The organism is Lysobacter sp. N42 (assembly GCF_004344885.1).
Genome location: NZ_SKFB01000010.1, coordinates 1 through 57,671, shown reverse-complemented (window position 1 = coordinate 57,671; position 57,671 = coordinate 1). Strand labels below are relative to the sequence as shown.

General features: G+C 68.2%; 47 protein-coding genes and 3 pseudogenes (1 of these 50 running past the window's edge). 9 read left to right on the top strand and 41 right to left on the bottom strand.

All coding sequences use genetic code 11. The features are described 5' to 3' along the window. From EYQ95_RS15200 to EYQ95_RS15150, 11 genes are all read right to left on the bottom strand, one after another. On the bottom strand, positions 1 to 817 hold the 5' portion of the coding sequence (locus tag EYQ95_RS15200; RefSeq protein WP_132328065.1) for a BatD family protein. 800 nt of this gene lie to the left of the window's left edge; only the first 817 of its 1,617 coding nucleotides appear in the window; the start codon lies at positions 815 to 817; its stop codon lies off the left edge, out of view. Beyond that, entirely contained in the window at positions 814 to 2,490 is a 1,677-nt protein-coding gene (locus tag EYQ95_RS15195) for a tetratricopeptide repeat protein (RefSeq protein ID WP_132328064.1), read from the bottom strand. The genes EYQ95_RS15200 and EYQ95_RS15195 overlap by 4 nt, the downstream gene beginning before the upstream one ends. Next, positions 2,487 to 3,488 (bottom strand): VWA domain-containing protein, encoded by a 1,002-nt coding sequence (locus EYQ95_RS15190; protein ID WP_132328063.1) that lies wholly within the window; start codon positions 3,486 to 3,488, stop codon positions 2,487 to 2,489. The genes EYQ95_RS15195 and EYQ95_RS15190 overlap by 4 nt, the downstream gene beginning before the upstream one ends. Continuing rightward, entirely contained in the window at positions 3,485 to 3,928 is a 444-nt protein-coding gene (locus EYQ95_RS15185; RefSeq protein ID WP_370451261.1) for a DUF4381 family protein, read from the bottom strand. The genes EYQ95_RS15190 and EYQ95_RS15185 overlap by 4 nt, the downstream gene beginning before the upstream one ends. Beyond that, complete coding sequence (locus tag EYQ95_RS15180; RefSeq protein ID WP_165924751.1) at positions 3,928 to 4,878, bottom strand: DUF58 domain-containing protein; 951 nt, start codon at positions 4,876 to 4,878, stop codon at positions 3,928 to 3,930. The genes EYQ95_RS15185 and EYQ95_RS15180 overlap by 1 nt, the downstream gene beginning before the upstream one ends. 91 nt (positions 4,879 to 4,969) lie before the next feature. Then, positions 4,970 to 5,998 carry a MoxR family ATPase gene (locus EYQ95_RS15175; protein ID WP_132328061.1) on the bottom strand — a complete coding sequence of 343 codons (1,029 nt, stop codon included), beginning with the start codon at positions 5,996 to 5,998 and terminating at the stop codon, positions 4,970 to 4,972. 105 nt (positions 5,999 to 6,103) lie between these two features. Next, positions 6,104 to 8,122 (bottom strand): type IV pilus secretin PilQ, encoded by a 2,019-nt coding sequence (locus EYQ95_RS15170; RefSeq protein WP_132328060.1) that lies wholly within the window; start codon positions 8,120 to 8,122, stop codon positions 6,104 to 6,106. Positions 8,123 to 8,140: 18 nt separating this feature from the next. Next, a complete protein-coding gene (locus EYQ95_RS15165; RefSeq protein WP_132328059.1) occupies positions 8,141 to 8,674 on the bottom strand; it encodes a pilus assembly protein PilP in 534 nt (177 codons plus the stop codon). Position 8,675: 1 nt separating this feature from the next. Then, positions 8,676 to 9,377 (bottom strand): type 4a pilus biogenesis protein PilO, encoded by a 702-nt coding sequence (locus EYQ95_RS15160; RefSeq protein ID WP_132328058.1) that lies wholly within the window; start codon positions 9,375 to 9,377, stop codon positions 8,676 to 8,678. Further along, positions 9,374 to 10,027, bottom strand: a complete 654-nt coding sequence (locus EYQ95_RS15155) for a PilN domain-containing protein (protein WP_132328057.1) — start codon at positions 10,025 to 10,027, stop codon at positions 9,374 to 9,376. The genes EYQ95_RS15160 and EYQ95_RS15155 overlap by 4 nt, the downstream gene beginning before the upstream one ends. After that, positions 10,027 to 11,085, bottom strand: coding sequence for a pilus assembly protein PilM (locus EYQ95_RS15150; RefSeq protein WP_132328056.1), 1,059 nt, complete (start codon positions 11,083 to 11,085; stop codon positions 10,027 to 10,029). Before EYQ95_RS15150 ends, EYQ95_RS15155 begins: the two co-directional genes overlap by 1 nt. A gap of 243 nt (positions 11,086 to 11,328) precedes the next feature. Here EYQ95_RS15150 and EYQ95_RS15145 point away from each other — a divergent pair, with 243 nt between their 5' ends. Both EYQ95_RS15145 and EYQ95_RS15140 read left to right on the top strand, forming a co-directional pair. Further along, positions 11,329 to 13,842 carry a penicillin-binding protein 1A gene (locus EYQ95_RS15145; RefSeq protein ID WP_132328055.1) on the top strand — a complete coding sequence of 838 codons (2,514 nt, stop codon included), beginning with the start codon at positions 11,329 to 11,331 and terminating at the stop codon, positions 13,840 to 13,842. Positions 13,843 to 14,015: 173 nt separating this feature from the next. Continuing rightward, positions 14,016 to 14,669 carry a hypothetical protein gene (locus tag EYQ95_RS15140; protein ID WP_132328054.1) on the top strand — a complete coding sequence of 218 codons (654 nt, stop codon included), beginning with the start codon at positions 14,016 to 14,018 and terminating at the stop codon, positions 14,667 to 14,669. Positions 14,670 to 14,781: 112 nt separating this feature from the next. On the opposite strand, the gene EYQ95_RS15135 is transcribed toward EYQ95_RS15140, so the two are convergent. The 5 genes and pseudogenes from EYQ95_RS15135 to EYQ95_RS15115 form a co-directional block, all read right to left on the bottom strand. After that, complete coding sequence (locus EYQ95_RS15135) at positions 14,782 to 15,390, bottom strand: hypothetical protein (RefSeq protein ID WP_132328053.1); 609 nt, start codon at positions 15,388 to 15,390, stop codon at positions 14,782 to 14,784. 2 nt (positions 15,391 to 15,392) lie between these two features. Continuing rightward, positions 15,393 to 16,694, bottom strand: coding sequence for a citrate synthase (locus EYQ95_RS15130; RefSeq protein ID WP_132328052.1), 1,302 nt, complete (start codon positions 16,692 to 16,694; stop codon positions 15,393 to 15,395). 360 nt (positions 16,695 to 17,054) lie between these two features. Further along, positions 17,055 to 17,300, bottom strand: coding sequence for a type B 50S ribosomal protein L31 (locus tag EYQ95_RS15125; protein ID WP_132328051.1), 246 nt, complete (start codon positions 17,298 to 17,300; stop codon positions 17,055 to 17,057). An 84-nt stretch (positions 17,301 to 17,384) separates the two neighbouring features. Continuing rightward, positions 17,385 to 18,320: a nucleoside hydrolase gene (locus EYQ95_RS15120; RefSeq protein WP_132328050.1), complete on the bottom strand. Its 936-nt coding sequence runs from the start codon at positions 18,318 to 18,320 to the stop codon at positions 17,385 to 17,387. Positions 18,321 to 18,336: 16 nt separating this feature from the next. Further along, positions 18,337 to 19,539, bottom strand: a pseudogene (locus tag EYQ95_RS15115) (ATP-dependent DNA helicase RecG); the annotation flags it as partial. Between the two features lie 208 nt (positions 19,540 to 19,747). Here EYQ95_RS15115 and EYQ95_RS15110 point away from each other — a divergent pair. Both EYQ95_RS15110 and EYQ95_RS15105 read left to right on the top strand, forming a co-directional pair. Beyond that, positions 19,748 to 20,782 (top strand): nucleoid-associated protein, encoded by a 1,035-nt coding sequence (locus EYQ95_RS15110; protein WP_132328049.1) that lies wholly within the window; start codon positions 19,748 to 19,750, stop codon positions 20,780 to 20,782. Continuing rightward, positions 20,779 to 21,978: a hypothetical protein gene (locus EYQ95_RS15105; protein WP_132328048.1), complete on the top strand. Its 1,200-nt coding sequence runs from the start codon at positions 20,779 to 20,781 to the stop codon at positions 21,976 to 21,978. The genes EYQ95_RS15110 and EYQ95_RS15105 overlap by 4 nt, the downstream gene beginning before the upstream one ends. A gap of 5 nt (positions 21,979 to 21,983) precedes the next feature. Here EYQ95_RS15105 and EYQ95_RS27175 read toward each other — a convergent pair. From EYQ95_RS27175 to EYQ95_RS15035, 14 genes and pseudogenes are all read right to left on the bottom strand, one after another. Further along, positions 21,984 to 22,091, bottom strand: a pseudogene (locus EYQ95_RS27175) (antitoxin Xre/MbcA/ParS toxin-binding domain-containing protein); the annotation flags it as partial. 218 nt (positions 22,092 to 22,309) lie between these two features. Next, positions 22,310 to 23,062: an SseB family protein gene (locus EYQ95_RS15095; RefSeq protein WP_132328046.1), complete on the bottom strand. Its 753-nt coding sequence runs from the start codon at positions 23,060 to 23,062 to the stop codon at positions 22,310 to 22,312. 10 nt (positions 23,063 to 23,072) lie between these two features. Then, positions 23,073 to 26,052, bottom strand: a pseudogene (locus EYQ95_RS15090) (efflux RND transporter permease subunit); the annotation flags it as partial. A gap of 360 nt (positions 26,053 to 26,412) precedes the next feature. After that, positions 26,413 to 26,934, bottom strand: a complete 522-nt coding sequence (gene lspA, locus EYQ95_RS15085; protein WP_072756230.1) for a signal peptidase II — start codon at positions 26,932 to 26,934, stop codon at positions 26,413 to 26,415. Between the two features lie 126 nt (positions 26,935 to 27,060). Continuing rightward, entirely contained in the window at positions 27,061 to 27,675 is a 615-nt protein-coding gene (locus EYQ95_RS15080) for a cation transporter (RefSeq protein WP_072756231.1), read from the bottom strand. Positions 27,676 to 27,719: 44 nt separating this feature from the next. After that, positions 27,720 to 28,199, bottom strand: coding sequence for an MgtC/SapB family protein (locus tag EYQ95_RS15075; protein WP_207916460.1), 480 nt, complete (start codon positions 28,197 to 28,199; stop codon positions 27,720 to 27,722). A gap of 94 nt (positions 28,200 to 28,293) precedes the next feature. Then, complete coding sequence (locus EYQ95_RS15070; RefSeq protein WP_132328045.1) at positions 28,294 to 30,843, bottom strand: heavy metal translocating P-type ATPase; 2,550 nt, start codon at positions 30,841 to 30,843, stop codon at positions 28,294 to 28,296. Beyond that, positions 30,840 to 31,292: a hypothetical protein gene (locus EYQ95_RS15065; protein WP_132328044.1), complete on the bottom strand. Its 453-nt coding sequence runs from the start codon at positions 31,290 to 31,292 to the stop codon at positions 30,840 to 30,842. The genes EYQ95_RS15070 and EYQ95_RS15065 overlap by 4 nt, the downstream gene beginning before the upstream one ends. Positions 31,293 to 31,353: 61 nt before the next feature. Then, a complete protein-coding gene (locus EYQ95_RS15060) occupies positions 31,354 to 34,560 on the bottom strand; it encodes an efflux RND transporter permease subunit (protein ID WP_132328043.1) in 3,207 nt (1,068 codons plus the stop codon). A gap of 13 nt (positions 34,561 to 34,573) precedes the next feature. Then, a complete protein-coding gene (locus tag EYQ95_RS15055; RefSeq protein WP_132328042.1) occupies positions 34,574 to 35,587 on the bottom strand; it encodes an efflux RND transporter periplasmic adaptor subunit in 1,014 nt (337 codons plus the stop codon). Next, positions 35,584 to 36,819, bottom strand: a complete 1,236-nt coding sequence (locus tag EYQ95_RS15050; protein WP_243699946.1) for a TolC family protein — start codon at positions 36,817 to 36,819, stop codon at positions 35,584 to 35,586. Before EYQ95_RS15050 ends, EYQ95_RS15055 begins: the two co-directional genes overlap by 4 nt. 102 nt (positions 36,820 to 36,921) lie before the next feature. Next, positions 36,922 to 37,257 (bottom strand): hypothetical protein, encoded by a 336-nt coding sequence (locus EYQ95_RS15045; RefSeq protein WP_207916457.1) that lies wholly within the window; start codon positions 37,255 to 37,257, stop codon positions 36,922 to 36,924. Between the two features lie 148 nt (positions 37,258 to 37,405). Then, the gene (locus tag EYQ95_RS15040) at positions 37,406 to 38,029 is read right to left on the bottom strand and encodes a cation transporter (protein WP_132328039.1); all 624 of its coding nucleotides are present in this window, start codon (positions 38,027 to 38,029) and stop codon (positions 37,406 to 37,408) included. A 118-nt stretch (positions 38,030 to 38,147) separates the two neighbouring features. Beyond that, complete coding sequence (locus EYQ95_RS15035; protein WP_132328038.1) at positions 38,148 to 40,124, bottom strand: cytochrome c/FTR1 family iron permease; 1,977 nt, start codon at positions 40,122 to 40,124, stop codon at positions 38,148 to 38,150. Positions 40,125 to 40,194: 70 nt separating this feature from the next. Here EYQ95_RS15035 and EYQ95_RS15030 point away from each other — a divergent pair, with 70 nt between their 5' ends. The 4 genes from EYQ95_RS15030 to EYQ95_RS15015 all read left to right on the top strand — a co-directional run bounded on the left by EYQ95_RS15030 (position 40,195) and on the right by EYQ95_RS15015 (position 44,884). Beyond that, complete coding sequence (locus EYQ95_RS15030) at positions 40,195 to 40,605, top strand: helix-turn-helix domain-containing protein (protein ID WP_132328037.1); 411 nt, start codon at positions 40,195 to 40,197, stop codon at positions 40,603 to 40,605. Beyond that, on the top strand, positions 40,605 to 42,227 hold the full coding sequence (locus tag EYQ95_RS15025; RefSeq protein WP_132328036.1) for an NAD+ synthase: 1,623 nt from the start codon (positions 40,605 to 40,607) through the stop codon (positions 42,225 to 42,227). Before EYQ95_RS15030 ends, EYQ95_RS15025 begins: the two co-directional genes overlap by 1 nt. 665 nt (positions 42,228 to 42,892) lie before the next feature. Beyond that, positions 42,893 to 43,549 (top strand): IS1595 family transposase, encoded by a 657-nt coding sequence (locus tag EYQ95_RS15020; RefSeq protein ID WP_207916454.1) that lies wholly within the window; start codon positions 42,893 to 42,895, stop codon positions 43,547 to 43,549. Between the two features lie 72 nt (positions 43,550 to 43,621). After that, positions 43,622 to 44,884: a hypothetical protein gene (locus tag EYQ95_RS15015; protein WP_132328035.1), complete on the top strand. Its 1,263-nt coding sequence runs from the start codon at positions 43,622 to 43,624 to the stop codon at positions 44,882 to 44,884. Positions 44,885 to 44,949: 65 nt separating this feature from the next. Here EYQ95_RS15015 and lpdA read toward each other — a convergent pair whose 3' ends face one another. The 5 genes from lpdA to merT all read right to left on the bottom strand — a co-directional run bounded on the left by lpdA (position 44,950) and on the right by merT (position 49,235). Next, a complete protein-coding gene (lpdA, locus tag EYQ95_RS15010) occupies positions 44,950 to 46,308 on the bottom strand; it encodes a dihydrolipoyl dehydrogenase (protein WP_243699945.1) in 1,359 nt (452 codons plus the stop codon). A 189-nt stretch (positions 46,309 to 46,497) separates the two neighbouring features. Continuing rightward, a complete protein-coding gene (merC, locus tag EYQ95_RS15005) occupies positions 46,498 to 46,902 on the bottom strand; it encodes an organomercurial transporter MerC (protein WP_132328034.1) in 405 nt (134 codons plus the stop codon). 29 nt (positions 46,903 to 46,931) lie between these two features. Next, complete coding sequence (gene merA / locus EYQ95_RS15000) at positions 46,932 to 48,593, bottom strand: mercury(II) reductase (protein ID WP_132328033.1); 1,662 nt, start codon at positions 48,591 to 48,593, stop codon at positions 46,932 to 46,934. Positions 48,594 to 48,595: 2 nt separating this feature from the next. Next, positions 48,596 to 48,874: a mercury resistance system periplasmic binding protein MerP gene (gene merP / locus EYQ95_RS14995; protein WP_132328032.1), complete on the bottom strand. Its 279-nt coding sequence runs from the start codon at positions 48,872 to 48,874 to the stop codon at positions 48,596 to 48,598. 10 nt (positions 48,875 to 48,884) lie between these two features. Beyond that, positions 48,885 to 49,235 carry a mercuric ion transporter MerT gene (merT, locus tag EYQ95_RS14990; protein WP_132328031.1) on the bottom strand — a complete coding sequence of 117 codons (351 nt, stop codon included), beginning with the start codon at positions 49,233 to 49,235 and terminating at the stop codon, positions 48,885 to 48,887. A 129-nt stretch (positions 49,236 to 49,364) separates the two neighbouring features. Between merT and EYQ95_RS14985 the strand changes: the two genes are divergently transcribed. After that, entirely contained in the window at positions 49,365 to 49,802 is a 438-nt protein-coding gene (locus EYQ95_RS14985; protein ID WP_132328030.1) for a MerR family transcriptional regulator, read from the top strand. A gap of 80 nt (positions 49,803 to 49,882) precedes the next feature. Here EYQ95_RS14985 and EYQ95_RS14980 read toward each other — a convergent pair whose 3' ends face one another. From EYQ95_RS14980 to EYQ95_RS14955, 6 genes are all read right to left on the bottom strand, one after another. Next, on the bottom strand, positions 49,883 to 50,206 hold the full coding sequence (locus EYQ95_RS14980; RefSeq protein ID WP_132328029.1) for a four-helix bundle copper-binding protein: 324 nt from the start codon (positions 50,204 to 50,206) through the stop codon (positions 49,883 to 49,885). A gap of 192 nt (positions 50,207 to 50,398) precedes the next feature. After that, positions 50,399 to 50,830 carry a copper-binding protein gene (locus tag EYQ95_RS14975; RefSeq protein WP_132328028.1) on the bottom strand — a complete coding sequence of 144 codons (432 nt, stop codon included), beginning with the start codon at positions 50,828 to 50,830 and terminating at the stop codon, positions 50,399 to 50,401. Between the two features lie 161 nt (positions 50,831 to 50,991). Then, positions 50,992 to 54,165 carry an efflux RND transporter permease subunit gene (locus tag EYQ95_RS14970; RefSeq protein WP_132328027.1) on the bottom strand — a complete coding sequence of 1,058 codons (3,174 nt, stop codon included), beginning with the start codon at positions 54,163 to 54,165 and terminating at the stop codon, positions 50,992 to 50,994. Further along, the gene (locus tag EYQ95_RS14965) at positions 54,162 to 55,766 is read right to left on the bottom strand and encodes an efflux RND transporter periplasmic adaptor subunit (RefSeq protein ID WP_165924747.1); all 1,605 of its coding nucleotides are present in this window, start codon (positions 55,764 to 55,766) and stop codon (positions 54,162 to 54,164) included. The genes EYQ95_RS14970 and EYQ95_RS14965 overlap by 4 nt, the downstream gene beginning before the upstream one ends. Further along, the gene (locus tag EYQ95_RS14960; protein ID WP_243699943.1) at positions 55,763 to 57,043 is read right to left on the bottom strand and encodes a TolC family protein; all 1,281 of its coding nucleotides are present in this window, start codon (positions 57,041 to 57,043) and stop codon (positions 55,763 to 55,765) included. Before EYQ95_RS14960 ends, EYQ95_RS14965 begins: the two co-directional genes overlap by 4 nt. A gap of 140 nt (positions 57,044 to 57,183) precedes the next feature. Continuing rightward, positions 57,184 to 57,546: a hypothetical protein gene (locus EYQ95_RS14955; RefSeq protein ID WP_132328025.1), complete on the bottom strand. Its 363-nt coding sequence runs from the start codon at positions 57,544 to 57,546 to the stop codon at positions 57,184 to 57,186. Positions 57,547 to 57,671 lie beyond the last annotated feature (125 nt).

The window sequence follows — 57,671 nt, the reverse complement described above, 5'->3', positions numbered from 1 at the left end:
CGACGTATTCGAGCGTGGCGGCGTGCAGTGGCAGCCACGGCGCCGGCGCCCCGGCCGGGATGGAGCGCACCTGGAGCACCCGCGGGGCGGCGCGGGCGCGCAGCTCGACCTGGCCATCGCCGAACAGGCGCTCGAAGACGCCGCCGATGGCCCGCCCTTCGAAGCGCGCGGGCGGGATGGCGAGCTCGCCGCTGCGCTCCGGGATCAGCAGGTAGCGCCGCTCGATCACCTGGTAGCTGCGCCCGCCGATGTCGCGGCGGTACTGCACGTCGTCGCCGATGCGCTGCAGGCTCGCGCCGGGCGGCGCGTCCTGGTCCAGCCGTCCGGACACGAGTGCCGGCAGGGCGTAGAGGCGGACCGTCCAGCCCACCGACTGCTGGACGTAGGGATCCTGGTCGTCGGCCTCGCTCTCGATGAAGACATCACGCCCCCGCGACAGCGGCGCACGCGAGGCCACGGGCGCGGTGACCAGCAGCGACAGCGCCGCGGTGCGCCGGCTGCCGACGCGCAGCGGGGGAATGCGCAGCTGGCCGGTGGCGCGCGGGCGCAGGGCCACGGCGTACAGGCTGCGTGCCTGCATGCGGCCCTGCACCCAGTCGAACTGCTGGCGGCTGGCATGGCCACTGAGGTCGAAGTCCGCCAGCAGCGGCGCGTAATCGGGCGCCGCGTTGCCATCGGCTTCGATGTTGAGCGTGGCGGTCTCGCCCAGCTCGATGCGGTCGCGGTCCAGCCAGGCGCGCACCTGCGCATGGGCCGGTGCCGCCAGCAGGAGGCAGGCGAGCAGGACCACGCGCGCCAGGCGGTCGACGACGCTCACCCGGGGCCTCCCTCGCGGCGGCGCCGTTCGTACTCGAGGCGGAATTTCTCGCGCAGCAGGCTGCCGGGCTCGTCGGGAATCCGGCGCAGCGCGGCGTCGTTCGAGAGCTTGCGCTCGCGCTGGCGCGCGCTCTGCGGATCGCGCGCGGGCTGCCCCGCGCCCGCGGCCTGCTGCGAGCGCGAGCGTTGCAGGGCGTCCTGCATGCGCTGGCGCTGGGCGGCGTCCGCGCGGGCCTGCGCCCCGGGATCGGGCGCGGGCTTCGCGGGCCGGCCCTGCCCGCCCCGCGCGGCGCCCTCGCCTTCGTTGCGCGCGTTCCTCGAGGAGCGCTGGTCGCCGCGGTCGGATGCCCCGCCACGCCGCTGGCTGGACGGCTCGCCCTTGCCCACGCCCTGGCGCTGCATCGCCGCCATCACCGCCGCGCGGTTGGCGCGCGCGTCGGCCATGCGCGGATCCCGGCGCAGCGCCTCGTCGTAGGCGGCCACGGCGTCCTGCAGCCGGCCCGCGCGGGCGAGCGCGTTGCCGCGGTTGTAGTGCGAGGTCGCGTCGGTCCCGCGTGCGAACAGCTCCGCTGCCCGCGCGTAGTCGCTACGCCGGTAGGCCTCCACGCCACGCAGGAGATCGGCATGCGCCTGCTGGTCCGCGCGTCGCCAGATCTCCGCTGCGCGGCCCGGCAGCGGAGAGCCGAGCAGGACGACGACCAACACGGAGGCCATGGCGCGTGGCGCGCGCAGCCAGGCGAGCAGCACCAGCAGCATCAACGGCGGCAGCAGCCAGTAGCCCTGGTCCTGCGGCATCCGCGCGCCCTCGCCGTCGCCGTCGCCGCGCGCCGCGGACGCGCCGGGCGGGCGGAAGGCGGCGGCCTCGTCTTCTCCGAGACGGGCGTACCGGCCGCCGCCGGCGCGCGCGAGTGCGCGCAGCGACGGCTCGTCCAGCGCCACGCGGACCCGGGCACCGGTCAGCGTTCGCACCGCGGCGCCGCCGCTGGAGCCGATCCCCACCGCCGACACCGAGTACCCGGCCGCGCGCGCGGCCTCGGCGGCGCGCTGGGCGGCCGCGTCGGCATGGTCGGTGAGCAGCACGATGTGGCCGCGCGCATGGCCACCGCGGCGCATCAGCTCGCGCGACCACGCGATCGCGCGGTCGGCGGCCTGGCCGTCGACGGGCATGACGTCGGGCTGCAGGGCGTCGAGGTAGAGCCCGATGTTCGCCACGTCCTCGGTGAGCGGGGCCACGGTGAAGGCGTCGCCCGCGAAGACCACCAGCGCGAGCGGGCCGCCCGGATGCTGCTCGAGGCGACGCGCGAGGGCGGCGCGCATCCGCGCCAGGCGCGAGGGCGGCAGGTCCGCCGCCAGCGACGCACTGGAAAGATCGGCGGCGATCACCGTCGGCAGCCGCGACTGCCACAAGGGCTGCGTGGCCTCGCGCCAGCTCGGGCCCGCCAGTGCCAGCACCGCCAGCACCCAGGCCGCGCCCGCGGCGAGCCAGGGCCACGTGCGACCGGCACGGGGGCCGCCTGCCTGCTCCAGCAGGTGGGGCAGGAGGTGAGGATCGACCGCATCGCGCCACGCCCCGGCCGCATGCCCGGCGCGGCGTGCGAGCAGCACCAGCAGGGGCAACGCCAGCAGCAGCCACAGCCAGCCGGGGCGCAGGAACTCGGGCATCGCAAGGCTCATCGGCGCCACCCCGCCGCCAGCGCGCCCAGCAGCATGAGCGCCATGGCACCCGCCAGTGGCAGCCAGTAGCGCTCGATGCGCGGCCGCACCACGCGGCCTTCGCGGGCAACCGGCTCCAAGCGGTCGATCTCGGCATAGATGCCCGCGAGCTGCGCGGTGTCCTGCGCGCGGAAGAAGCGCCCGCCGGTGAGCGCGGCCACGTCGCGCAGCACCTTGGGGTCGGCCTGTTCGCCGGCCGGCATCGGCAGGCGCAGACCGAACAGCGAGATCGTGCCGTCGCCGCCGAAGGCGATGGTGTGGATGCGCACGCCCTCGTCGGCGGCGATGCGCGCGGCGCGCAGCGGGTCGAGCACCCCCGCGGTGTTGACGCCATCGGTCAGCAGCACGAGCACGCGCTCGCCGCCCTGCTGCGCGCGCAGGCGACGGGTCGCCAGGCCGATCGCATCGCCGATCGCCGTTTCCTGCCCCGCCAGCCCGACCACCGCGTCGGCAAGCTGCTCGCGCACGGTCTGCCGGTCGGCCGTGGGCGGCGTGAGCACGTGGGCCTGACGCCCGAACACGACCAAGCTCAGGCGGTCGCCGGCGCGACGGTCGATGAAGTCCGACAGCACCGCCTTGGCCGCGGTGAGGCGATCGACGACATCGCCGCCGAGTTCCATGTCCGGCTCGCTCATGCTCCCGGAAAGATCGAGCGCCAGCACCAGGTCCCGGCCCTGCGCGGGGGGCTGCACCGGCGGGCCCAGTTGCTGCGGCCTGGCCGCGGCCACGCAGAGCAGCGCCCAGGCCAGGGCCGCCAGCAGGCCCGGACGCCGCCGGCGCGGAGCCTGGTCCAGCCCGCCCGCCAGGCCGGCGATGCGCTCGGCGAAGGGCAGCCGCAGCGCCGCGCCCCCCGCCGGGGCGGGCGCCCGCCAGCGCGCGAGCAGCCACGGCAAGGGCAGCGCGAGCAGCCAGCCGGGCCAGGCGAACATCGCCAGGAAATCGGCGAAGGCCGCGCTCATCGCAGTCCGCCCAGCGAAGCGAAGCGTTCGCGCGCCAGGGCGAGCGCAGCCTCGGCGCGCGAGGGCTCGATGCTGGGGCGGAACGGGCCGTCCAGCAGCAGCCGGCCGTCGCCCCGGAGGAATGCGCCGTCGCCGGTGTCCAGGAAGGCCAGCCAGGCCTCGCCTTCGAGCCGGTCGGCATCGGCGCGCATGCTGCGCGCCGCACGACGCAGGAGTTCGGACGCGAGCGCCAGGCGCTGCGTAGGCTCCCCGATGCCGGCGAGCTGCGCGTCGAACCAGGTCCGGGCACGCGCGCGCCGGCGCGCGCCGCGACGCCCGCGGAGCAGCCACGCGCCCGCAACGAGCACGATGAGCCCGCCGAGCACCCACCAGCCCGGCGCGGGCGGCCACCAGGGCGGGGCCGGCGGAACGTGCACGTCGCGCAACAGGAGGGCCGGCATCAGGCCACCTGGGCGACGGCGCCCCGCAGCGGCGCCAGGCAGCGCTCGGTCGGCTCGTCGGTGGACAGCGCGATGGCACGCACGCCCCGCGTCGGCAGCTCCTGCAGCGCATGCCGCAGCGGGGCCGCGAAGGCCTCGAGCCAGCGCTGCCGAACGGCGGCTGCGTCCAGGGGCAACTCCACGCGCCCGGCCGGCGTCGCGAAGGGCAAGCGCATCCGCGGCGGCTCGAGCTCCAGCGGGTCGCAGGGGAGGATCAGCACGACTTCGTGGTGCCGCGCCAGCCCCACCCAGCGGTGGGCCGGCACCGCATCCAGGCTGGCGGCATCGGCCAGCACCACCAGGCGCGCACCCGGACGCAGCAGGCGCTGCGCATGTTCCAGCGCATCGGCCAGGCCTGCGTCGTCCTCGGGCCTTTGCGCATACCAGCGGCGGAGGGCATCGATGACGCGCAGCGCGCCACGCGGCCCGCCCGCAGGCGCGATCGGCGCCTCCCGCGGGGCACCGCGCAGCGCGGCGACCCGATCGCCGTCCGCCACCGCCGCCCAGGCCACCAGGGCGCCGGCACGCGCGGCCTGCACCGACTTGAAGCGCACCCGCGTGCCGAAATAGAGCGCCGGCGCGGTGTCGGCGACGATCAACGTCAGCCGTTCGCGCTCGGCATGGAAGACCTTGGTGTGCGGCCGGCCGGTGCGCGCGGTGAGGCGCCAGTCGACGTGGCGGGCATCGTCGCCCGCGGTGTATTCGCGCGATTCGGCGTACTCCATGCCACGCCCGCGCAAGGGCGACGGCGCCGTGCCGGCCCATGCCGTACGCACGCGGCCGGCCATGCGCGAACGCCCCGCCAGCGCACGCAGCGCGACGAGCTCCTCCAGCGCGGGCGTCACGCCGTCGCTCATCGACCGGCCCCCGCATCCCGGGAGCCAAGGCGATGCCAACGCACGCCGCGCCATGGCGATGCCGAGACGCACGCACCGGCGCGTCCGGCGCCAAGCCACGGTCGCGGCGCCCGCGTCGGAAGTTCCGGTGCACGACAGGCGAACGTCACGGCAGCGGCACCCGGGCGAGCAGTTCGTCGACCAGCCGCCCGCCGTCCCAGCCTTCCGCCGTCGCCTCGAAGCTGGGCAGCACGCGGTGACGCAGGACGTCCGGCGCGATGCTGCGCACATCGTCGGGCGTCACGTAGTCGCGGCCGGCCAGCCAGGCATGGGCGCGCGCGCAACGCTCCAGCGCGATGGAGCCGCGGGGGCTCGCGCCCCAGGCGATGCGGCGGCCCAGCGCCGGCTCGTAGCGCCGGGCATCGCGTGAGGCCAGAACGAGTTCGACCAGGTAACGCTCCACCGCCGGCGCCATGTGCACGGCCAGCACCGCGCGCCGCGCCGCGAAGACGTCGGCCAGCCGGATGCGTTCGACTTCGGCCGGCGACGAGGCAGACGCCGTGGCATCGAGCATCGAGCGCGCCCGTTCGCGCGCCAGCCGCAGGATCTCGGTTTCGGTCTCCGCCTCCGGGTAGCCGATGCGCACGTGCATGAGGAAGCGGTCCAGCTGCGCTTCCGGCAGCGGGAACGTGCCTTCCTGCTCGATCGGGTTCTGCGTGGCCATCACCAGGAACAGCGGCGGCAGGGCATAGGTCGCGCGCCCCACCGTGACCTGGCGCTCGCCCATGGCCTCCAGCAGCGCCGACTGCACCTTCGCCGGCGCACGGTTGATCTCGTCGGCCAGGAGCAGGTGGTGGAAGATCGGCCCGGGCTGGAATTCGAAGCGCCCGTCCTGCGGCCGCCAGACCTCGGTGCCGGTGAGGTCGGCCGGAAGCAGGTCGGGCGTGAACTGCACGCGCGCGAAGTCGGCCTCCAGCCGCGCGGCCAGGGCGCGGATCGCGCTCGTCTTCGCCAGGCCGGGCGCACCCTCCACGAGCAGGTGGCCGTCCGCCAGCAGCGCGACGAGCAGGCGCTCGACCAGCACCCCCTGCCCCACGATCTCGCCCGCCAGCGCGCCACGCAGCGCGGTGAACAGCCCATGCAGGCGTGTGCTGTCTTCTGCGTCCATCCCGTCCTCGCCTCGTCGATACCGCATTCTGACCCGCGGCGCGCCGGCAGGTTCCTACGATGCCTTCACGGGTCCGCAAAAGCGAAACGGGGCCCGAAGGCCCCGTCGCGTTTCCATCGTCCCGGTGTGCGCTCAGCGCTGCGCGACCTTGAGCACCTTCGGCGTCACGAAGATCAGCAGCTCGGCCTTCTGCTTCGACCGGGCCTTGTTCTTGAACAGGTTGCCGAGGAAGGGGATCTCCGCCAGGAACGGCACCTTGGTCAGGTCCTGGCTGTCGCGGAACTCGTACACGCCGCCGATCACCACCGTCTGGCCGTCATCCACCAGCACCGCGGTATTGACCTCGCGCTTGCTGATCTGCGGCACGTCGCCGATGGAGGTGTCGACGAAGCCCTCGATCTCGTCCTTCTTGACCGCCATGTTGAGGAACACACGACCATCGTTGGTGATGGTCGGCGTGACGCGCATCTGCAGCACGACGTCCTTGAACTGGACGCTGGGCGTGGGCACGCCGCCGGCGGTGGCCGGCTGGATCGTGACGTAGCCGACCTCCTGGCCCTGGGTGATCACGGCCTCGCGCTGGTTGCTGGTCACCACGCGCGGGTTCGAGATCACCTCGCCACGACCTTCCTCCTGCAGCGCCGAGAGCTCCACGTCGAGCAGGTAACCGGCATTGAGGATCGAGAGGGCGAGCGAGCCCGCGGGGTTGGACACGCCCAGGTTGCTCATCAGCCCGCGCGTGATGGTTGCGGCGCTGAGCACCGGCGCCACCGGCGGCGCGCCGGTCGGATTCGCCTGGTAGGCCGCCAGTGCGGCGTTGTAGGCATTGATGGCCTGCTGGTTGGCGCGGTTGGTCGCGACCTGCGAGCCGCGAGTAGCGGTGTTCGCGTCGAGATCGCCGCTGAAGTAGGCGTTGTCCTTGCTGCCACTGACGCCGAACTTGGCCCCCAGCTCGCGCGCGAAGTTCTCGGTCGCGATCACCACGCGCGCCTCGATCACGACCTGGTCCACCGGCCGGTCGATCACGCGGATGAGTTCCTTCATCTGCGCGACCTTCTTGGGGATGTCGCTGATCATCAGCGTATTGGTGCGCTCGTCCGCCACCAGGCGGCCGCGCGGCGACAGGAAGCCGGTGTCGTCGTTGTTGGAACCGCCCGCGCCACCGCCGCCACCGGACGATCCGCCGCCGCCGATGCCCTTGGCCTCGGTCAGCGCCTTGTAGATCTGCACGGCGTTGTGGTAGTTGATCTGCACGTACTCGGTAACCAGGTCCGTGCGGTTGTCGAGCGCGATGCGCGCGTCTTCCTTGTCCTGCTCGTACTTGGCGATCTCGGCCTGCGGCGCGACCCAGACCACGTTGCCGTTGCGACGCTTGTCCAGGCCCTTGGCCTGCAGGACGATGTCCAGCGCCTGGTCCCAGGGCACGTTGATCAGGCGCAGCGTGACGTTGCCCTGCACCGTGTCGGCGGCCACGATGTTCAGGCCCGACTCCTCGGCGATCAGCTGCAGCACCGTGCGCACCGGCACGTCCTGGAAGTTGAACGTCACCGGCTTGCCGGCGTAGCGCGGCACGGCGTTGGCCGCGGCCACCTGGCCGGCCGCCGTCTGCACCGCCGCGGTGGCGCCCATCGCGCGCGTGGAGGACGCGGCCTTGGGCACGATCTCGACGATGTACTCCCGGCCGGTCTGGTAAGCCATCGAGTCGAACGCGCCGGACGTGTCGAGCACCAGCTGCGTACCGCCGCCGGAGGCACGCGGGCTCACCCGCTGCACCGGCGTGGCGAAGTCGGTGACGTCCAGCGTCCGGCCGAGGTTGGCCGGCAGCACGGCGTTGCCGACGTCGACGACCACCGACGACCCCTGCTTGCGCAGGTCGGGCGCGGCGCCTTCGCCGGAGAAGCGCACGATCAGGCGGCCCGAGCCGTCCTGCCCGCGCTTGAAGTCGATCGCGTCCACGGCCACGGTGCCGGGCAGCTGCTTGCCCGGGTCGAGGCTGGGCGACGGCGCAACGGCCGGGGCGGCGGGCGCCGCCTGCGGTGCGGCCTGGACGCTGCTCAGCGCGGCGAGAAGGCCGACGGCCAGGCCCGCCGAGCGGGCTCCCAGCGACGAGGGGCGTGCCGTCCTTCGGGTCTTGGCGTTGAATGCGGTCATGTTGCTCTTCCCCTCAGCTTATTGATCGTCGAGTGCCACGGTCGCGGGGCGTTCCAGCCAGCCCCCCGCCCCGTCGGGCACCAGCTCCACGAGTTCGATGCGGTCTTCGTAGATCGCGGTCACGCGTCCGTCGGACTGCCCCATGTAGACACCGGGGCGGACGCGGTAGGTCACCTTGTCCGGCGCCATCACCAGCGCCACCAGCCCGGCCCCCTTGCCCAGCGTGCCGACCATGTCGAGGCTGTCGAGCGGGAAGGCCTCCAGGGGCTGCTTGCGACGCGCCGCGTCCGGCCGCGGGCCCGACCCACCCTCGTCGGTGAAGGCCCGGCTGAAGGGATCGCGCAGGCCCTGCGCGGCGTACTCGAAGGTCTCGAACTGCTGCATCACCGGCAGCGGCTCCAGCGGTGGCGCGGGTCTGGCGCGCACCTCGGCCACCCACTGCTCGAGGTTGGGTGCGTCGCCGGGCTTGCTCGTCACGCCACGCGCGCAGCCGGTGAGGGCCACGATGCCCGCGCAGAGCAGCAGCGGAATGCGATGGTTCGTGCGCGCCATGTCAGGCCCCTCCCTGCGCACCGGCCTTGCCGGCGGCGGCCTGCTGGCCGTCCGGCTGCGCGGCCTTCTGCTGTTCGGCCACCTCGCTTTCGTCGAGGTAGCGGTAGGTCTTGACCGTGCCGGACAGCTCGAGCATCCCGGTGCCGGCCGTGATGGCGGCGTTCTGTTCGCCGGCGCCACGCGGCTTCAGCGAGATGTCGTGCATGGTCATGATCACCACGCGCGGCAGCGAGGCCACGCCGCTGACGAAGGCGCCGAACTGGTGGTAGGACCCCACCATGCGCAGCTCGATCGGCTTCTCGGCATAGAAGTCCTTCGGCTGCTCGGGGCCCGGCTGGAACAGTTCGTTGGTGATGCCGGTGGCCAGCGCGGTCTGCGAGATGTCGACGATCAGGTCGGGCATCTCGTTCTTGCTCGGCAGCTGGCGCAGCATCTGCTGCAGCTGGGCCTCCATCTGCACCAGCTGCTGCTTGAGCGCGCCCAGGTTCGCGGCCTGCCCCTGCTTCTTCTCGAAGTCCGCGCGCAGTTCGGCCTCGCGGCGCTCGAGCGACTCCAGCTCCTCCGCCCGGCCGCTGATGAACAGCTGCCAGGACAGGAAGAGGATCACGAGCGCGACGAGCGCGAAGAAGACGATCTTGGCCTGTTGCGGCCAGGATCCGATGTTGTTGAAGTCCAGGTTCTTGATGTCGAATTTCTTGCTCACGAGGCGGCTCCTTGCGAGGCGGGCGCGGCCGGCGCGGCGGCAGGCGCGGGCTCGCTGCCCGCCGCCGGTGCGTCGGGCAGGCCGTCGCCGTCGGTGTCGGCCGGCGCGTTCGGATTCGCGAGCGTGACCTGCAGCTTGAACTCGTAGGGCAGCCCCTTGTCCTCGCCCTTGGCCTCGATCACCGAAAGCTCGGGGTTGGTCATCCAGCCCGAGCCCTCCAGGTTGCGCATGTAGGTACTGACGCGCGCGTTCGACTGCGAGCGCCCCTCGAGGGTGAGCAGCTGGTCGTCCTGCTTGATCGACGTCAGCACCACGCCGTCGGGGATGGTGCGCACCAGCGAGTCGAACAGGTGGACCATCTGCGAGCGGCTGGCCTGCAGCTTCTCGATCACTTCCTTGCGCGCGAGCAGGCGGCCCTTGGTCTTCTCGAGCTCCTCGATCTCCTTGATCTGGGTCTCGACCTTGGCGATCTCGCCCTCGACGAAGGCGTTGCGCTCGCGCTGGCCGTCGATCTGCATGCCGAAGTAGTAGCTGATCCCGAAGGCCAGCAGCACCGCGCCCAGCGCCGAAGCGCCGAGCATCAGCGTGAACTCCTTCTGCCTCTGCTTGCGGCGCTCGGCGCGCCACGGGAGGAGGTTGATCCGTGCCATCAGTCGAAGCTCCTCAGCGCCAGGCCGCAGGCGATCATCAGCGACGGCGCGTCCTGCGCGAGCGCGTGCGGCTGCACGCGCGGGCCGAGCGTCATGTTGGCGAGCGGATTGGCGACCATCGTCGGGATGCCAAGCTGGTCCTCGAGCATGCGGTCGATGCCGGTGATGGAGGCACCGCCCCCGGCGATCACGAGCTGGTCGACGCGGTTGAACTCGCTGCCCGCGTAGAAGAACTGCAGAAGGCGGCTGATCTGCTGGACCATCGCCTCCTTGAAGGGCTCGAGCACCTCGGTCTGGTAGCCCTCGGGCAGGCCACCCTGGCGCTTGGCCTGGCCGGCTTCCTCGTAGGACAGGCCGTAGCGGCGCATCACCTCGTCGGTGAGCTGCTTGCCGCCGAAGACCTGCTCGCGCGAATACAGCGTGCGCCCGTTGCGCAGCACGTACAGCGTGGTCATGGTGGCGCCGGAGTCGACCAGCGCGACCAGCCCGTCCTTCGGCGTCTTCAGCTGCTCGGCCAGCAGCGTGAAGGCGTTCTCGATCGCGAAGCTCTCGACGTCCATCACCTTCGGGGTGAGGCCGCCCAGCTCCAGCGCCGAGGCGCGGATCTCGACGTTCTCCGACCGCGAGGCCGCCAGGAGCACCTGTACGGTGTCCGGCGTGTTCGGCATCGGGCCGAGCACCTCGAAGTCGAGGTTGACCTCCTCGATGGGGTACGGGATGTAGTTCGCGGCCTCCAGCTCGACCTGCGCCTCCATCTCGTCGCCGTCCAGGTCGGCCGGCATCGGGATCACCTTGGTGATCACGGCCGAACCCGCCACGGCGGCCGCGGCATGGCGCGCCCGCGTGCCCGACCGGGTCAGGGCACGCCTGATGGCCTCGCCCACCGCCTCGACCTCGACGATGTTCTTCTCCACCACGGCATTGGGCGGCAGCGGTTCCACCGCGTAGTGCTCGACCCGGTAGCGGTTGCCGGCCCGCGAGAGCTGCAGCAACTTGACGGCGGTCGAACTGATATCCACGCCGACGAGTGCCGGCTGGCTCTTTGTGATCACGCCCACTTCGATCTCCCCACGCCACAGGCGTTTAGACGCACTTCTTGCGGCACTGCCTAGATAACGGACTTTTCACGGCATGGCAACCGTGACATCACGATTCGTGATCGGATCCGACAAAAACCCGTCGGACCCAATCTGAACCGCTTCACCGTCCGCCGCCGGATTTCCGGCGTCCCCTGCGTCCGGGCCGGTGGGCCGGCTCCTCTATACTGCCGCCCCCTCGGTTCTGCAACCGGAAACGTGCCAATGCCCCGTCTACGCCGCCTGCTCCGCTGGGCCCTGTTCGCATCCGCGGGTATCGCGGTGCTGGGGTTGATCGCCGCGGGCGTGCTGTACGCCGTCATCGCCCCGAAGCTGCCGGACGTCGAGACGCTTCGCGACGTGCAGCTCGAGGAGCCGATGTACGTCTATTCGCGCGACGGCAAGCTCATGGCGCTGTTCGGCGAGGCGCGGCGCTATCCGGTCGACATCGAGAAGGTCCCCGAGCGCCTGAAGCAGGCGTTCCTCGCGATCGAGGACGCGCGGTTCTACCAGCACCACGGCGTCGACTACAAAGGCGTGGCCCGCGCCGTCTGGCTGCTGGCGACCACCGACGGCCGCCGCGTGCCGGGCGGGTCGACCATCACGCAGCAGGTCGCCCGCCAGTTCTTCCTGAGCTCGGAATACAGCTACACGCGCAAGCTCGCGGAGATGCTGCTGGCGATGCGCATGGAGCGCGAGCTCTCCAAGGACGAGATCCTCGAGCTCTACCTCAACGTCAGCTTCTTCGGAAACCGCGCCTACGGCGTCGCCGCCGCCGCCGAGTTCTACTACGGCAAGACGCTGGACCAGCTGACGCTGGACGAGATGGCCTCGCTGGCCGGCATCCCGAAGTTCCCGTCGGCGGCCAATCCGATCAGCAACACCGAGCGCGCGAAGGTGCGGCGCGACTACATCCTCGACCGCATGGCCGAGCTGAAGTACGTCAGCCGTGCGGAAGCCGAGGCGGCCAAGGCCGTGCCGATGCATGCCAGCCCCCACGAGCGCCCCGTGCAGGTCTACGCGCCCTACGTGGCCGAGATGGTGCGCCAGGAAATGATCGAGCGCTTCGGGCCGGAAGCGCTGACCAAGGGCTTCCACGTCACCACCACGATCGACCCGACGCTGCAGGCCGCCGCCGACAAGGCGCTGCGCGACGGCCTGCACACGTACGATCGTCGCCACGGCTGGCGCGGCCCGGAAAAGCGGGTCGAGCTCGGCGCGGGCGACGATGCCGCCGCGGCCTCCCGGCGCATCCGCGACCTGGACGCGCAGGGCGACCTGCTGCCCGCGATCGTGCTGTCGAGCGCTTCCGGCGGTGCCGAGTTCGCCTTGAAGGACGGCAGCACCGTGCAGCTGGAGCGCAGCCAGGGCTGGCCCGGCGCGTCGCTCGGTGCGCTCAAGCGCGGCGACGTCGTGCGCCTGCGCCGCATCGTGCCGGAGAGCAAGGACGGCGAAGCGTCCGAATCGTCAGCCGTGACCTACCGCCTCGACCAGCTGCCACGCGCGCAGGCCACGGTGGTGTCGCTGGAGGCCATGACCGGCGCCATCCGCGCGCTGTCGGGCGGCTACAGCTTCGCCGGCAACAAGTTCAACCGCGCCACCCAGGCCAGGCGCCAGCCGGGCTCGAGCTTCAAGCCGTTCGTCTACGCCGCCTCGTTCGAGCGCGGCTTCAACCCGGCCTCGATCGTGCTCGACGCGCCCGTGGTGTTCCGCGACCGCCGCGGCCACCTGTGGCGCCCGCAGAACGACACCGGCAACTTCGCCGGCCCGATGCGCCTGCGCGAGGCGATGGTGCAGTCGCGCAACCTCGTCTCGGTGCGCCTGCTCGACGCCATCGGCGTGGACTACGCGCGGCGCTTCATCAGCCACTTCGGCTTCGAGGAGAAGGAGCTGCCGCCGAACCTGTCGATGTCGCTGGGCACGGCCTCGCTGACGCCGCTGTCGGTCGCGCGTGGCTATGCCGTGTTCTACAACGGCGGCTTCCGCGTCACGCCCTGGTTCATCGACACGGTGAAGGACCGCAACGGCGCGGTCGTCTTCAAGGAAAAGCCCGCCACGGGCTGCCACGGCTGCGGCGGCGCGGCCACCGCCACCGGCGGCCAGGTCAAGGCCCCGTCGACCGTGGTGGACGGCTTCGACCTGGGGCCCGCACCGGGCGCGGCTCCTGCGCAGGACCAAGCGAAGGCGACCGCCGGCGCCGACACGCCGCCGCGCAAGCCGGTCGACACCAGCAAGATGCTGCTGGCGCCGCGCGCGATCGACGAGCGCATCGCCTACCAGATCGTCTCGATCCTGCGCGACGTCGTGCAGCGCGGCACCGGCACCGCGGCCAAGGTGCTCGGCCGCGAGGACGTGGGCGGCAAGACCGGCTCCACCAACGACCACCGCGACGCCTGGTTCTCCGGTTTCGGCGGCCCGTACGTCACCACCGTCTGGGTGGGCCGCGACGACTTCAAGTCGCTCGGCTACCGCGAATACGGCGGCAAGGCCGCGCTGCCGATCTGGATCGACTACATGCGCGTGGCGCTCAAGGACACGCCGGTGCAGCCGAACGTGCCGCCGGACGGCATGGTCAAGGTCGCGGTCGGCGCCGGTGGCCGCCTGATCCCCGGCGGCGAGGGCGGCGTGACCGAGTGGGTCAAGGCCGAGGACCTGGAGCGCATGGAGGCGGACATCGACTACGGCCCGTCGAGCTCGCAGGAGAACGCGGCATCCGAGGAGTCGTTCGACATCTTCTGACCGCGTGGCCCCTCACGCAGCGGAAGGCCCCGCCCGACAGCGGGCAGCCTGCTGACTGTCCGGACAATGTGGCGCACCCGCGACCACGGCGACCACGGGCGGCGTGCTAGCTTGCGCGGGCCGGCTCCTCGGCCGGCGGCGGTCCATCGCCTCGCCTGCCACGGAGCCCCGCCATGCGCCCTGCCCGTCAGCACGCACACCAGCATGCCCAGTCCCGGCTCCGCGAGCGGCGTGAGCGCCTCGCGGGCGAAGCCGCGCGCCTGATGGCCGAAAGCGGCATCGCCGACTACCACCAGGCCAAGCTCAAGGCAGCGCAGCGCCTGGGTATCCGCGACGACGCCTCGCTGCCGCGCAACAGCGAGATCGAGGCCGCGCTGCGCCAGTACCAGCGCCTGTTCGGGCGCGACGTCGCCGACGAGCTGCAGCGCCGGCGCGAGGCGGCCCTCGAGGCGATGCGCTTTTTCCGCCACTTCGAGCCCCGCCTGGTCGGCCCCGTGCTCGAAGGCACGGCGGACGCGCGGTCGCCGGTGATGCTGCACCTGCACGCCGACGATGCCGATGCCGTGGGCCGCTTCTTCGACGAGCACGACGTTCCCGCGCAGTCCCGCAGCCGCCGGCTGCGGCTGGACCGGCATCGCGATGGCGAATTCCCCACTTGGGTCTTCAGCGCCGACGGCCTGCCCTTCGACGTGACCGTGCTTCCGCTCGACGTCCTGCGCCAGGCGCCGCTGTCGCCCGTCGACGAGAAGCCGATGCGACGTGCCAGCGCGGCGCAGGTGCGCCAGCTCCTGGCCGGGGCCGGCAGCGGCGACGCCGTCTACACCTGACCGGACGGATCGACGCCCCGGGGTGAAGCGGCGGGGGCCGCCCGCCGGTGCAGGTCAGGTCACCGGATTCCCGCCCGCTCGGGCCGTCGATCCGGGCCACCGGCGAGCCGCGTTAGACGCGCCGGTGGCCGGCGGCGTGGCCCGCCCAGCCGAAGACATTGAGCTCGATGGCGGCGAAGGCGAGCAGCCACAGCGCCGCGTCCCAGGCGTCGAGCCAGGTGCCGGGGCCGCCTTCGGCAAGGCCCATCGCCAGCCAGGCGACGAGGAACGACGCCAGCGCGACATACAGGCCCAGCGTGATCGCGTGGCGTGCGCGATGGAAGTGTCGGCGGGCGGGCGAGACCCGCACCTCGAGCTCGAACGCGACGACCACCGCGAGCCATGTCAGGGAATTGGCCAGGTCCAGCCACTCGCGCTGCACCGCGTAGGCGACGCAGGAAGACATCACCGCGAGCGATGCAAGCATGCGAAGCCCATGCGCCGCGATGCGGCCGCGCCTGCCCATGGGCCAGCCGCCGGTCTCCCACTCGAACAGCAGCAGGAGGACCACCCAGGCACCGGTGTCGAGCTGTTCGACGGGCGTGCCATGCAAGCCGTACAGCGCGACGTTGAGCGCGAGCAACGCGTACACGCACCACTTGAAGGCCGCGAACGCGGCGCCCGGAACGACGAAGCCGCGGGCGGGCCGCGGCTTCGTGACGTTGAACGCGTCGGCGCGCATGCTCAGCGCTGGTCGACGCCCACGTAGTCGCGCTGGGTGGCGCCGGTGTAGATCTGGCGCGGACGGCCGATCTTGTTCTCCGGGTCGTTCTGCTGCTCCAGCCAGTGGCTGACCCAGCCCGCGGTACGCGCGATGGCGAACATCACGGTGAACATCTCGACCGGGATGCCGAGCGCCTTGTAGATGATGCCCGAGTAGAAGTCGACGTTCGGGTAGAGCTTGCGCGCGACGAAGTACTCGTCCTTCAGCGCCGCCTCCTCGAGCTTCATCGCGACCTCGAGCAGCGGGTCGTTGATGCCCAGCTTGCCGAGCACGTCGTGCGTCATCTTGCGCACCAGCGCCGCGCGCGGGTCGTAGTTCTTGTAGACGCGGTGGCCAAAGCCCATCAGGCGGAAGCCCGAGTTCTTGTCCTTCGCGCGGTCGACCGCGGTCTGCACGTTCTCCGGGCGGCCGACCTCGGCCAGCATCTTCAGCACCGCCTCGTTGGCACCGCCGTGCGCCGGGCCCCACAGCGCGGCCACGCCGGCGGCGATGCAGGCGTACGGGTTTGCGCCGGTCGAACCGACCAGGCGCACCGTCGAGGTCGACGCGTTCTGCTCGTGGTCGGCGTGCAGGATGAAGAGCAGGTCCAGCGCCTTGGCGGCGACCGGGTCGAGTTCCAGCGGCTCGGCCGGCACTTCCTTCATCATGTGCAGGAAGCGCGTGGTGTACTCGAGCGAATTCTTGGGGTAACGGATCGGCCAGCCGATGGAGTAGCGATGGCAGGCGGCGGCGATCGTCGGCACCTTCGCGATCAGGCGGATCGCGGCGAGGCGGCGCTGCTCCGGATCCTCGAGGTCGAGCTCGTTGTGGTAGAAGCTCGCCATCGAGCCCAGCATGCCCACCAGCATCGCCATCGGATGCGCGTCGTGGCGGAAGCCATACAGGAAGGTGCGGAAGGCCTCGTGCATCATCGTGTGATGCGTGACCTCGTGCTCGAACTTGTCGAACTCCTGCTTGCTCGGCAGCTCGCCGTTCATCAGCAGGTAGGCGACTTCGAGGAAGCTCGACTTCTCGGCCAGCTGTTCGATCGGATAGCCGCGATAGAGCAGCACGCCCGCATCGCCGTCGATGTAGGTGATCGCCGACTTGCAGCTCGCCGTGGCGGTGAAGCCGTTGTCGTAGGTGAAAGCGCCGGTTTCCTTCGGCAGCCTGGAAATGTCGATGCACGGCGCGCCCAGCGTGGGATGCAGCACGGGCAGGGTCACGTTGGCGTCGCCGGCGGTCAGGGTGACCTGCTGCAGGCCGCTGTTGGTCTCGGACACGGAACGCTCCTATGAGGCGGGCGGCAACGTAGCCGCGGCTGGAGGAGGAAGGGCTTTCGCGGGCTCGCCGCAAGCCGCGGATTATCGCACATACGCCACCGCAGGCAGGCGTCGACGAAGGTCCAATGGATCGCGCGCGCGGAACGGACCGTACGCACGCGCCACCTCGTTGCGACGTCCCCGGCCCATGCGCCGGCGGACGCGATACCGTGCGCGGCCCAGCGCGAGCTGGCGTCGATGCGGCCGGCACGGAAAAGCCGAAAGCCCGCCGAGGCGGGCTTTCTCAAGGCACCGGCGCCCCCGCACCGGCGGGGATGGCGATCCGTGGAGCCGGACGCGATGGTGCGCCCGGCCGGACCGTCACTTCTGCGCGTAGCGCTTGCGGAACTTGTCGACGCGACCGCTGGTATCGACGATCTTGTGCTTGCCCGTGTAGAACGGATGCGAGGCCGACGAGATGTCGACCTTCACCAGCGGGTACTCGTTGCCGTCCTCCCACTTGATCGTCTCCTTCGAGGCGAGCGTGGAACGGGTGAGGAAGGAGAAGTCCGTGGTGACGTCCTGGAAGACGACTTCGCGGTACTCGGGATGGATGCCGGCCTTCATGGCATTCACCAATATCGGATTCGGGGAGCCCGGCAGTATACGGGCGCCCCTCGCCCCGTGCAAGCCACGTGAGGGCGGCGCGGCTCAGCCGGCCGCCAGCGCGCGGCGAATGCGCCCCTCGAAGCGGGCCTGGTCGTAGCGCAGCAGGATGCGGCAGTTGTCGGCCGCCCCGCCCTCGCGCCGCCAGTCGACCACGGTCGCGCCGCGCGTATGGCGGCCCTCCAGCTCGACCGCCACCGGCCGCTCGATGAGTTCCAGCGCGCCGTCCGGCTCCAGCGCGAAGGCCATGGCCAGCGCATCGGCCGAATGCCAGTGATCGCCGCGGCGGTCGCTGGACCATTCGCGCGTCTGCTTCGAGATCGCGTCGTAGAACCGTGCGCGCGGGCTGTCCGCCCGCAGCCAGGCTTCGAAGCCCGTGTGCGCGAAGCCATGGGCGACCGTCGCCTCCCAGTCGGCCAGATCGATGCGCGCGAAGGCCTCGAAGACGATGTGCGCGGCCTCGGGATCGAAGGCGACGTTGAACTCGGCCGCCGGCGTGATGTTGCCGTGCGCGGTGACCGCGCCGCCCATGACGACGAAGCGGCCGATGCGCTCGGGCAGCGTCGGGTCGAGCTTGAGCGCGAGCGCGATGTTGGTGAGCGGGCCCAGCGCGACCAGCAGCAGCCGCCCGGCGTGCTCGTGCGAGAGCCGGATCAGCGCGAGCGCGGCGTGCTCGGCCGCAGCTTCGCGGGTGGCGGGCTCGTAGCCCGTGTCGCCGAAGCCGTCGCGCCCGTGCACGTAGGCGGCGTCGCGCGCGGGGTGCAGCAGTGGCGACGCGCAGCCCGCGTAGACCGGCACGTCGACGCCGGCCACCTCGCAGAGCTTGAGCGCGTTGGCGACGGTATGGCGAAGGCCGACGTTGCCGGCGGCGATGGTCAGGCCGACGACCTCGTGCCACGGGTCGTCGAAGGCCATCAGCAGGGCCAGCGCGTCGTCCACGCCGGGGTCGGTGTCGATCAGGAGCGGGATGCGGTCGTTCATCGGGCGATTATGCGACTCAGGCCGAGGCATAGCGCACCGCGCCGCCCACCCAGCGCGCGACGATGCGCTCGGCCAGCTGCGGCGCGCTTTCCGCGATGCGTTCGCCCAGCGCCTGCACGCGCGGCAGCAGGTCGGCGTCGCGCTGCAGGTCGGCGACGCGGAATTCGGCCAGGCCCGTCTGCCGCGTCCCGAGCAGTTCCCCGGGGCCGCGCAGTTCGAGGTCGCGCTCGGCGATGACGAAGCCGTCATTGGTCTCGCGCATCGTCGTCAGGCGCTCGCGCGCCATCTGCGACAGCGGCGGCTGGTAGAGCAGCACGCAGCTCGATACCGCGCTGCCCCGCCCTACCCGGCCGCGCAGCTGGTGCAGCTGCGACAGGCCGAGGCGCTCGGCGTTCTCGATGATCATCAGCGAGGCATTGGGCACGTCGACGCCGACTTCGATCACCGTCGTCGCCACCAGCAGGTCGGTCTCGCCATTCTTGAACGCGAGCATGGCCGCCTGCTTCTCGGCCGGGCGCATGCGGCCGTGCACGAGCCCAAGCCGCAGTTCCGGCAGCTGCGCGGTGAGTTCGTCGAACGTGGTCTGCGCGGCGCGCGCGACGACCTCGTCGCTCTCGTCGATCAGCGTGCACACCCAGTAGGCCTGCCGGCCTTCGGCACAGGCGCGGCGGATGCGCTCGACCAGCTCGGGGCGCCGGTCGGCGCCGAGCACCACCGTCGTCACCGGCGTGCGGCCGGGCGGGAGCTCGTCGATGGTGGAGACGTCGAGGTCGGCATAGGCCGCCATCGCCAGCGTGCGCGGGATGGGCGTGGCGGTCATCACCAGCTGGTGCGGAACGCTGCGCGCCTGGCGATGCTCGCTCGCGCCCTTGTCGACCAGGGCCAGGCGCTGGTGCACGCCGAAGCGGTGCTGCTCGTCGACGATGGCCAGGGCCAGGTCGCGGAAGGCCACGCCCTCCTGCATCAGCGCATGGGTGCCGACCACGACCTGCGCGGCCCCGGAGGCGACGTCGGCCAGCACCTGCGCGCGAGCACGCCCGGTGACCTTGCCCGCCAGCCAGGCCACGCGCACGCCCAGCGGCTCGAGCCAGCCGCGCAGGTTCACCAGGTGCTGCTCGGCCAGCAGCTCGGTCGGCGCCATCAGCGCGGCCTGCTTTCCGCTGCCGACCGCCAGCAGCGCCGCCATCGCCGCGACCACGGTCTTGCCCGAGCCTATGTTAGCAAGCTCCCTTCCAGACATTTTGTTTAAGGTAGAGCCCGCTCGTGACTGAACCCTGTGCGATCTCTCCAAGCTCAAGCATCTAGGTCCAGACGCCCAATGTGTTCGCCTAGGCAGCCTTCGCAGCTGATGAGGCCGCGCCGTGAACGTCTCGGTCCTAGCGACGCCCTCCCGTATGCTTGGGAAACCTGAATAGAGATCCGAGTCTATGGACGCTGTAGCTGAGCCTTCGGTACGGGTTGAACAAGTCATCGTGCATGACCTGATCAAGACCAAGCACGGCCCAGCGACGACCGATCTGCGACAGACGCAGCTCGCGGTCACCCCACTTGTCCAACGCGTCATCGACACGCTCGCACTCGAGTATCGGCGCCGTGCCTCGAAGTCGCACGGTCGGTTCGTCGACGATCCCGACAATGTGCCCGTTCCGGGCTGGATTCGCCTCTACGCCATCGAGAAGAGTCTCGACTTCGTCTCGTTGACCCATCACATGCTGGGGACCCTGCGGGACCGCGCAGACCAGCAGCCTGGCGCGACCGGCGGCCACGTACTGATCGCACACATCATCGAGCCGGAGGGCGATGGAGCGCTCCTGATCGCCGTGCTGACCGAAGAGGTCGGCGCAGCCATCAACGAAGCCAAGGATATGGCTGAGGCGCGCTATCTGAATATGAAGAGCTTCCGGTATGCCGGCCGGGTCAACTTGACGGGCTTGGAGGCGGGCGCGGAGCGCTATGTCAGTTTCCTTCGGGGTACCGGTAAAGATGTATCTGATTACTTCAAGCTGTTCCTGGGGTGCGACACGACTATCGTTGCCCTCAAGGAAACGCAGAAGCTCACGGCGCTGTTGCGAAACTTCGCGACGACTAAAGGCATGGACGATGCGGAGCGCACCGCCTTCCTCAAGGATGCGAACGACATCTGTGTCGCATTGGCGCAGTCAGGAGATGTTTTCGAGGTCGAGCATTTCTCGAACCGGCTTTGGCCACGGGCGCCACTTGAACTTGTTGCCACCCTGGAAGATCCGGCTACCGGGCTATCAGCGGGCTTTGTCCCTCATAAGTCGGGTTTACGCGACCTCGTGAAGTTCTCAGGTGGGCGACGGGGGGTTTGGAAAGTCGAATTCGAACGGCAGGCGCTTCAGGAAGGCGACGTCGTGTTCGACCGCAAGGAGGAAACCCTGACCTTCCGGGACCTCCCAGCCGATCTTCTGGCTCGTTTGCGGGAAGAGAGTCCGGAATGAGCCAACGGCTTTCCTTCGCGCACCTCAAGACGATCTACTCGGCGTGGAGCTACGACTCTGCGACCGGGGAGGCGGAGTTGCGCGTGGAAAGTCCTGAAGTTGCTCACGCCATTACGGTAGCCCTCGACGACTTCAACCTGGACGACTCGGGTCTGTCGCTGATGCACGGTGATCTGACGAAGCCTCTCGTCGGCCAGACCCTGCGCATCGCCGTGGGACCCCCTCGTGGCGGCCTTGGTCTGTTTTTCTCCAGCCTGAGCGCTCTTCTCAAGCTTCCCCGCGCGCGCGTGGCAGAACCCCGAGAGTACTTCCTTAACGGCGCTAGCTCCGCGGTTTCGCAGGATCTTCTATCGCGCTATCGGGCGGTACTGACGCTCGTGGGTCTAATGGCGGAAAGCGCTGCGTACCTAGATCGTGAGCACGCGCAGCTGGTGTTCGTAAAGGACGGCAAGTTCGTTGTCCCGGTTGACTACTCTGCGGCGGAACTTGAGGCACTCAACGCGTCGGCGATAGATCGACTCAGGGACGCATTCGCGCAGGATCTTCATAGGGAACAGAAGCTCGCGATCCTTGGCGATGAGATCGTCACCATGGCGCAGGCAGAGCCGCTTCATCGGCGCTTTCGCGTCTTGCTGGCGAATCTCGATAAGCTCGCCGATCGCTTCTTCGCGGGCTACCGGCTTTTTGCGTCGAACTTCTCGTATCAGAAGATTCGCAGTGAGCTCGAAGAGGCGCGACTGGAGTACACGGGCAAGATCCACAAGACACTGACCGACATCCAGAGTCAGCTGCTTACGATCCCGGTTGCGACTGTCATCGTCGCCACACAGCTCAAGAGAACGGCCAGCGTAGACGACATCTTCTGGGCAAACAGTGCTGTCCTGCTTGGTGCATTCGTCTTTGCGGGCTTGCTGTTCCTCATGATCCGAAACCAGACGAAGACCGTCTCGGTCGTGGCAGGCGAGGTCGACCGTCAGCGCACGAAGCTGCGAACCGAACACCCGGACGCCACGGCGACGTTTGACGACGTCTTCGCGTCTCTGGACGCGCGGATTCGGGACCAGCGCGTGATCCTCAATGTGGTTCGGGGGATTCTGGCTCTCGGGCTGGCATTGGCGGCAGCTGGGTACCTGCTGCTGACGGGCCCGGTGTGGGCAGCGGTTCGCGGCGCATGGCACCACGTCCTCGGCGCGTAAAGCTGTTAGCGATCCACGCGCCCTAGGTAGTTGCGGACGGAATCGAGCCCTGTCGGCGCTGCAATTACCCGAATAGGCGGCTGCCCGAGCTCGAGATTCGGGCCACGCATCCATGTTCTCGCCGCTCCTAACCCCCGCTAGACGTTCAAGCCGAGTTGCAATGTCGATCAGCGCTAAGGCGTTGCACCATTCACCGGTCGCTGGCTCGAGCTGAAGCTGTTGCTCTGATCGATGCTTCCCAAGCAGGGCGGCGATAGCTTCCTGATCGAGACCCAGCCACTCAGCGGCACGAATCGCCGCTTTTGCAAGGGTCTGCCGGGCTCTGAGGTCGTTATCGATCATTAGACGAAGCTTGACTCGATGCTCCATCGTATCCGCGGTGCCACAGCGGACCAATGTGTGACGCGACGAGCCACTCCGGAGGTTCACCCGAATCGTAGACAGTGACATCCACAGGGAGGCGGGGTACCTGCGGGCACGCGACCAGGGCGACCCCCACAGCCCTCACGGCTTGCTCCGAATAGAGCTGGCTCACCGCGAGGACGACGAGCAAGCCGGACGTGCGTTGCGGCTCCTCGCGCGCCACCTCAAGTAGATATACCTCGCTGATCGCCTTGAACGACAAGGCGGCGCGTACAGCGGCCTCGCCGATCCACGCATCTTCCGGTCTGGCTGCTCTGACGACAGTCGGATCGCCAGCGTCGTGCCGCTGAACGATCGGCACGCAGCCACTGCGGAGCAGCGCCACGATCTCTTCTGGATAGAGCGTGCAACTCACGTCATTGGGGTCCAGCATCCATGTGGCGCCCGGTGCTGACTCGAAGAGTTCTCGTCCCACCACGGCGACTACCCTTGCAGCGCCTCGTGCTGCGGCATGTGCTTTGACGTCGTCGCTGAAGACCGGAATCACAGTGATTCCGTCCGGCCGCGTGAAGCAGATCAGTCGCACTTTTCCGCTGTCGTCCGAGAGCGGGAGGTGGACGTACAGGACGGCCGTGAGCAGCGCCTGGAAGAACGCAGGCTCCTCCATGGGATTCTCGATCGCTCGCGCCTGCAGGCGCGCCAGCTGCTCAGGGGTCGTCATGCCCTAAGTATTACGCAGGCCGACCCTGCATGCACCCGGCGGGCCAAAGCCCGCCGGGTGTCGAAGGGTACAGACTAGCTCGCTGGAACTCGGCGAATGTCGCCGTCCCTGTGCAACCAGCGATAGAGCGCTGGCAGCACGATGAGCGTCAGGAGGGTCGACGACACGATCCCGCCGATCACGACGGTGGCGAGTGGACGTTGAACCTCCGAGCCGGCCCCGACATTCAGGGCCATGGGCACGAACCCAAGCGAGGCCACGAGCGCTGTCATCAGGACAGGGCGCAGGCGACCGATCGCACCGTCTACGATCGCATTGTCCAGCGGGTCGCCCTGCTCCCGCAGCTTGCGGATGAACGCGATCATGACCAGGCCGTTGAGTACGGCCACGCCCGACAGTGCGATGAAGCCCACCCCCGCCGAGATCGAAAGCGGGATGCCACGCAGCGCCAACGCGACGACGCCGCCCGTGAGCGCGAGCGGCACTCCGCTGAACACGATCGCCGCGTCCTTCGCTGATCCAAACGCCATGAACAGCAGGCCGAAGATGATCACCAAGGTCACGGGAACGACGATTGCCAGCCGGCGGCTGGCCGAGATCAGCTGCTCGAACGTGCCGCCGTAGTCCACCCAGTAGCCCGTGGGCAGCTTGACGTCGGCACGGACGCGTCCCTGCAGCTCCTTGACGAAGCTGCCGAGGTCCCGGTCACGCACGTTGGCCGTCACCACGATCCGTCGCTTTCCGTTCTCGCGATTGATCTGGTTCGGTCCGGGCTTGGTGTCGATCTGTGCAACCTCACGCAATGGCACGGTCTTGGGGGTGCCGGCAGCCCAGCGCGCATCCAGTGCGGACTCGTCCGGCTCGGCCTCGCGAAGCGGGATCGGCAGATCGAGCAGCGCGGCCGGATCCAGGCGCAGCTCCTCGGGCAGGCGAACGACGATTTCGAAGCGACGATCGCCCTCGAAGAGGTGACCGGCGACCTCGCCGCCAATGGCCGTCGCCACGGTCTCCTGCACATCCCCCGGGTTGAGCCCGTAGCGCGCCAGCGCAGCGCGATCGGGCGTCACTGTCAGCAGCGGAAGGCCTGTGACTTGTTCGGCCTTCACGTCGGCGGCGCCATCAATCGAGGCGAGCACCCGCTGGATCTGCGCACCCGTGCGAACCAGTTGCTCGAGATCATCGCCATAGATCTTGACCGCCACATCGGCGCGCACGCCCGAGATGAGCTCGTTCGTCCGCATCTGAATGGGCTGGCTGATCTCGTAGTTGCTGCCGGGGATCGCCTCGAGCGCCTCTTCCAGCTCTTCTATGAGCTCCTGCTTGGGCTTTCGCGGGTCCGGCCATTCCTCACGCGGCTTGAGGATCACGAATGTATCGCCCATGGACGGCGGCATGGGGTCGCTCGCCACTTCCGCGGTGCCCAGTTTGGAGAAGACGCGCTTGACCTCCGGAAAGCCGGCCAGCGTTCGCTCCAGCGATTCCTGCATTCCGATCGCCTGCGTCAGGCTGGTGCCGGGGATGCGGATGGGCTGGATGACGATGTCCCCCTCGTCCAGGTTGGGGATGAACTCCGAGCCCAGGCGGGTCGCCAGCAGGCCCGAGAGCACCACCAGCGCGGCCGCGCCGGCCATCACCGCCATACGGCGTCGGAGTGCCCACGCCAGGATCGGCTTATAGCGGCGCCGGACCCAGGCCACGAGCCGGTTCTCCTTTTCCTCGACCTTGCCATTCAGGAAGACGGCGATCGCGGCGGGAACGAAGGTGAGCGACAGGATCATCGCGCCGGTCAGCGCGAGGACCACCGTGATCGCCATCGGATGGAAGAGCTTCCCCTCGATCCCGCTCAAGGCAAAGATCGGCAGGTACACCGCTCCGATGATGCCGAGGCCAAACAGACTCGGCCGGATCACCTCCGCCGTGGCGGAGGCCGTGACATCAAAGCGTTCCTCGTCGGTCATCTTCCGGCCGAGGCTGTGCTGCATCTCCCCGAACCGGCGCAGGCAGTTCTCGATGATGATCACCGCGCCATCGACAATGAGGCCGAAATCCAGCGCGCCCAGGCTCATGAGGTTGCCCGACACGCCGCCCCGCACCATTCCCATGATGGTGAACAGCATCGCCAGCGGGATGACAGCTGCGGTGATCAGGGCCGCCCGGATGTTGCCGAGCAGCAGGAACAGCACGACGACGACGAGCAACGCACCTTCGATCAGGTTCTTGGAGACCGTATGGATGGTGCGGTCGACCAGGGCCGTGCGGTCGTAGACCGGCTCGGCGCGCACGCCCTCCGGCAGGCTGGCATTGGCCGCCTCCAGACGGGCACCCGCCGCCTGCGAGACCTCGCGGCTGTTGGCGCCGACCAGCATCACGACCGTGCCGACGACCACCTCGTGCCCGTTCTGGGTCGCGGCGCCCGAGCGCAGCTCGCGCCCCTCGGCCACCGTGGCGATATCGCCTACCCGGATCGGGACGCCACCGCGCCGGTCGAGCACGATGCTGCGGATGGCATCGAGGTCCCCGACCTGCCCGGGCACGCGGACGAGGAACTGCTGGCCGTTGCGCTCGATGTAGCCGGCGCCCACGTTCTGGTTGTTGGCCGAGATCGCCGAAACGACGTCCCGCAGCGTCAGATTGAGCGCGACCAGCTGGGCCGGGTCCGGGGTGATGTGGATCTGGCGCTCATACCCACCGATCGTGTTGACTTCGGCGACCCCGGGTGTGTTGCGCAGCTGCGGGCGGATGACCCAGTCCTGCAGCGTTCGAAGGTCAGTCGCGGTGTAGGGCGTGCCGTCTTTCTTCAGCGCCTTGGCATCGGCCTCCACGGTGTACATGAAGATCTCGCCAATGCCCGTTGCGATGGGGCCCATCTCGGGTTCCATCCCCCCGGGCAGCTGCGAACGCACCTGCTGGAGTCGCTCGGCCACCTGCTGGCGGGCAAAGAAGATGTCGGTACCGTCCTTGAAGACGACCGTGACCTGCGAAAGCCCATAGGGGGTACAGCCGAGATACGCGCGAAACTACACAACAGATTGCATTTTTGTCTGCTAGATCAAGGGCTTGCCCGAGATTTTTTTGAACGAGCAGCGTGGTCTCTGGACGGGAGCGTCAATAGGACAAGTCCTACGGCCGGGGGTCAGCCGAGATACGTGTAAAAACAGTGCACAAACGCTGTTTTATCTTTCTGTATCAAGCGCTTAGATGGCTCGTGAGCGATGGCGTACCCCAGCGCGGCGCGGCGTCTGCGCGTACCTGCCGCTTCTGGCGCCGCCGTGCCGCCATGCGGGTCGCGCGGCGTCGGCGCGCGGGGCTACTCGCGCGTCGCCCTCGCTTACCAACGCTCGCTCGCATCGTCACCGACCCGCGCGCCGCGCGCCCGGTGACCGCTGGCGTCGCGCGGACACGCCCTCTGAAAGGACGAGCCCCACCACGCCGACCACGATGGCCACGTCGCCCAGGTTGAACGACGGCCAGTAGTAGTCCTTCCAATGCCACTGAATGAAGTCCACGACGTGTCCGCGCGCGATCCGGTCGGCGGCATTGCCCAGCGCGCCACCGATGATGAGCGCATATGGCGCAGCCTGCCGCCAGTCGGCGCGCGGCAGTCGCTTCAGGGCGATGCCGAGAGCGACGGAAACCACCATCGCCAACACGCTGAAGAACACCTGCTGCCACCCGCCGGCGTCGCTCAGAAGGCTGAAGGCCGCGCCCGTGTTGTACGAGCGGTACCAGTTCCACAGGCCGTCGATGACGGGAACCGGAGTGTATTCGGGCAGGTGCGTCAGTACCCAGGCCTTGCTCCCTTGGTCGATTGCGATCACGGCCGCCGAGAGCAGCAGCCAGACCATCGCGGACCGAACTTTTCGGGTGTCCATACAGCGCTCACATTGTTGTGAAGAGAGATCAGGCCGCTTCGCAGCGCAGGCACGTCCTTCGCTTCGTCCGGAGCGCCCCGCGCGCGGCCCGGTCCGCCGGCACCGCTTCCGTTCGCCTCCGGCCGGTCAGGCACGCCGCAGTTCCGCCCACGCATCGCGCGTCACGCGCATGGCGGACCTGAGGAACAGCACCAGCAGCGCGGCGGCGACCACGATGTCCGCCCATCCGGAGCCGGTCAGCCAGACCGCGCCCGCCGTCAGCAGAACGGCGACGCCTTCCATCACGTCGTTGCGGGAGCACTCCCAGGACGACGCCATGTTGATGTCGCCATGCCGGAAGGGTGTGAGCAGTCGCAGGCAATAGACGTTCGCCGCCAGGTTCAGTACGGCCGCCACGGACATCGTGTCCAGTGCCGGGGCCGAGGGCTCGCCGATGCGGATGGCGAGCTGGACGGCGACGCCCATTGCCGCAGCGAGGATCAACGCCGCCTTGAGCAGGCTGACTCGCGCCTTCCAGGGGGCCGGGCGGCCGACGACAGCGAGGCTTGCGCCGTACGTCAGCGCATCGCCCAGGTTGTCCAGCCCACCCGACAACAGGGACACCGATCCGCTCGCCAGCGACGCGACCAGCATCATCGCGAAGGTAGATGCATTGATCGCGAGCACGATCTTGAGCGCCCGCCGCTGCTCCGCCTGCAGGCGTTCGACGTCGGGCCCGGGCCCGCAACATGCCTTACCCATGGATCGCTTCCTCCGTCACGTCGCTTGTCGCCTGTCCACCGCACTCACTTCCGGCCGCCATCGGGGACCAGGCGCGGAATCACGGCGGTCACGAACAGAGCCACGCCCGTGGCGATGATCGCCAGGAGCGCATTGCCGAGCCCGGCAGCGACGCCGATCGCCGAGGTGAGCCAGATGCTCGCCGCGGTGGTCAGCCCTTCGACACGCATGTCCCGCTGCAGCTTGAGGATCGCGCCGGCGCCGAGGAAACCGATACCCGACACCACGCCCTGGACGACCCGCGTGTTGTCGGCCTGCGAAACGCCTGCGTAGAGCGGCGCCATCACGAACAGCGCCGAACCAACGGACACCAGGATGTGAGTCTTCAGCCCTGCCGATCGCTCCTTCTTCTCGCGCTCGTACCCGATGGCGCCGCCGAGCACCGCCGCCAGCAGCACTCGAAGGCTGCTGACCAGCATGACCGAAGCGCCGGGCATAGCGAACTCCGCCGCCAGTGCAGCCGTGAGGTCGGTGGGCATGTTCATGACACCGCCCGGTTCATCGGGCAGCCGTGCGGGCAGGCTCGCCGGCCCGACGCCATTCGAAGGGCCGAGTGCGGCACGTATCCGCCTCGCCGGCTCATCGAGCGGCCTCCCGATAGGCAAGCAACCGCAGCGCATTGAACACGACCAGCAGCGTGGAGCCCTCGTGCACCGCTACCGCGGGCCCGATGCCCAATCCGAAGATCGTGGCGGGAACGAGAACGGCGACGATGCCGAGGCTCACGTACACGTTCTGCAGGATGATCGCGCGGGTCTTCCGGCTGAGCCCGACCGCGAACGGCAGGTTCGACAGGTCATCGGCCATCAGTGCGACGTCGGCGGTCTCCATCGCCACGTCGGACCCGGCGGCGCCCATCACCACGCCCACGGTCGCGCTAGCCATGGCGGGCGCATCGTTGACGCCGTCGCCGACCATAGCCACCTTCTGTTCGGCCCTCAGCTTCTTGATCGCCTCGACCTTGTCCTGTGGCATCAGATCGCCCCAGGCCTCATCCAGCCCGACCTCCCGGGCGATGGCCTCGGCCACCTTCTGATGGTCGCCGGAGATCATGATCATCCGCCGGATGCCCATCGCCTTGAGCCGAGCGAGCGCCGCCCTGGCTGCTTCGCGGGGCGTATCCATGAGGCCGATCGCGCCGAGGTCGTCGCGGCCGCGACGCACGACCATGCTGGTGCGCCCCTGCTCCCGAAGCGCGGCAATCGCGGCGGCCATCTCGTCCGACAGCGGCGCGATCCCATCCGTGCCGAACATCTCGGCCTTGCCGATGTAGACCGTTTCGCCCGCGAGTTGCGCTTTGACGCCGCGGCCAATGAGGTTTTCGAGGTCGGTGGCCGGGGGCACGTCGGCGCCGCCGAGGCGCGCGCGCCCGTCGGTCGCGATCGCGCGAGCCAGCGGATGATCGCTGAGGCTCTCGACCGCTACCGCCACGCGGAGTAGCTCGGCGGGGTCCACGCCGCGAACCGGGACCACATCGGTGATCCGGGGCTTTCCCTCGGTCAGCGTGCCGGTCTTGTCGAAGGCGATGGCCGACAGCGAGCCGAGGTTCTCCAACGGTCCCCCGCCCTTCACCAGCACGCCGCCGCGCGCCGCACGGGCGATGCCGGACAGCACGGCGCTCGGCGTCGCGATCGCCAGCGCGCACGGGCTGGCCGCCACCAGCACGGCCATCGCGCGATAGAAGCTTTCCCGGAAGGGCTCGTCCACCACCACCCAGGCAAACAGCAGCAGCACCGCAAGCACGAGCACGGCCGGCACGAAGATGCGCTCGAAGCGGTCGGTAAAGCGCTGCGTCGGCGACTTCTCCGTCTCCGCCTCGCTAACCATACGGACCACCTTCGAGAGCACGCTGTCGCTGGACTTGCGCGTAACCTCGATGTCGATGACGCCACTTCCGTTGATCGTGCCGGCGAAGACACGGTGCACGGCGTCGATGCCGTCCGGATTCGCGCGGGCCGCCGCCGGGTCGGTCACCGCGCGCTTGTCGACGGGGATGCTCTCGCCGGTGACCGGCGCCTGGTCGATGCTGCTGTCGCCGGCGACGATGAAGCCGTCGGCCGCCAGGCGGGAATTGGGCTTGACGACCACGACGTCGCCGAGCGCGAGCTCCTCCACGGGGATGTCGACCAAGGCCCCGCCACGCCGCACGGTCGCGGTCCGCGGCGCGAGTTCGGCCAGCGCCTCGATCGCCCGCTTCGCGCGCCCCATGGCGTAATGCTCGAGGGCATGCCCGAAGCTGAAGAGAAACAGCAGGAGGGCGCCCTCCGCCCACTCGCCGAGTGCGGCTGCGCCCGCTGCCGCCACGAGCATGAGCGCGTCGATTTCGAACCGCTTCATGCGCAGGTTGTCGATCGCCTCGCGCGCCGTGAACCAGCCGCCGAATGCATTGGCCCCGACGTAGGCGGCGAGCGGAATCCAAGACGGCACCGCCGCGAAGCGCTCGAGTAGGAAGCCGAGAAGGAGCAGCGCACCGCACGCCAGCGCGAAGTGCAATTCCGTCCCCGACCAGAAGCCGCCGTCGCCGTGGGAATGGCCGTGCGCGTCGCCCCTGTCGTGCGTGTTGGTCGTGTCGTGCGCGTCGAGTTCATCGTGCGCCGCATGATCGGAGTGCCCGTTCCGCGCGCCGTGCGTGCCCTGCGCGGGCGCGGCGGCCGCGGCCTGTCGACTCGCTGCCATCGCACCCGACGTGCCACTGTCACCCGCCAGGCGCTCGAGCTCAACGCGAATGGCCTGCTCCGAACTGACGGTTCGATCGAATTCCACGCGCGCCACGCCGCTCGCGCCGACCGCACCATCCAACACCCCCGGGATCGACCGCAGGTGCTCGGTGAGGGTGCGCGCCCGTCGGGCGTGCGGCATGCCAACCTGCCAGGTCGCATGCCCGAACTGCGCCGCCACCTGTGCACCCGCCGCGCTCACCAGCTGACGGATCCGCGGCAGCGTCAGCACCGCCGGGTCGTAATGCACGCACAGCTGCGGGGGCGTGAACTCGGTCGCCGCAACGACGTGCGCCTTAGAAACGCCCTCTCGCGCCTGCAGGTCGGCGAGCAGCCGGCCGACACAGCGATCGGCTGCGTCGGTCACCTCGGGGAGGACGAGGGGAATGTCGATGCGAAGCGGGTCGGTCATGGGCGATGTCCTCGGTTCTCGACGCGGTGGCCGGTGGGTCGAAAGGGAAACGCGAAACGACCGCGCACAACTGGAGACCCGCAAACGGGCGGGTGGATCGCCGCGCGCCTGACACGGTCGCCACCGGTGTAATTCGAAGATCTCGGCACCAGACGAGCGCATCCATCGGCCAGGGCTAACGAGGCCTGACGCGTTTCCGCGCGCATTCGGACCAGACTGAGGACGCCGAACGCGCGACGGAATGCCGCTTCCCGCACCTCGGTGTGCCGTGGAGAAAGACGGCCGGCGACGATCGCCAGCAGGATCGTGTTGAACGCGAAGCCGGCCAGTGTCGGCGCGGCGAACGTCCCGAGCCCGATGCGTTCATGGAAGACCTCCGGCACCGACAGGGCGCGCCACACGAGCGGCATGGACGTCGCGGTGAACAGGACCGCGGCGGCTGCGATCACCCCGCCGACCGGGACCCCGCGGGGCCCCGGTCGGAAACGCCTCCTCGCCAAGAGCTGCGCGTCAGGCGGCACGATGGGTCAGCTCGGGATGCGGCGGCTCCAGCGGTTCGTCGTTCTCCTTGTGGAGCCAGCGATACAGCACGGGCAGCACGAGCAGCGTCAGCAGGGTCGACGATACGATCCCGCCGATGACCACGGTGGCGAGTGGCCGCTGGACCTCGGAGCCCGCGCCCACGTTCAGCGCCATCGGCACGAAGCCCAGGGACGCGACCAGCGCCGTCATGAGCACCGGCCGCAGGCGCGCCACTGCCCCGTCGAAGACCGCCTTGTCGAGCGGAACGCCCTGTTCGCGGAGGTTCTTGATGAAGGCGATCATCACCAAGCCGTTGAGCACCGCGACACCCGAAAGCGCGATGAAGCCGACGCCGGCAGAGATCGACAGCGGAATGCCGCGTAGCCAGAGCGCGATCACGCCGCCGGTCAGGGCCAGTGGTACGCCGCTGAACACGATCGACGCATCCTTCGCCGAACCGAAGGCCATGAACAGCAGGCCGAAGATCACGATCAGCGTGACGGGCACGACGACCGCCAGACGGCGGCTTGCGGAGACCAGCTGTTCGAACGTGCCGCCGTAGTCGATCCAGTAGCCTTCCGGCAGTCGGACCTTGGCGTTGACCGCCGATTGCAGGTCCTGGACGAAGCTACCCAGGTCGCGGCCCCGCACGTTCGCGGTCACCACGATCCGCCGCTTGCCGTTCTCGCGATTGATCTGGTTCGGCCCGAGCTGCGACTCCACGCGCGCGACCTCGCGCAACGGGACGGTGCGCGCTTCGCCGCCGCGCCATGTGGCCTCTCGTCCCGATTCGTCGGCCTGACTGCCGCCACCCCCGAGCGCGATGGGCAGATCGCCCAGGGCGGCCGGATCCTGGCGCATCTCCTCCGGCAGACGAACCACCAGGTCGAACCGGCGGTCGCCCTCGAACAGCTGGCCCGCCTCCTCGCCGCCGATCGCGGTGGCGACGGTGTCCTGCACGTCGGACGGGTTGAGGCCGTAGTTGGCCAGCGCCTGCCGGTCCGGCTCGACCGTGAGCAGCGGCAGCCCGGTCACCTGCTCCGTCTTGACGTCGGACGCCCCCTCGACCTGGCTCATCACCTGTTGCACCTGCGCGGCCGTGCGCACGAGCTGGTCGAGGTTGTCGCCGTAGATCTTGATTGCGACGTCCGCGCGAACGCCCGAGATGAGCTCGTTCGTGCGCATCTGGATGGGTTGCGTCACCTCGTAGTTGTTGCCCGGTATGGTCTCCAGCAGCTCCTGGATCTCGGCGACAAGCTGGTCCTTGGGCTTGCCCGGATCAGGCCAGTCGTCGCGATCCTTGAGCATCACGAAGGTATCGGCGATCGAGGGAGGCATCGGGTCGCTGGCCACTTCGGCCGTGCCGATCTTGCCGAATACACGCTTGACCTCCGGCACCTTCGCCAAGGCCTTCTCCAGCTTTTCCTGCATCTCGAGCGACTGCGTCAGGCTCGTGCCCGGAATGCGCAGCGCCTGGACCGTCAGGTCCCCCTCGTCCAGATTGGGAATGAACTCCGAGCCCAGGCGCGTGGTGAGCAGGCCGGTCAGGACGACCAGCCCGAGCGCCGAGCCGATCACCGGCCACCGGTGCCGCAGGGTCCAGGACAGCAGCGGCGCGTAGCGCCGCGAGAACCAGGCCATCACCTTGTTCTCGTGTTCCGCCACGCGGCCGCCCAGGAACAGCGCGATCGCCGCCGGCACGAAGGTGAGGGAGAGGAGGATCGCGCCGGTCAGTGCAAGGACGACCGTGATGGCCATGGGATGGAACATCTTCCCCTCGATTCCGGAGAGGGCGAAGATCGGGAAATACACGGCCGTGATGATGCCCACGCCGAACAGGCTGGGGCGGATCACCTCGGCGGTGGCCGATGCCGTCGCATCGAAGCGCTCCTCGTCGGTCATGGTCCGGCCCAGGCGCTGCTGGAGTTCGCCGAAGCGCTTGAGGCAGTTCTCGATGATGATGACCGCGCCGTCGACGATCAGGCCGAAGTCGAGCGCGCCCAGGCTCATGAGGTTGCCCGATACTCCGCCACGCACCATGCCGGTCAGGGTGAACAGCATCGCCAGAGGAATGACCGCCGCGGTGATGAGCGCAGCCCGGATGTTGCCGAGCAGCAGGAACAGCACCACGATCACCAGCAGCGCGCCCTCGACCAGGTTCTTGGCGACGGTCTTGATCGTGCGATCGACGAGCGAGGTCCGGTCGTACACGGGCTCGGCGCGCACCCCCTTGGGGAGGCTGGCATTGGCAGCCGCGAGCTTCGCGCCCGCGGCCTGCGAGACGTCCCGGCTGTTGGCCCCCACGAGCATCACTACGGTGCCGACGACGACCTCCTCGCCGTTCTCGGTCGCCGCACCGGTGCGCAGCTCCTTGCCTTCGCCGACGGCCGCGACGTCGCGCACGCGGATCGGTACGCCCTCGCGCCGGTCCAGCACGATGTTGCGGATCGCCTCGAGGTCATCGACTTGGCCAGGGACACGGACGAGCAACTGCTGACCGTTGCGTTCGATGTACCCGGCGCCGACGTTCTGGTTGTTGGCGGCCAACGCGGTGACGATGTCCTCCAGCGTGAAGTCCAGCGACACCAGCACGGCAGGATCCGGCGTGATGTGGATCTGCCGCTCGTAGCCGCCGATGGTGTTGACCTCCGTCACGCCCGGCACGTTGCGAAGCTGCGGGCGGATCACCCAGTCCTGCAGGGTGCGAAGATCAGTCGCCGTATAGGGCGAGCCATCCTTCTTGCGGGCGCCGGGCTCGGCTTTCACCGTGTACATGAAGATCTCGCCCATGCCGGTGGCGATCGGGCCCATCATCGGTTCCAGCCCGGGCGGCAGTTGCGACCGGGCCTGCTGCAGGCGCTCGGACACCTGTTGCCGCGCGAAGAAGATGTCGGTCCCGTCCTTGAACACGACGGTCACCTGCGAGAGCCCGTAGCGCGAAAGCGAGCGGGTGTAGTCCAGGCCCGGGAGCCCGGCGACCGCCGTCTCGATCGGAAAGGTGACGCGTTGCTCGGCCTCGAGCGGCGAATAGCCCGGTGCCTCGGTGTTGATCTGGACCTGGACGTTGGTGATGTCGGGGGTCGCCTCGATCGGCAGCTTGGTGAAGCTCCACACGCCGACGCCCACGAGCGCCAGAGTGAGAACCAGCATCAGCCACCGATGCGCGATCGCGACTCGGATGATTTTCTCGAGCATGGTCGCGGCCGCCTCAGTGGTCGTGTTCGGCGGTCGACTTCTCGATGTCCGCCTTGATGAGGAAGCTCTGCTCGGTCACGACGACCTCGCCCGGCTTGAGGCCCGAAAGCACCTCGACGCGGCGTGCGTCGCGCTTGCCCAGCCGCACGACCCGCTGCGTGTATTTCTCGCCCGCGACGACATAGACCACGTCTTCCTCGCCGGCCTTCTGCACGGCCGTCAGCGGAATCGTCATGGCCGTGGCCTGTTGGTCCACCGTGATGCGAGCACGTACCGCCGAACCCGGGCGCCACATGCCGTCCGAATTCCTGATCCGTGCCCGGGCGACCGTGCTCTGGCTGGCGGTGGCCGTGCTGGGCAGGATGCGTTCGATGCGGGTCTCGGCGGTCTCGCCATCGCTCATGCGCGTGATGACCACGGCGTTGCCGGGGCCGATGTGTTGCGCATCCCGGCCGAAGACATGCAGGTCGACCCACAGGTCGCCGAGATTGGCGATCTCATACAGGGCGAAGCCTTCGGTGGCGACAGCGCCCACCGATGCGTCGCGCGCGAGGACGACGCCCGAGATCGGCGCGCTCACCGTGTAGGTGGTCAGGCTCAGGTTGCTCTCGATCGTGGCCAGCGGCTGCCCGGCACGCACCGTATCGCCGACGTTCGCGCGCAGCGCTCGGATCGGCCCCGGGAAACGGGCCTGCACCTTCGCGATGCTGCCCTCGACCGGCGTCAGCAGGCCCTGCACCTCGTGCTGGTCGGCGATCGTCCCCTGCCCGACCCGCTCGGACCGGACGCCATTGGCGGCGGCGCGCTGCGCGGGCATGGTGGTCGACGGCACTTCATCCGCGTGGCCGCCGCCTTCCTCGCCCTCGCCCTCCGCGTGGCCGGCCTCGCCCTCCGCATGCTCCTCGCCCTCAGCATGCTCGCTGGCCTCTGCGCCTCCCCTGTTTTCCGCGGGGGTCGACTTGTCGCCGCAGCCGGCCAGAAGCAGGGCATAGGCCAGTGCGGACAGGATCAGAACGGGGCGCCTCATGGGGTCTCTCCGGATACGCGCTCTGCGGGGGCCGCCACGAAGGGCTGGCCGGTCAGGCGCTGGATTTCGATCAGGGCGCGCTGGGCTTCCAGCGCGGCTTCGAGTTGTTGCTTGCGGGCATTGGTGCGTTCGGACTGCAACTGCGCCCATTCGAGATAGCTGATGGCGCCCGCGCGGTATGCCCGCTCGGCAGCCGCCTCGGCGCGACCGAGCTTGGGGATCACGTCGCTAGCGAGCCGGCGCACCTCGAGCTGCGCGGACAGGTAGCGCGCATGCGCGTCGGCGAGCGTCGAATACAGCGAGATGTTGCGGCTCTCGCGCTCGATCTCGAGCAGCGCGAGCTCGGCCTCCGCCACCCGGATTTCGGGCTGCGCGCGGGTGCGTGCCCCCAGAGGCATGGAGGCGCTGGCCACGAAGCCGAAGTCGTCCGTCGCCTGGAGCCGGCGCACGCCGACCTGCCAGTCAATGTCCGGGGTCGCCTGCGTGCGAGCCAGCTGCAGCCGCGCTTCGCGGATGCGCTGTTCGCCGGCGAATTGGGCGATCTCGGGCGTGCGGGCGAGCCATGTCGTCAACTCGTCGAAGCCCGACACCTTCGGCAGCGCCATGGGATTGGTCGCGACCACTTGAAAATTCGGGTCGCGCTCGCCCCACAGGGCGGCCAGATGCTGCCGCGCGCCGGCCTCGCGCTGCACGGCGCGGGCCCGTTCCAGCTCGGCGCGGGCGAGCATGGCCTCGGCGGTAAGTACGACCGATTCGGGTGAGGCGCCGGCATTCAGCCGCTCCCGGGCACCTGCGACGGTTCGGCGGCGCTGCGCGATGTCAAGGTCGGCGATTTCGCGCTGCTTTTGCGCCGAAACGACGGCGAGGTAGCGCCTCGCCACTTCCGCCAGGAGGTCGAGCCGCTTGGCCTCCCGCTGGATCGCCAGCGAGTCGATCCGCGACTGCACCAGCGCGCGGCGGGCGTCGAGCTTGCCGCCGCGTTCAAGGACGGATGCGAGAGTGAGGGTCAGCTCCGCGCCCGACAGGCCGCTCGCCTCGCCGGTCCCGAGCATGTTCTCGGCCGATGCGCCGACCACGAGCGGCGGCCTGAAGCTCGCCCGGTCGAGTTCCGCATTCAATACGTTGCGCTGGCCGCCGGCCAGTCGCAAATCAGGGTGTGCCTGCCCGACGCGCGCAAACGCATCGTCAAGGGTCAAACGGTCGGCAGCGGATGCAGAAAGGGTGAACAGCATCGCTGCGACGCACGCGGCCGTAGCCGCGAATCGCGATCGCATGGGGGAAACTCCAGGGAAGATGAGACGAAAAGCGGTGCGCCGCGTTAACCGGCGCGTTCGTCAGCCCGCGATGGGAGGTCGGAACGGCGAGACGCGGGCGCCCGAACCGGGTGGCGCCACCTCGGGGCGCACCGCGAGCGAACTGCGCGGCATTACGGCGGGGATGAACAGCCCATCCGCCATGGCCACCGACAGCTGGGCGCAACAGTGCGCGAAATGGAGCAGGGCGTGCCCGACCGAGCGTTCTTCGGGCCCGGCGTCCGCGGCCGGTCCGCCCGCTTCGATGACATGAGCATGCCGACCGCTAGGATCATGCGCCAGTTCGTGCGCCTCTCCGATCGCAGCTAGCACAGGCCGGGCCACCATGCTGAGCACGAGCAGCGCCAACGCGAGCACGCGAAGCGTGTTTCTCCAGCGGGGGCCATTCCAGCTCAGCACGGTGGATAGGTTAGGCGATCATCAAGCTGAACACTATTTCAAAAGGGTGGGTGCCGACCGCCGGGTCTGGAGCAACCGCTCGGCGATGGCAGGCTCTACCAAGCACCTAGCTCGACCCGTTGGGCGTCGGGCCGCCGCGACGCGCGCGGCGCGCTTCCACCAGGATCGACGCGGCTTCCTTGACGACGTAGAGCCCGATCAGGGTGCCGATGACGTAGTCAGGAATAGGTGAACGCAGCCAAAACACGAGCATGCCCGCCACGATCACACCCACGTTTGCGACGATGTCCGCGCGCGTGAATATCCATGTGGCCCGGAGATGCACCTCGCCGGACTTGAGCGGAGCGAGCATCCGAAGGACCGACATGTTCACGATGAGCGACACGGCGGCCGTGCCGATCATCCACCCGCTGGCCGGCTCGGCGCCGTAGACCACGCGACGTCCCACCTCGAACAGGACGCCCAGGCCGAGCAGCAGCAGGGCGATGCCGCTGAGCGTGGCCGCGTTGGCCTTGAAGCTCGCGGTGCGGCCGATGGCGACCAGGCCGATGGCGTAGGCAGTGGCGTCCGACAGCATGTCGAGCGCATCGGCGAGCAGGCCTGTGGACTGGCCGATCCAGCCCGCAATACCGCCGACGACGGCCATCGTCGCGTTGAGGGCAAGCGCGATTGTCAGGATCTTGCGCTCCTGAGCATTTTTCGCTTCGTGGTGGCAGCCGCAGTCACTCATCGGCGGGGTTCCAGAAAGGGACGGATTTCATCGGTAACTGGCATCGAGCGCAGCGCGCCGACTCATGCACCACCGGTATTGCCGCTAGGCATCCATGCCCAGGGGCGAAGTACCGCAATCATGCAGCACCTCTCGGAGGCTCGTGCGCGGCAGGCATGGCCTTTGCGCCACGCGCATTGGCGACGAAGCCGAAGATGGCGATCGCCGCGACCGCGAGCTGGGCGAGGATCGACTGCCACGTCGGGTAAAGGCCCAGCCACTCGATCTGTGGCACGGCAACCAAGGCCTGGCTGATCCAGCCGGCTTCCTGCAGCGCCGCCACCGCCTTGCCCACGAGGACCACGGCAAGGACGGCGATCAGGATCGAGCTGAAGCGGAAGAACTGGCCGATCGGCAAACGCGTTCCCAGTCGCAGCAGCGCGAATGCGATGAGGGCCAGGACGACCAGGCCCAAGCCCAGCCCGGCGAGGATCGCGGAGCTGTCGTGTTCGTTCCACATCGCGGCGTAGAACAGGATGGTCTCGAAGACCTCGCGGTATACCGCGACGAACGACAGCACGAACAGGAAGGTCGCGGAACGTCGTGTGAGCGCCGCGGACATCTTCTCCTGCAGGTACTGCTGCCAGCGGCCGGCCATGCTCTTCTGGTGCATCCAGATCCCGACGCTGAGCAGGACGATCGCCGCGAACAGTGCCGACAGCCCTTCGGTGACCTCCCGCTCCGCGCCACTAATGCTGACTGCATACGTCGCGATGGCCCACGTTACGCCGCCCGCCAACAGTGCACCAATCCATCCGGCATGCACGTACGGCAGCACATCCCTGCGCTCGGCCTTGCGCAGGAAGGCGATCATGCCGATGACGATCAGCAGGGCTTCGACCCCTTCGCGCAAGAGGATGGTGAAGCTGCCCAGGAACGCTGTGGTGGTGCTATTGCTCCGGTCGGCAAGCGCCGACTCGCTGCGGTCCAGCAGCTGTCCGACCGCTGCGGCCTGAGCTTCGACGGCGGAGGTCGGTGCGCCCTCGCCGATCCTGGCGCGAAGGGTCGCCATGGCGGACTCGATCTGTCGGAGAAGCTTGCGGTTCCGCGACCCGAGCTGCGGCTCGACAGGCTCGACACCGTCGAGATACGCGGACAAAGCCAGTGCCGACGCCTGCCCCCGGTCACCCGACCGGTAGGCGGCAACGCTCTGCTGCAGGCGCTGACGGGCCAGCGCTAGAGATGCATTGCTGTTGACCGGCGAGGAGGCGGCCACGGCACTCGGCTCACCACGCAGATAGGCGGTGATCGCGCGCGCCCTGTCCGCTCCCAGCGTTTTCGAGATGTCGGCTTCGGTAGCGCCCGATAACGCAGCCAGGTCGGGAAATACGCGACGCACCTGCTCGTTGTCTGCCCAGACCGCCGCACCCTGTTCCCGGGCCGCCGCGTCGTACGCCAGTCCGCCGGTGTAATAGGCCAAGGCCCATCGATCATCGTTTGACAGATGGGCGTAGCTCATCATCGCGGTGCCCGGCAGTCCTTGCGAAATGACCTGGTAGAGCGACAGCGGGCTGCGGTGCTTTGCACGGTCGGCGTCGGTGAAGGCGATCGGGGGCGGATCCATGCCGGCGGCAGCGGGACCATCGCCTCGGCCGGTCGCGCCATGGCACGCGGTGCACTGCTGGGCGTACAGGGCCGCGCCCCGCGCCAGATCGGGGACAGCCGCGGGCGCGGCCTCGATCCTGTAGACGGTCAGGAGCTCCGACGCCAAGGCACCTGCGCTGCGGGCGATCTGCTCTGCGTCAGCGCGCTCGGCCACCAGCCCTTCCAGTTGCTTGGCATTCGCAAGGCGCGCCGCGTGCCCCGCGCCCGGCGGTAATGCGGCCAGCTTCGCGCTGACGGATGCGGTGAACTCCCGCATCTCCGCGTATTCGCCCGCGTCGACCACCTCACCGCTCTGGATCGCCGCGGGGTAGTCGACCGCGATGTAGTCGAGCAGCTGCCATGCCTGCCGCGCCTCGGCCGCCGGGTCGGCCGCCCGTGCCGAACGAGCGGAGGCCAGCCCCACCACGGCAAGGAGGGCGGACAGTACGCAGCGCCAGGCAATCGGGGACATCGACTTTTCACGCTTCGACGGAGCCGGCATCGTAGAGTCCGTAGCGACTACAGAGTCAAGGGATCCGAGCGTGAAGATCAGCGAAGCCTCCCAGGCAAGCGGCTGCCACCTGGAAACGATTCGGTACTACGAGCGGATCGGCCTCATGCCGGCGCCAACCCGGACGGGCAGCGGGTACCGGTCGTATTCGGAGCAGGACGTGGAGCGTCTGCGCTTCATTACCCGGGGTCGGGATCTGGGCTTCAGCCTGGACGAGATCCGAAGCCTGATGCGGCTGGACCAGGACGGCGACCTGGCGTGCGAGGACGTCACCCGCCTCGCGCAGCAGCACCTGATCGACGTCCAGGAACGCATTCGCGACCTGCAGCGCGTGGCGCGCGAGCTGGAGCGCACCATCAGCAGCTGCGGCGGCGGCGTTCGGGCCCAGTGCACCATCCTCGACGCCCTCAAGCACTCTCCTGCCCCGGGCGAGGCGGCGTGATGCGCATCGCCCTGGCCCAGTACGACTTCCCGGTCGGAGACATCACCGGCAACGTCAGGCGCATCCAGACGCTCATCGAGCAGGCGCGCGACGCACACGGGGCTGACCTGATCGTCTTCCCCGAACTCTGCGTCAGCGGCTATTCGCCGGAGGACCTGCTGTTTCGCCCCCAGTTCCTCGCGGAGTGCGACACGGCCGTGCGGGCCATTGCGCATTCGACGCAGGGCATCGTCGCGGTCGTCGGTTGGCCGGAGGCGGCGGGAAGCGTGGTCTACAACGCTGCGAGCGTCATTCGCGACGGGCGCATCGAAACGACCTACCGCAAGCGGGATCTGCCCAATCACGCTGTTTTCGACGAACGCCGCTACTTCGAGACCGATCCGGACGGGGGCGTTTGCGTCTTCCAGGTCGGCCCGGTTCCAATTGGCCTGTTGATTTGCCAGGACCTGTGGGGTCTGGAGCCGATGGCCGAGACCACCGCGGCGGGTGCGCGCCTGGTGCTCGTGCCGAACGCCTCGCCTTTCGAACGCCACAAGCATGCCGAGCGCGATGCGCTCCTTGCCGAGCGTGCGCGGGACAACGGGACTGCCATCGCCTACGTCAATGTCGTGGGCGGGCAGGACTCTACGGTTTTCGATGGGGCGTCGCTGCTGGCAGACGCCCGCGGTGCGGTCGCCCCGGCTGCCACCGCGTTTGAGGAACACCTGCTGATCACGGACTTCGACCCGGAACTGCAGACCTTCACGCCGATCGCCTGGCCACGCAGCGCGGATGAAAGCGAGGACGGCCTGATGTACCAGGCGCTGGTCATCGGCACTCGCGACTACTGCAAGAAGAATGGGTTCGACAAGGTGATCCTGGGCCTCTCAGGTGGGATCGACTCGTCACTGGTGCTCGCGATCGCCGCCGACGCACTGGGCGGCAGCAACGTCACCGCGGTGCGCATGCCCTCGCGCTACACGGCGGAGCTCTCGAACGATCTGGCCTCGGCGCAATGCGAAGCGCTGGGCGTGCCGATGCTGACGCTGCCGATCGAGACGCCTTTCCAGGCATATCTGGATACGCTCGCGCCGGTGTTCAAAGGCGCGGCTATCGATATCACTGAGGAGAACCTGCAGGCGCGCATCCGCGGAGCGATGCTGATGGCGCTGTCCAACAAGCTCGGCGGATTGGTGCTGACCACAGGCAACAAAAGCGAATACGCGGTCGGATACGCCACGATCTACGGTGACATGGTCGGCGGCTATGCACCGCTCAAGGACGTCTACAAGACCGAGGTCTACCGCCTCGCGCACTGGCGCAACACCGTGGGACCCCTCGCGATCCCCCAGGGCGTCATCCAGCGCGCTCCCTCCGCGGAGCTGCGGCCCGATCAGAAGGACCAGGACTCATTACCGCCCTACGATGTCCTGGACGCGCTGCTCTTCAGGCACATCGATCAGGAACAGTCGCGCGCCGAGATCGTCGCTGCCGGTTTTGACGAGCAGCTCGTCGACAAGATCCTGCGATTGGTTCGCATCGCGGAGTGGAAACGGCAGCAGGCTGCCCCTGGACCCAAGGTCAGTCGACGCGCATTTGGGCGCGAACGGCGATACCCGATCTCCAATGGTTTCCGCTACTGATGGGCGTAGTACCGGTGGTTCACAGCCTTGCCGCAGGCATAGCACCGCCGAAATGCGCCGCCGCGATTGGCGCGCCCCTCGCGCTCGTGTCCCAACGGGCCACCGCACGTGACGCACGACGGGCCGATCCCGCGCTCCCAGCGCCATAGCCGATAACTTGCGGCGCCTAGGAGCAGAAAGCCCACTCCCGCCATCGCGATCGGTACCCACCGGAGCATGTCGAACAAGCCTGCAGCCAATGGCCCTCGATTCAAGCCGGCAAGTCCTGCGGCCGACACCAGCGCTCCGGCGAATAGCACTGCACCGGGTAGACACGCTCTCACCAACATCCACGCACTTCTGTCCATACCCACACCCCTGAGTTGATCCCTTATCGCATCCTCCTTGCAGCCGTCTCAAAATCTGCGACGCCTGGCTGCAGCCTAGAGCCGTCGCTGGGGCGCGGCTCGCTCCGGTGCAACAATGCAGGCACCTCGAGACGCAGCCGCGGAAGTGTTGGGTAATTCCTAAGCAAACCGGACCAGATCTGAGAGGATTTGGTCATGAAGCGATGCCCGGAGTGCGGAGGATGTCGGCACTATCGGTTGGGTGATGGGCGATTGAAGTGCCGGGCCTGTGGCTTGCGTTTCAGCTGGACCTCGGTCTGGGACTCGGTGCGTTTGCCGATGGCCACAAAGCAGCGCCTGCTGGAGCTGTTCGTGCTGGGCGTTCCGTCCTACCGGCAGCGTTTCCTGTCCGATACCAGCGCGGCCTCAAGGGAGCGCTTCTATCGCCTGCTGCGGGCCTGCTGCGCCCAGGTCGAGCAGTTGCGGGAGCCGTTCGAAGGTGCCGTCGAACTGGACGAAACCACGTTTGGTGGCGCCAGAAAGGGCAAGCGGGGCTGGGGCGCGGCGGGCAAGGTGATCGTCTTCGGGCTGATCAAGCGCAATGGCCGGGTCAAAGCGCTGCCGATCCCGGCGCACGACCGCGTATCAGTCATGCGCGAGATCGAGGCCCACACGCGGGAGGGTGCGCTCTACTACACCGACGAGTGGCAGGCCTATGCCACGCTCAAGCTGCGCGGCGAGCATGTGATGATCCGCAAGGAGAAAGGCCGGCCGGTCGGGCGCGAGCACATCAACGGCATCGAAGGCTTCTGGAGCTATGCCAAGAACTGGCTCTATCCCTACCGCGGCGTACCCCGCGAATACTTCCACCTGTACCTGGCCGAGGTTTGCTACCGGTTCAATCACCGGGACGAGAACCTGAAACCCTTGCTGCTCAAGCTCTTGAAGCAGACATCGATCCAGGAACTGGGCCCAACTTTGGTCCGGAAAGCTTAGGAATTACCAAGTGTTGTCCGATGGGCTCGTCACGTTGAGTGACCTTGGGGTCGACCGAGAAGGAAGCCATGAATGGGCCTGTCAGACCGCAGCAATCTGCTTTTCAGCAATCTCGACCTTCGCGCATCGCTTGATGCACGCCGCCAGGCGATCGATAGCGAAGTGCGCGCGCTCGACCCCAACCGGCTTTTGAACACATCACCTGACGACCTTGCCCGCTTCTTCGTCGAGAAGTACCACATGGAGCCTCCTGCGCTTTACCGGGACCAGTGGAGCGTCGAGTCGAAAGAGGAAACCGAGACGAGGGAGGACTACGGTCACCGGTTCACTGCAACGGTCCGGCGGCTTTACGTGCACATTCCGTTCGTTGGGGACCGGGACCTCTTCATGTCGCGGGCGAGCACCTTCACGATGTCGCCGCCTCGAGGGGTCGTCGGAGCGCAGACGCTGACCTTGGCGTTTACGCCTGGCCAGCAGGGAGGGCCCGAGGCGGTCCGTGCTTTGATCGATCGCGAGATCGACGAAGTGGAGCGGCACCTCGCATGGATCAGGAATGACCTGGAGGCCTATAACGGCTCTCTGGGTGCGATTGCCGACCAAGCGATCCGCCGACGACGCGAGCAAGTCCTCCACCAGCAGGGCCTGGTCGCTGGACTCGGCATCCCGTTGCGTGAGCGTGCAAGCGCACCGGAGACGTATGTCGTTCCTGCCGTGCGCAGGAAGGCACTGCCTACGTTGCCGGCGGCCTCGACTGCGCCGTTCAAGCCGGAGCCTGTCCTGGCGATGGAGCATTACGACCACATCCTCGACGTGATCCAGAACATGACGACCGTCATGGAGCGCAGCCCGGCGACCTTCGCGTGGATGGACGAGGAGTCCCTTCGCGACCACTACCTCGTACAGCTGAACGGCCACTACCAAGGTACCGCGACGGGAGAGACGTTCAACAACCTGGGCAAGACCGACATCCTGATCCGGGAGCAGGACAGGAACATCTTCATTGCCGAGTGCAAGTTCTGGAAAGGCGCCAAGGGCTACGCGGCGACGATCGACCAGTTGCTCGGCTATTCCGCCTGGCGCGATACCAAGACCGCAATCGTCGTCTTCAATCGAAACAGGGATACGACGAAAGTGCTGGAGGAGGTCAAGAAGACCACCGAGGCCCACGCGAACTACAAGCGGACGCTTGCCTGGACCCACGAGTCCGGGTACCGGTTCGTGATGCACCACCCGGCCGATAGCAATCGCGAGCTGACCATGACCGTGCTCGTCTTCGATATTCCCGCGCCGGCTCCACGCGGTGCGGGCACCCCTGCGCCCGCAACTAGGGCGTAGATCACCCCACCAGTGGGCGGTCTGCGGCGATCAGACACGCGACAAGGAAGGAGCAAACCCTCTCCCTAGATGTGCAGGGCCCAGCCGTTCACCGCCATCGCAGCTTCCTTCAGGGCCTCCGGGAGCGTGGGATGGGCGTGGCAGCTGCGCGCCACGTCGTCCGCCGATCCGTTGAACTCCATCGCGACGACGGCCTCATGGATGAGCGAGCCCGCCTCCGGGCCCACGATGTGTACGCCAAGAATGCGGTCCGTCTCCGCGTGCGCCAGCACCTTGGCGAGCCCGTCGGTCTGCGCCTTGGCACGTGCACGCGCGCTGGCGCTGAAGGGGAATCGCCCCACCTTGTATGGGATGCCTGCAGCCTTGAGCTGCTCCTCCGTCTGACCGACCGAGCCCACCTCGGGTGCCGTGTAGATCACGGCCGGGATCGTCCCGTAGTTCACATGCCCCGGCAGTCCCGCCAGCTGCTCGATCAACGCAACACCCTCTTCGCTCGCCTTGTGCGCGAGCATCGCGCCACCGATGACATCGCCGATCGCGTAGATCCCTTCGACATTCGTGCGCCAGTGGTCGTCGACCTTGATGAAGCCCTTCGCGTCTTGCTCGACACCGAGCTGCTCAAGATTCAAGCTCTTGATGAACGGACGACGCCCGATCGAGACGAGGACGCGGTCCGCTCGGAGCAACTCCTTGGCACCGCCGCTGGCGGGCTCGATCGCGAGCTCGACGTCGTCGCCGCTCAGCGTCGCGGCGACGACCTTCTGGGAGAGACGGAACTCGAACCCTTGTGACTTCAGTGCCTTGTGCAGCACTGTGGCTGCCTCGGCATCCATCCCGGGGGTGATCCGATCGAGGTACTCGACGACGGTGACTTTGGCGCCCAAACGGCGCCAGACGGAACCAAGTTCCAGGCCTACATAGCCTGCACCGATCACTACTAGGTGCTTGGGCACCTCAGGAAATGAGAGTGCCCCTGTAGACGAGACGACTCGATCCTCGTCGATCTCGACACCGCGAAGCGGCGAACTGTCGGAGCCCGTTGCGATGATGACGGACCGGCCCGAGATCGTCTGCGCATGCCCTGCGTCGTCCGTGACCTCCACTTGACCGGACGCTACGATCTGACCGTTGCCCTGCAGACGGGTCACGCCATGCTTCTTGAACAGGAAGTCGATTCCAGTGCCTAGCCCGGCGACGACGTCGTCCTTGTGAGCCAGCAGCCGGGCAAGGTTGACCCGCAGGCCATCGAACTCGACGCCATGAGTGGCAAACTCGCTGGACGCCGCATGGAAGCGCTCGGTCGACTCGAGCAGGGCCTTGGACGGATGCACCCGATGTTCAGGCATGTTCCACCCAGGCGCCGTCGCCGTTCGACGCAGGCGACCTTCAAGCCTAATTGCGCGCCCCGGATCGCAGCCGGGTATCCGCCCGGTCCACCGCCAATAATGACGACGTCGTAAGTCTCGGCCATGCGTGGGGCTCCGTAGATTGACCGTGTCAATCCTGAGGTCTGGAGCCGCTACAGAGTCAAGCGGCCATTGAACGCCGGCTTAGCCCAACGCCTGCGGAGCCTAGCTGGCTATTCCGGGCTTCCAGCGGTCAGGAGTCGCACCTCAGGCTCGCGCAGTTCGATGGGCAAGCAAATCCCACAAGGCCACCAGGATCATGAGCGTCAGACCCGGATAGAGCAGGAATCCGGTGCGGACGCTCATACCCCGCATGACGAATACCGCCGCCAAGACGAGCAATGGGCCAAGGACGCTGAGGATCCCGCGAAGCATGCTGCGATGCCTGCGCCAGCTGATGACGTTCGCCAGCAGCGCAACCAAGGCAAAAAGCGGCAGCAGGATGCGAATGAACATCCCTTCGTACTGGCTGAGGAAGCCCAGGCCCAACGCAGCGCCCAAGCTGCCCAGCGCTGGAAAGCACGCAGCGCACCCAATGGCCGAGACGATCGCGCCGATAACGCCGGCCTTGTCGGCGGCCCGAGCAACGGGCGGGGGGTTCTGTTCGTTCATAGCGCTGCTCGAATCCATTGGTGCGAGGCTCAACCGGCGCAGCACGACAGCTGGCCGACGTCCTTGAAGAAGGTTTGCGCGCACAACTTCAGCGCTTCCACCATCGTCAGGTAAGGGAACAGCTGGCCCGCGAGGTCCTGGACCGTCATGCCGGCGCGGATCGCCAAGGCGGCTGACTGGATGATCTCGCCGGCCTCGGCGCATACCGCCTGCACGCCCAAGATCTTGCCCGTACCCGCCTCGGCCACGATCTTCACGAAGCCGGTGGCGTCGAAATTCACGAGCGCCCGCGGCACGTTGTCCAGGGTCAGGACGCGAACCTGCGTCTCGATGCTGGTGAGGTGGGCTTCCATCTCGCTATAGCCCACCGTCGCGATCTGGGGGTCGGTAAACACGACGCCGGGCACGATCGACAGATCGAGCACCGCGTCGCCGCCGGTCATATTGATCGCTGCCCGAGTTCCGCCGGCCGCTGCGACATACACGTACTGCGGCTGGTCGGTGCAGTCGCCCACCGCGAAGATGTGGGGCGCACTCGTGCGCAGGCTTGCGTCGACAATGACGGAGCCCCGTGCACCAAGGTGCACGCCGACGTGTTCGAGCCCGAGGTCCGCTGTATTGGGTGTACGGCCCGTTGCCACCAGCAGCCGGTCCCCACGAACCTCGCCGTTGTTAGTCGCCAGGACGAACTCGTCGCCGCTGTAGGCGATCTCGTTCGCCTGGGTGTGTACTAGCACCGTGATGCCCTCGGCTGCCAGCGCAGCAGTGATCGTGTCACCGACCAGCGGGTCTTCCCGGAAGAAGAGTGTGCTCCGCGCAAGCATCGTCACCTGGCTGCCCAGTCGCGCGAACGCCTGTGCGAACTCAACGGCAACGACTGAGGAACCGATGACGACCAGCCGGTCGGGGAGCACGTCGCTCTCGAGTGCGTCTGTGGACGTCCAGTACGGCGTACCCGCGAGCCCCGGAATCGGCGGGACGGCAGCGTGGGCGCCGGTCGCGATCAGAGCCCGGTCGAATGCGACTTCCCGCGTGCCGCCGTCTGCCAGCGCTACGGTGAGGGTGTGCGCATCCTTGAACCGTGCCGTGCCACGCACGAGCTCGATGTTCGGGTTCCCCTCAAGGATGTTCTCGTACTTAGCTGCACGCAGCTCCTCAACACGCGCCTGCTGCTGCGCGAGCAATACGCCCCGGTCGATCTTCGGCCGTGCCGCTTCGATGCCCTCATCAAACGGGCTGTGACGCCGGCTCTGTGCGACGTGGGCCGCACGGATGAAGATCTTCGACGGGACGCAGCCGACGTTGACGCACGTGCCCCCGGTCACCCCCCGCTCGACGAGCGTCACTTTCGCACCCGACTCGGCAGCGCGGATCGCCGCAGCAAACGCCCCAGCTCCGCTGCCGATGATGGCCACGCGCAACGCGCTATCGGACGTGGACGCGGATACGCAGCAGTCGGCCGCCTCCACTGCCGCGCCTTCGATGGAGGTGCGGTAACCCAGCGCTGCGATCTGTGAGGCGAGCGCCGACGCGTCAAGCCCGTTGCCGCGGATACGAGCAAGCCCATCGGGATAGGAGACTTCCGCGCCCTGGACGCCTAGCGTCTTTTCTAATGCTGTCTGGATGCGCTGCGCACAGCCGCCGCAGGCCATGCCGGCGACTCGCACCATGATTTCGTCTGTCGACGCCATGCTTACTTCACGCTCGCCGGAAAGCCGACATCCGTCGAAGCCTTTGCAAGCGCCTTGGCGTCGGTCTTGGTGTCGTCGAAAGACACCACAGCGAGCTTGGTCTTGAAGTCGACCTCGGCGCTACGCACACCCGGAACCCGCTTGAGCGCAGCCTTCACCGTGATTGGGCATGTCACGCAGGACATGTTTTTCACCGCGAGTGTCACGGTGCGATCGGCCGCCTCGGCGGTGCCAACGACAGCAGCCAGGGCCAGTGTCAGAGCCAACAGTGCAGTCTTCATGGGAGATGCCTCAGAAAAGGTATGGAACGACGTAGGGATAGGCGATGGCGACCAGCACCAGAACAGCGACAGCCCAGAAGATGCCCTTATAGATCGTCCGATTACGGGGGGCGGCGCAGACGTCGCCCGGGTTACAGGCCGCTTGCGGCCTGAAGATCCGGCGATGGGCGAAGAACAAGGCGACGAGTGCAATGCCGATGCTGTACGGGCGAAAGGGCTCCAGGACCTGCAGCTGCCCCACCCAGGCGCCGCTCAGGCCAACCGAAACCAGCAGCAGTGGGCCCAGGCAGCAGGCGGAGGCGAGAAGCGCCGCCACACCCCCGGCGGCAAGGACTGCCGCGTTCTTTTTTTCGTCAGCCATAAAGCCCATCCGGTAATTCGTAGGTCGACCCTACTTCCGTAGTGGAGTACGGAGTCAATACCCAATCTAGTCGCTCGTTCAGGCCTTCCGCGCTAGGCTGAGTCCGTAGCTAACTACGGAAGCGACGAGATGTCCGAGGCACTGGTAAATCTCACGATCGGTCGGATGGCGGCAGAAACCGGTGTAGGTATCGAGGCCATCCGGTACTACCAGCGACGGGGTCTTCTGCCGGAGCCTAAGCGGACGGATGGACGCATCCGCCGATATGGTTCGCGCGAGATCGAACGGCTTCGCTTCATCAAGGCGGCCCAGAAGATCGGTTTTTCCCTCGACGAAATCGCAAGCCTGCTTCAGCTCGACGATGGCTCCGGCTGCGGGCAGGCGCGGAAGCTCGCCTCGCGCAAGCTGGAAGAAGTTCGCGCCCGACTGGATAGCCTCAACCGCTTGGAAGGAGTGTTGTCCGAGCTCATCGGGCGTTGTGATTCCGGCCGCGGCCGCATCCAGTGTCCCCTTATTGCGGCGCTGGGGTCGGTGGATGGCCCATCTGCCAAGCGGCGCGATCAATAGTGGCCACTCCAGCCCATAGGCGACGAGGCCATCCAACCACCCGCTAAAACAGGTGCCCGCCTCCCGGCGGGCACCTGGTATCACATAGCGCGGCATGCCTCGGCGCAGCGGCGGCAGGCTTCCGCACAGCGGCGGCAGTGCTCATCGTCGTGCGCAGCGCATTGTTCAGCACACCAGTCGCATACGCGTGCGCAGAGCTCGCAGATATCGCGCGCGAATTTGCTATTGCGCGCCAAGGCATCGGCAGCCAGACGGCAGAGTGCAGCGCAGTCGACGCAACAGGCTGGGCAATCGTTGTTACTGCCTTGCCCCGTCATGTGCGAGAAGCAGGTGCCACACTCGGTTGCGCAGTCGTTGCAGGCCGCGATGCAGTCGCGGATGGCTTGGCTCAGTTCATGTTGCATGGTCGTACTCCTTTGAGTTCGGGCGAATTTCGACGCGCCCGAGACGCCGCCCCTAAGCAAGCACCCCTTAACCGCGCTCTGCAGACGTGTTCATGCGACCCCGCGAGAGCCCTCCAATAACTCCCTCGGCTCTGCAAGCGATGGCATCCGCATCTGACGTTTCCGCACAGACAAGCTCACGCGTGAAAGTAATCAGTCCTGCTTCACAAGCGCAGATAGCGTGCTTGTACCCGCGTTCTGGCTGAACTCGAATTGGACCTTGTCGCCTTCCTTGACCGCGCTTAGCAGGTCAGGCGATGCGTTGAAGGCCATCGTCATGGCCGGCCATTTGAGCGACTCGATCGGGTCGTGCGCGATCGTGACCTTCCCGTTCGCGGAGTCAATCGACTTGACAACACCAACGCCCGTTGCCTGACTCGCACCCTGCGCAGCGGTGCTACCCGCCATCTTCTGGTGGTCAGCCTCGGACATGTTCATGTCGGCGGCCGAAGGACTGGGCTGAGCGGGCGCTGTTGCCGCGTTTGAGCTGGCCGGCGTCGCCGCCACATCCGACTCCGCGTTTCCGCTGTCTTGGGCGCAGCCGGCGAGCAGGGCCGCGGCGAGCAGTGCGATCTGGATCTTCATGACGACTTCCTTCTAGTTCGATGGGTGGTGGAACGGTTGGTCGGCGGCTGCTGGAAGAGGGACACGCGATGCAGCAGCCCTGCAGCACGATCGGTACGACGAGGACGAAGACGCAGGCCCAGCGCGCCGCGCCGTGCGCGCCATCGCGCTCGGCGGCCGGCTCACGGAGCCTCCCCGGTGGCGGTAGCGGGCTGTGCGGAGTTGCGTGCACGTGTGATGCGCCGGCGCTCGAGCAAGCGATACGCGGCGGGAATCACGAGCATCGACAGCAGCGGGGCGCTGAGCATGCCGCCCACCATCGGCGCGGCGATGCGCTGCATGACCTCCGAGCCCGCGCCGCCTCCGATCAGGATCGGGAACAGCCCAGCGAGGATCACCGCCACGGTCATGGCCTTCGGGCGTACGCGCTGCACGGCGCCTTCCCGGATCGCGTCGTCGAGTTCGGCGAATCCAGCGCCGGGATTGCGCGCGAGCTGCCCGTCCCACGCATGGCGCAGGTACAGCAGCATGATGATGCCGAACTCGGCCGCGACACCGGCCAGTGCAATGAAGCCGATCAGCGTGGCGACCGAGACGTCGTGCCCGAGCAGCCACACCAGCCACAACCCACCCACCAGGGCGAACGGCAGGCTCAGCATGATGATCGAGGCCTCCGCAAGCTTGCGGAACACCAGGAAGATCAGCCCGAAGATGATCAGCAACGTGGCGGGCACGACGATCAGCAGGCGCTCGCTCGCACGCTTGAGGTACTCGTACTGGCCGGACCAGCCCACCGCGTAGCCGGCCGGCATCGGCACCTGCTCGGCGACCGCTTTCTGAAGATCGCGGACGACCGAGCCCAGATCGCGATCGACAACGTCGACGTAGACGTAGTTCGTCAGCCGCGCGTTGTCGCTTCGTAGCATCGGCGGGCCGTCGGAGTAGCCGATCTCCGCCACCTGCCCGAGGGTCAGCTGCACGCCACCGGGTGCGATGACCGGCAGGTTCGCCAGCGCCTGTGGCGAATCGCGCATCTCACGCGGATATCGCACGACGACCGGATAGCGCTCTCGGCCCTGGATGGTTTCGGCGACCGGCTCGCCGCCGATGACGGTCGCGATGATCCGCTGGATATCCGCCTGGCTCAGGCCGTACCGCGCCGCCACCTCCGGGCGGGCGGTGACATCGAGATAGCGTCCGCCCGCGATACGTTCGGCCAGAGCCGAGCTCACCCCGGGCACGGTCGTAGCCACCTGCTCGATCCGGTCGCCCAGCCGGGCGAGCACCTCGACGTCCGAGCCGGAGATCTTGACGCCGATCGGGCTCTTGATGCCGGTAGCCAGCATATCGATGCGGTTGCGGATTGGCGGAACCCACAGGTTCGTCAGTCCCGGCACCTTCACCGCCGCGTCGAGCTCCTGTCGAAGCTTCTCGGGCGTCATGCCCTCTCGCCATTCGCTGCGCGGCTTGAAGGTGATCGTCGTCTCGAACATCTCAAGCGGCGCGGGGTCGGTCGCAGTCTCCGCACGGCCGGCTTTGCCGAACACGTGCTCCACCTCCGGCACGGTCTTGATCATCCGGTCGGTGACCTGCAACAGCTCGGAAACCTTGCCGGCCGACAGCCCCGGCAGCGCGGTGGGCATGTAGAGCAGCGTGCCCTCATCCAGCGGCGGCATGAATTCGCTGCCGAGCTTGGCGTAGGGGATCGCGGTCGCCATGAGCACGAGCGCCGCGGCGGCGAACGTCGAACGCGGGTGCTTGAGCACGGCCTCCAGCAGTGGGCGATAGCCGCGGATGAGGATCCGATTGAGCGGGTTCTGTGCTTCGGGCCGGATCTTGCCGCGGATCAGGTAGCCCATCAGCACAGGCACCAGCGTGATCGAGAGACCCGCACCTGCGGCCATCGCATAGCTCTTGGTGTAGGCCAGCGGCGAGAACAGGCGGCCTTCCTGCGCCTGAAGCGCAAACACCGGCACGAACGAGAGAGTGATCACCAGAAGGCTGACAAAGAGCGCCGGGCCCACCTCGATCGAGGCTTCAGCCATAAGCTTCCAGCGCTCCTCCCCCTCCGGCTCGCGCCCGGTCCGATCCTTGAAGTGCTCCAGATGCTTATGCGCGTTCTCGATCATTACGACCGCCGCGTCGACCATCGCACCGATGGCGATCGCGATGCCACCGAGCGAAAGCAAGTTCGCGCTCAAGCCCTGCTGGTGCATCACGATGAAGGCGGCAAGCACGCCCAGCGGCAGACTGATCACCGCCACGAGCGCCGAGCGCAGGTGCCACAGGAACAATGCGCAGACCAGCGCGACCACCACAAACTCCTCGCCCAGTTTGTGGGTGAGGTTGCGCACGGCTTCGTTGATCAGCTCGGACCGATCGTAGACCGGGACAATCTCCACGCCCTTGGGCAGGCTCGCCTTGAGGCCTTCGAGCTTCTCCTTCACCGCCTCGATCGCAGCGAGGGCGTTTTTCCCGGAGCGCAGGATGATGATCCCGCCGGCGACTTCGCCTTCGCCGTCGAGCTCGGTGATGCCACGGCGAAGCGCCGGGCCGCGTTGGACCATCGCGATGTCGCGGAGCAGGACAGGGATGCCGTCGGCACCAGTCATCACGGGCACCTGCTCGAAATCCTCGCGGGACTGCAGGTATCCCTCACTTCGCACCATCAGCTCGGCTTCGCCCTGCTCGATCACGGAACCGCCTGTCGCGCCGTTGGCGGATTCGATCGCCTCGATCAGGGCGGCGACGGTGATGCCACGAGCCGACAGTGCCTGCGGGTCGGGCACGATCTGCCAGGCCTGCACCATGCCGCCGATGCTGGCGACCTCGGCGATATCGGGAATCGTCTTGAGGTCGTAGCGCAGGAACCAGTCCTGCATCGCACGCAGCTGGCCAAGGTCATGCTTGCCACTGCGGTCGACGAGCGCGTACTGGTAGATCCAGCCCAGGCCCGTTGCATCCGGCCCGAGCGAAGGGCTGACCTGCGCCGGCAACCTGTCGCGTACCTGGCTCAGGTACTCAAGCACGCGTGAGCGGGCCCAGTACAGGTCCGTCTCATCGTCGAAGAGGACATAGACGAACGAGTCGCCGAAGAACGAGAAGCCACGGACCGCCTTGACGCCGGGCACGGACAGCATCGTCGTGGTCAGCGGATAGGTGACCTGATCCTCGACGATGCGCGGCGTCTGGCCCGGCCACTCGGTGCGGATGATCACCTGCGTGTCCGACAGGTCGGGCAGCGCATCCAGCGGCGTGTTCTTGACCGACCAGACGCCCACGGCTGCGAGCGCCAGCGCTGCGACCAGCACGAAGACGCGGTTCTGGATCGACGCGAGGATGATCCGCGCGATCATCGGCCGGTCTCCTTCTTCGCCTCGTCCGCATACTTGGGCACGAGCTCCATGTCCATAAACGGCGACTTGCCCGGCTTATCGAAGTGCTTGTCCGGGACCATCGGGTCGTACCAGTACAGGACCTTGCGCGTTGGGGGCTTGGCCGCTGCCGGCGCAGGTTTGGGCGCGTTCGCGCCGGTTGACGTGCGAGGCGTGCCGGACTTGGTCGACACCGGGGGCTTCGTGCCCGCGCCCTGCGGCTTGGCCGGGGCCGGCTCGTCGGGCGCGCCGACGCCCAAACGCGCGAGCGCGCCGGAGAGGTTGGCTTCCGAGTCGATGAGGAACTGTCCGGAGGTCACGACGCGCTCGCCACCGGACAGGCCCTCGAGTATCTCGGTCTTGCCGCCGCCGCTGCGGCCGGTGCGCACGAGTACCGGCTTGAAGCGGTCATCCGGACCGAGCACGATCACGCGCGCCTGCGTGCCGCTGCCGATGAGCGCATCGATCGGCACCAAGGGAACTTTGATGCCATCGACCGGCTGGATCGTGACCTGCGCGAACATGCCCGGCGCCAGCATTCCGCCGGGGTTGTCCAGCACGATGCGGGCTTTCTGCGTGCGGCTGGTCGCATCGAGCTGCGGCAGCAATGCCTCCACCCGGCCTGCAAACGTCCGACCCGGCATCGAGGTGACCGTCGCGGTGACGGGCGTGCCACGCACGATGTCGCCGACGCTGGCCTGCGGGACCGAGGCCTCGAGCCAGACGGTGTCGGTGCCGTTCACCCGAAAGAGCAGCGTGCCCATGCCAGCGGACTCGCCTTCGCGCACGCCGATCTCGCTGACCACGCCGGAGACGGGCGAGGTCAATGTGACCGTGCCGCCGGCACCCGTTCGCGCGCCGGCCGGCATGCCCAGCACGCGCAGGCGCTCACTGGCCGCCGAGCCCATGTTGCGTGCGGCCGCGGTGCGCGCACCGCGCAGCGCGCGGGCCTCGGCCATCGCCGTGCTCCACTCGCGCGCGATCACGCTCGCAAGTGGCTGGCCTGCCCGGACGGTTTCATACGGCGCCTTGACGTGCAGGCGATCGACGATCGAGTCCACGCGCGCGCTGACCACGCGCTCCTTGCGCAGGTCCCACGTCACCGTGCCTGGCGCCTGCACGGTACCGGCCAGGCTGCCGCGCTCGACGATGGCCGTGCGCATGCCCAGGTTCTGGCGTACGCCGGGGGTAATGCTGATCCCACTGTCAGCGCCGGCGTCGCCGTCGGCGTACTTGGGCACCAGCTCCATGTCCATGAAGGGCGACTTGCCCGGCTTGTCGAAACGCTGGTCCGGGACCATGGGGTCGTACCAGTACAGGACCTTGCGCTCCCCGCCCCCGCCGCCTTCGTCGGCGTACTTGGGGATCAGCTCCATGCCCATGGATGACTTGCCGGGCTTGTCGTAGCGCTCCTGCGGGACCATCGGGTCGTACCAGTAGAGAATCTTCCGCTCGCTCGACGCGGCGGCTGCCACTGCGCCGGTGTCTTTCGACTGGCCCCACCAGTAGCCGCCCGCGACTGCTGCGGCGACGAGAACGAATGCCGCGGCGGCGAGCGCCAGCGGTTTGATGCGAGGGTTCATCGCGTGCCCTCCTGGGGCAGAAGGAACGCGAGGGCGGCCCAGGCGTGGCCGAGCTCCCCGAGGTGTTCGGCGTGCGAGAGGTGGGCTTCGATCTCGGCGCGACGCGCGGTGATCCATGGCTGCAGCTCGCCGCCGGCTCGGTAACCGGCCATGGCCACCGCACTGCGATCGCGCGCAAGCGGGAGTAGCGAGTCGACGTGCAGCGATACTTGGCGCTTCAGACCCTGCCAGCGCGCGAGGTCGGCGCGGATCTGCCCGGCGAGCTGGCGTCGCAGATCCTCGCGCTCGTGCACCGTCGCGTCGTACTCGGCCCGGCGCGCGGCGACGCCGCGGTCCTGACGGTTGCGCGGGAACAGCGGCAGGCCGATCCCCACCTCGAGCATGATCATGTCGCTGCGCCCGCCGTCGCGTTGGCCGTAGGCGGCGCCCACGCTCCAGTCGGGTCGCTTTTCCGCGCGTGCGGCATCGATCGCGGCAGCGGCGGTTTCGACCTGGGCATTGGTCTGCAGCAGCGGGCCCAGTCGATCAACCGATGCGAGCAGCCGCTCCACCGGAACGGGCAGCGTGTCGAGGTCAGGTCCGTCGCTGGCCCCCGGCCCGATCTCCACGCCCGTCCACCGACCGAGGTCGGCGAGCGCCGCATCACGCTCGGCCTTGACGCCCGCGATGCGATTGTCGAGCTCGATGATCTCGGCCTGCGTGGCGAGCGCGTCGGACGGCGACTCGGCACCCGTGCTGACCCGGGCGGACGCCACCTTCGAGGCGAGCACCGCCTCCTCCCTCAACATTCCCAGCGCGTGCAGCTCCCGCGCAGCCGCCCAGACGTCGATCCAAGCCTGCGCGGTGGCGCGGCGGACTTCGATCGCCTGCGCTGTGCCGCTGGCCAGCGCCTCGTCGACCCGGCGCGCAGCCAAGGCGCGCGCGGCGGCGCGCTTGGCCCGGGCGGGGACGACCTGCCGCAGGCCGATGCGCTTTTGCGTCATCTCATCGGCACTGAAGTCCAGGGCGTCCGGGCCGGTGATCGGCAGGTTGTCTATCCCGAGCATCAGCTCCGGATCAGGCAACTGCCCGGCGCGACGCGCCTCCTGCCGGGCCGCCTCGATCCGGGCCTGCCGGGCCTGGAGCATCGGCGCGCGCGCCAGTGCCAGACGGATCGCTTCGTCGAGCGCGAGCGCACCGCGTACTGCGCTATGTGAGGCGAGGTGGGCGGGCGCGATCAGTCCCGGCGGGCTGCCGGCGGGCGGAGCCGCGAAGGCAACGGAGGTGGTCAGCAGCACGCCGACCGCCCCGGCGCAAAGGCGCCGGGACACCGCGCGCATGGGGCGCGGAGAAAAACACACAGGCATAAAAAAACTCCAATCACGACATCAGGCCGTCACCCGCGGTGACGGAACCAGGCATCAGCGATCAGAGTTGTTTAGATCAGCCAGGAGCACAGCCGGGATCGGGGTGGAGCCCGACCCTGCGGCAGTTCATAGCGTGCGAGCCCAGCGGATCCACGGTCCTGTGCACGCGCCAGCGCAAAGGCCGGAACCGGCGGAAGCGCTGTAAACACCGGGAGCTTGCCAGCGTCGGACGTGGCGTCTTCCGTCGGGCAGTCCGAGGCATCGTCGCCGTCAGTATCGGGTAGCCCAGCGCAACCGACCATGGCGGCCATTTCGGCCGAGTCATCCATCCCTTTCATGCCGGCCATCGTCGTGGCATGCGCCGCAGCGACGATCTGGCACCACACCAGCATGAGCATTGCCACGAGCGCGAAAGCGCGGCGGCGTGCAAGCATGCGGGTCCGGGTACGGTTCATGACAGTTACAGCATACGCCTCCTGCTCTGAAGGCTGTCAAGCGATCGGACTGTCGCCTTTCCTGTGCCTGACCTGCTAACGCATGACGGCGCGACGCGGGGGGG

Bases quoted from the DNA above. Each gene is read 5' to 3' on its own strand.
- EYQ95_RS15025 (WP_132328036.1), top strand. From the start codon at position 40,605: ATGCGCATCGCCCTGGCCCAGTACGACTTCCCGGTCGGAGACATCACC.
- EYQ95_RS14970 (WP_132328027.1), bottom strand. From the start codon at position 54,165: ATGATCGCGCGGATCATCCTCGCGTCGATCCAGAACCGCGTCTTCGTG.
- EYQ95_RS15080 (WP_072756231.1), bottom strand. From the start codon at position 27,675: ATGGGTAAGGCATGTTGCGGGCCCGGGCCCGACGTCGAACGCCTGCAG.
- EYQ95_RS15020 (WP_207916454.1), top strand. From the start codon at position 42,893: ATGGCCACAAAGCAGCGCCTGCTGGAGCTGTTCGTGCTGGGCGTTCCG.
- EYQ95_RS14965 (WP_165924747.1), bottom strand. From the start codon at position 55,766: ATGAACCCTCGCATCAAACCGCTGGCGCTCGCCGCCGCGGCATTCGTT.
- EYQ95_RS15050 (WP_243699946.1), bottom strand. From the start codon at position 36,819: ATGCTGTTCACCCTTTCTGCATCCGCTGCCGACCGTTTGACCCTTGAC.
- EYQ95_RS14955 (WP_132328025.1), bottom strand. From the start codon at position 57,546: ATGCTTGCACGCCGCCGCGCTTTCGCGCTCGTGGCAATGCTCATGCTG.
- EYQ95_RS14980 (WP_132328029.1), bottom strand. From the start codon at position 50,206: ATGCAACATGAACTGAGCCAAGCCATCCGCGACTGCATCGCGGCCTGC.
- EYQ95_RS15120 (WP_132328050.1), bottom strand. From the start codon at position 18,320: ATGAACGACCGCATCCCGCTCCTGATCGACACCGACCCCGGCGTGGAC.
- EYQ95_RS15110 (WP_132328049.1), top strand. From the start codon at position 19,748: ATGGACGCTGTAGCTGAGCCTTCGGTACGGGTTGAACAAGTCATCGTG.
- EYQ95_RS15175 (WP_132328061.1), bottom strand. From the start codon at position 5,998: ATGCGGTATCGACGAGGCGAGGACGGGATGGACGCAGAAGACAGCACA.
- EYQ95_RS15165 (WP_132328059.1), bottom strand. From the start codon at position 8,674: ATGGCGCGCACGAACCATCGCATTCCGCTGCTGCTCTGCGCGGGCATC.
- EYQ95_RS15190 (WP_132328063.1), bottom strand. From the start codon at position 3,488: ATGAGCGCGGCCTTCGCCGATTTCCTGGCGATGTTCGCCTGGCCCGGC.
- EYQ95_RS15195 (WP_132328064.1), bottom strand. From the start codon at position 2,490: ATGAGCCTTGCGATGCCCGAGTTCCTGCGCCCCGGCTGGCTGTGGCTG.
- merC (WP_132328034.1), bottom strand. From the start codon at position 46,902: ATGAACGAACAGAACCCCCCGCCCGTTGCTCGGGCCGCCGACAAGGCC.
- EYQ95_RS15095 (WP_132328046.1), bottom strand. From the start codon at position 23,062: ATGACGACCCCTGAGCAGCTGGCGCGCCTGCAGGCGCGAGCGATCGAG.
- EYQ95_RS15015 (WP_132328035.1), top strand. From the start codon at position 43,622: ATGGGCCTGTCAGACCGCAGCAATCTGCTTTTCAGCAATCTCGACCTT.
- EYQ95_RS15125 (WP_132328051.1), bottom strand. From the start codon at position 17,300: ATGAAGGCCGGCATCCATCCCGAGTACCGCGAAGTCGTCTTCCAGGAC.
- EYQ95_RS15070 (WP_132328045.1), bottom strand. From the start codon at position 30,843: ATGACCGACCCGCTTCGCATCGACATTCCCCTCGTCCTCCCCGAGGTG.
- merT (WP_132328031.1), bottom strand. From the start codon at position 49,235: ATGGCTGACGAAAAAAAGAACGCGGCAGTCCTTGCCGCCGGGGGTGTG.
- EYQ95_RS15040 (WP_132328039.1), bottom strand. From the start codon at position 38,029: ATGAGTGACTGCGGCTGCCACCACGAAGCGAAAAATGCTCAGGAGCGC.
- merP (WP_132328032.1), bottom strand. From the start codon at position 48,874: ATGAAGACTGCACTGTTGGCTCTGACACTGGCCCTGGCTGCTGTCGTT.
- EYQ95_RS15155 (WP_132328057.1), bottom strand. From the start codon at position 10,027: ATGGCACGGATCAACCTCCTCCCGTGGCGCGCCGAGCGCCGCAAGCAG.
- EYQ95_RS15145 (WP_132328055.1), top strand. From the start codon at position 11,329: ATGCCCCGTCTACGCCGCCTGCTCCGCTGGGCCCTGTTCGCATCCGCG.
- EYQ95_RS14985 (WP_132328030.1), top strand. From the start codon at position 49,365: ATGTCCGAGGCACTGGTAAATCTCACGATCGGTCGGATGGCGGCAGAA.
- EYQ95_RS15185 (WP_370451261.1), bottom strand. From the start codon at position 3,928: ATGCCGGCCCTCCTGTTGCGCGACGTGCACGTTCCGCCGGCCCCGCCC.
- EYQ95_RS15170 (WP_132328060.1), bottom strand. From the start codon at position 8,122: ATGACCGCATTCAACGCCAAGACCCGAAGGACGGCACGCCCCTCGTCG.
- EYQ95_RS15105 (WP_132328048.1), top strand. From the start codon at position 20,779: ATGAGCCAACGGCTTTCCTTCGCGCACCTCAAGACGATCTACTCGGCG.
- EYQ95_RS14975 (WP_132328028.1), bottom strand. From the start codon at position 50,830: ATGAAGATCCAGATCGCACTGCTCGCCGCGGCCCTGCTCGCCGGCTGC.
- EYQ95_RS15060 (WP_132328043.1), bottom strand. From the start codon at position 34,560: ATGCTCGAGAAAATCATCCGAGTCGCGATCGCGCATCGGTGGCTGATG.
- EYQ95_RS15135 (WP_132328053.1), bottom strand. From the start codon at position 15,390: ATGCGCGCCGACGCGTTCAACGTCACGAAGCCGCGGCCCGCCCGCGGC.
- EYQ95_RS15055 (WP_132328042.1), bottom strand. From the start codon at position 35,587: ATGAGGCGCCCCGTTCTGATCCTGTCCGCACTGGCCTATGCCCTGCTT.
- EYQ95_RS15035 (WP_132328038.1), bottom strand. From the start codon at position 40,124: ATGTCCCCGATTGCCTGGCGCTGCGTACTGTCCGCCCTCCTTGCCGTG.
- lspA (WP_072756230.1), bottom strand. From the start codon at position 26,934: ATGGACACCCGAAAAGTTCGGTCCGCGATGGTCTGGCTGCTGCTCTCG.
- EYQ95_RS15075 (WP_207916460.1), bottom strand. From the start codon at position 28,199: ATGAACATGCCCACCGACCTCACGGCTGCACTGGCGGCGGAGTTCGCT.
- merA (WP_132328033.1), bottom strand. From the start codon at position 48,593: ATGGCGTCGACAGACGAAATCATGGTGCGAGTCGCCGGCATGGCCTGC.
- EYQ95_RS15180 (WP_165924751.1), bottom strand. From the start codon at position 4,878: ATGGCGCGGCGTGCGTTGGCATCGCCTTGGCTCCCGGGATGCGGGGGC.
- EYQ95_RS15140 (WP_132328054.1), top strand. From the start codon at position 14,016: ATGCGCCCTGCCCGTCAGCACGCACACCAGCATGCCCAGTCCCGGCTC.